Below are 57,671 nucleotides of genomic sequence, written 5' to 3' on the forward strand. Positions count from 1 at the left end.
CCGGGGGCGATCGTCATGACGCGGATCTTCTGGCTCGCGAGGTCGCGGGCGGCCGGCAGCGTCAGGCCCACGATCCCGCCCTTCGAGGACGAGTACGCGGCCTGGCCGATCTGGCCGTCGAAGGCCGCGGCGGAGGCCGTGTTGATGATGACGCCGCGCTCCTCGCCCGCCGGCTCGATCTCCGCCATGAAGGCCGCACCCAGGCGGAGCACGTTGAAGGAGCCGATGAGATTGACGTTGATGATCTTCTTGTAGACGTCGAGGGGGAAGACTCCCTTGCGACCCACGATGCGGTGCGAGCCGCCGATGCCCGCGCAGTTGACGACGACGCGCAGGTCACCCAGCTCCTTCGTCCGCTCCAGGGCGGCCTGGACGGCGTCCTCGTCAGTGACATCGCCCTCGACGACGATGACGTCGTCACCCAGCGCATCGGCCTCGGGCGTGGTCTTGAGGTCGAAGACGACGACCTTGGCACCGCGGCTCAGGAACTCCCTGACCGTGGCGAGGCCGAGGCCGGACGCGCCTCCCGTGACGAATGCGACCTGATCCTTGATCTGCATGTGATGACTCCCCTTCGAGCGAGTGCGTCTGCGAATCTGCGGTGCCTCTCACCGCACCAGTCCATATTGACTGGTTTGCGGCGATATGTGAAGCTGAACGCACGATAAGTACCGTCTCGACAGGTGCGTCGCCAAGCATGCCGGCCGTGTGAGCGTCCGGCCCATTCGAAGGAGAATCCCATGCCAGACGCAGTCATCGTGGCCGCCCGCCGCACCCCCACGGGCAAGCGCGACGGAGCCCTCTCCGGCATCCACCCCGCAGACCTCTCCGCCGCCGTGCTCGAGGACCTCGTCGCCACCGCGGGCGTCGATCCCGCTCTCGTCGAGGACGTCATCTGGGGCTGCGTCACCCAGGCCGGCGAGCAGACCGGCGACATCGCCCGCACCGCAGCGCTGTCCGCGGGCTTCCCCGAGACCGTCACGGGCGTCACCGTCGATCGCCAGTGCGGCTCCTCGCAGCAGGCCGTCCACTTCGCGGCCGCCGGCATCGTCTCCGGCCAGTACGACATCGTCATCGCCGGCGGCGTCGAGTCGATGTCCCGCAACCCGATGGGCTCCTCCTCCCAGGGGAAGAGCCCCTACGGCGAGAAGTTCGGCGTCCGCTACGACGGCGTGCGCCCCAACCAGGGCATCGGCGCGGAGATGATCGCCGAGCAGTGGGGCTTCACCCGCGAGCAGCTGGACTCCTTCTCCCTCGACTCGCACGCCAAGGCTCAGGCCGCGACCGAGGCCGGGCGCTTCGAGAGCCAGATCGTGCCGATCGAGACCGCTGACGGCACCGTCACGAAGGACGAGGGCATCCGCCCCGGCGGCACGCTGGAGAAGCTCGCCAAGCTGCCCACGGTCTTCAAGGAGGACGGCGTCATCCACGCCGGCAACGCCTCGCAGATCTCCGACGGCTCCGCAGCCCTCCTCATGATGAGCGGCGACCGGGCGAAGGAGCTGGGACTCAAGCCGCTCGCACGCGTCCACACCGCCGTGCTCGCCGGCTCCGACCCCGTCATCATGCTGACCGCCCCCATCCCCGCCACGCAGAAGGCGCTCAAGCGCTCGGGGCTCAGCATCGACGACATCGGCGCCTTCGAGGTCAACGAGGCCTTCGCACCGGTGCCGATGGCCTGGCTGCAGGACCTGGGAGCGGACGCCTCGCGCCTCAACCCCAACGGCGGCGCCATCGCGATGGGCCACCCGCTCGGCGGCTCCGGCGCGCGCCTCATGACCACCCTGGTCCACCACATGGCCGACAATGGCATCCGCTACGGCCTGCAGACCATGTGCGAGGGCGGCGGACAGGCCAACGCCACCATCCTCGAGCTGCTCTGAGGGGGACGGGAAGCATGAAGAGGGATCTCTACACCCAGGACCACGAGGACTTCCGCGCCACCGTCTCGGCCTTCCTCGACAAGGAGGTCGTCCCCCACTTCGAGCGGTGGGAGGAGGCGAAGATCGTCGACCGCTCCATGTGGAAGGCGGCTGCCGAGGCCGGTGTCATCGGCTTCGCCCACCCCGAGGAGCACGGCGGCGGGGGCATCGAGGACTTCCGCTTCGAGATGGTCCGCGCGGAGGAGGTCGCCCGGCGGGGCGTGGGCTCGGCCACGGGCGGCTGGGGCGTGTCCGACGGCATCGTGCCCGGCTACCTCACCGCCTTCGGCTCCGAGCACCTCAAGGAGAAGTACCTGCCGGGCCTGGCCTCGGGCGATCTCATCAGCGCCATCGCGATGACGGAGCCCGGAGCGGGCTCGGACCTCCAGAACATCCGCACACGTGCCGTCAGGGACGGCGACGACTGGGTCATCAACGGCGCGAAGACGTTCATCACGAACGGCCAGAACTGCGATTTCGTCGTGGTCGTCGCGCGGACGGACCCCGAGGCCAAGGGCTCCCGCGGCACCTCGCTGTTCATCGTGGACGCGGGCACCCCCGGCTTCACCAAGGGGCGCAACCTCGACAAGGTGGGGCTGGCCGCCCAGGACACCTCGGAGCTGAGCTTCGAGGACGTCCGCGTGCCGGACTCGCAGCTGCTCGGCGAGCTCAACCAGGGGTTCATCCACCTCATGGTGAACCTGCCCTATGAGCGCCTCACGATCGCCTCCGGCGCGATCGCCGGAGCCCGTGCCGCGCTCGACGGCACCGCGGAGTACGTCTTCAGCCGCGAGGCCTACGGACGGACGATCGGCGATCTGCAGAACACGCAGTTCGAGCTCGCGGAGATGGAGGCCCGCCTCGATGCGGTCGAGGCCTATGTAGACAAGTGCGCACTCGCCCTCAACGCGGGCGAGCTCACCGCGGTGGACGCCTCGAAGGCCAAGATGGTCGCCGCCGAGCTCCAGGTCGAGATCGTCAACCGGTGCCTGCAGCTCCACGGCGGGTTCGGCTACATGCTCGAGTACCCCATCGGCAGGGCCTTCCGCGACACCCGGATCCAGACGATCTACGGCGGCGCCACCGAGGTCATGAAGCACATCATCGGCAAGGACATCCGCTCCCGCCACCGCTGAGGCCCCTCCCTCCGCCCGCCCGGGCACCACAGGTCCCGCACCACCCGAATCCCAACAACAAGTTGCGTCTGCGCACCGGCCGTGATGCACGGCCGGCACGCAGACGCAACTTGCATAGGGGGAGGAATGAGCGGGCGGCGAACGAGGCAGCGAGCGGACACCGGTTTCGGACCCTCCGCGTTCCGCAGGTCACAACTTGAGAACTTCGTCAGATATCCTCGGGAGCACATTGCGGTTGTGATGATCATTCGATAAGTTCATCCACGTCGTCCGCGGCCGTGCACACTCGGCGTGCGGCATACAGATGAAGGCAAAGGTGACTTCATATGCACAATATGAACCAGATCGTCGACCGGGTGCTCTCCGCCGTGACAGCGCTCGCCGTCATCGCGATGATGCTCCACGTCGTCGCCCACGCGCTCATGCGCTTCTTCTTCAACGCCCCCATCTACGGGACCAACGAGATCGTCGCGTACTGGTGGCTGCCGGCCGTCGCACTGCTCGGCATCCCTGCAGCTCACCTGCAGAAGGAGCACATCACCGTCACGCTCGTGACCGACCGGCTCTCGCAGCGCACCGGCAACATCTTCAAGATCTTCGCCTGCATCGTGTGCGGCCTCGCGAGCGTGGGCTTCATGGTGTTCGGGTTCCAGGAGGCGATGAAGAACTTCTCGATCGGCTCGACGGCCGGCGTCACCGACATCATCACCTGGCCGGTCTACTTCCTCGTCCCCCTCGTCTTCGCGAGCATGGCGGTGCTCTACATCCTCGACATCGTCGTCATCGCCCGCACCGGCCGCAGCGATCTCGATCCCCTCACGGGCGAGAAGGTCGAGACCGATCCCGCAGAGACGACGCTGTGAGCCCCGGCTCGCCGCTGACGGACCACGAACGGAACACCGCTATGACCTCCACTCAGACCTCCGCCGAGGCGCAGACGCTCCCCCCGCTGCTGCCATCGGCCCGCCGCGGCTCCAAGCCCGGCTACGTCACCCTTCTCGTCTGCTTCGGCCTGCTGGCCGTCACGCTCGCAGGCTTCTTCACCTCCGGCTCCGGCCCCACCGCCGGCCTGTGGTGCATCGGCATGATGCTCGTGCTCCTGTTCATGGGCGTGCCCGTCGCGATCGCACTGGCCGTGCCCAGCCTCATCGGCGTCTACGGCCTGGCCGGCATCCCCGCGACCACGAACATCCTCGCGACCGCGCCCTTCAACTCGGTCTCGAAGTGGTCCTACTCCGTCCTGCCCATGTTCATCTTCATGGGCATGCTGCTGGCGCAGTCGGGCATGGCCTCCCGGATCTACCGGGCCACGGACCGCTGGTTCTCCTGGCTGCCCGGCGGCATCGGCATCGGCACGACCGCCGCAGGTGCGGGTCTGGCCTCCGTCTCCGGCTCCACGATCGGCATGACCTACACCCTGGGCCGCGCCGGCATCCCGGAGATGCTCAAGGCGGGCTTCGACAAGCGCATGGCCGTGGGCACCGTCATCGTCTCCGGCCTGCCCGGCGGGCTCATCCCGCCCTCGATCCTCCTCGTCATCTTCGCCGGGATCGCCTCCGTGCCCGTGGGCCCGCAGCTCATGGCCGGCGCCGTGCCGGGCATCCTCATCGCCGTCACGTACGGGATCTTCATCTTCTGCATCGGCATCTTCGCCCCCAGCCTGGTGGGCCGCGGCAAGAAGGGCACGGGTGAGAGGAAGGTCGTGACCTGGGGCGAGCGCTTCCAGTCGCTCGGCGAGATCTGGGGTTTCCCGGTCATCATGATCGTGCTGTTCGGCGGCATGTTCTCCGGCGCCTTCACCCCCACCGAGGCCGGCGCGGCCGCCGCCCTCACCGCACTCCTGCTGACCCTCCTGCACACCCGCAGGGACAGGCCGTTCAGCAAGGTCGGCCATGCGGCGATGTCCACCGTCTCCGCAACCGCAGCGATCTTCTTCATCATGATCGGCGCGGAGATGCTCACCCGCCTGCTCGCGATCACCGGCCTCGCCCCGATGGTCACGGACTTCATCGTGGGCCTGGGGCTGAGCCGGCTGGGCTTCCTGCTCGTCCTCATCGTCCTCTACGTCATCATGGGCATGTTCTTCGACACCCTGTCGATGATGCTCCTGACCGTCCCGATCCTGCTGCCCACGCTGGCGGCGATGGATGTCAACCCCCTGTGGTTCGGCGTGTTCGTCGTCCTCCTCGGCGAGCTCGGCATGATCACCCCGCCCGTGGGCCTGCTGCCGTTCATCGTGCACAACATCACGAAGAACCCCGAGGTCAACATGGGCCAGGACATCACCCTCAAGGACGTGTTCGTCTCCCTCATCTGGTTCCTGCCCATCGTCATCCTGTTCCTCGTCATCATGATCTTCGTGCCCCAGATGACCGAATGGCTGCCGGCCCTGCTCGAACGGGCGGCCGGAGGCACCGCCACCCAGTAGCCCGCTTGCCCGCCGAGGCGCGGTGCAGCGGTCCGCCGCACCGCGCCTCGGGCGTGTCCGGGGCCGGGCCCCGGCCCTTCCCCTCACAGTTCCCATCCACACAAGAAGAAAGCGAATCCCACCCATGGCACTGCCCGCCACCTCCCCTCGCAGGACCGGCCGCACCCGGCGCCTCACAGGCGCCATCTCCGCCGCAGCCGCCCTGTCCCTCACGCTGAGCGCCTGCGCCGGCTCCGCCGGCAGCGGGGGCGGCGCAGGAGCAGGCGGGGGAGGTGAGGGCTACGAGGCCGGAGCCGACCAGGCCGCAATCGACGAGGCGCTCGCGGACCTCGACCCGGTCACGATCATCTACCAGCCCTCGGCGGCCTCGCAGGAGTCCGTCCAGTCTCCCTCCGGCACCGTGCTCGCCGAGGCGATCGAAGAGCGCTCCGGCGGCAAGATCACCGTCGACATGGTGTGGGGTCAGGCCATCGCCCCCTATGGCGAACTGGATTCCGCGCTTGCGGACGGCCGCGTGGACCTCGCATACTCCCTGCCCGTGTACAAGCCTGCGGAGTACCCCGCACTGAACGCCCTCGGTGACGCCCTCGGCGGCAGCGACCCCTCCCCCTTCGTCGGGGAGATGGTGACGAACGCGATGGCCCTCGACGTCGCCTGGAACACCCCGGAGATCGTCGCCGAGTACGAGGAGAAGGGCCTCACCCCGATCTCTCCGATCACGGCCTCGGGCGGCTACTACTCCGTCTGCAGCGCCACGGGCATGACGCAGGAGGACTTCCAGGGCCGCCAGGTGCGCATCGCCTCGAAGACACAGGGGGAGCTCATCTCCCACATGGGTGCCTCGCCGGTGTCGATGGAGTACACGGAGACCTACGAGGCCCTGCAGCGCGGCACTGTCGACTGCACGCTCGGACAGCTCGTGCCCTCTGCGGAGGCCGGCATCTTCGAGGTCGCGCCCAATGTCGGCTACATGACGGAGACGAGCTTCTCCCGCGCCCCCGGCGCGCTCGTGGCGGGATCCGGCTTCGCCGAGCTGCCGCTGGCCTACCAGCAGGTCATCTTCGACTCCTATGCCGACTACTTCCAGGGCCAGATGATGACGACCATCGGAGGCAACGCCGACGGCATCCGGCAGGCCAAGGAGGCCGGCGGGGAGATCGAGCAGTTCCCGGAGGAGTTCCAGACGGAGATCGCCGCGTTCAACGAGGAGAACCTCGCGAAGATCAATGAGTCCGGCCCCATCGAGGGTGACCTCGAGGCCGCGGTCACCGCGGCCTCGGAGAAGTGGACCGCCAAGGCCGCAGAGCTGGGCTACGAGGACGGCGGCACCACCGCGGACATGGACCAGTGGTACGACGTCGACTCCGACTTCCGTCCCCTCGGCCAGGCCATCTACGACGAGGTGCTCCTCCCCCACCGCCCGTCCTGACCGATCGCGGGGCGCCCTGCCCGAGGGCGCCCGCCGGAGTCCGCTGAGACTCCCGGGGTGTGCGCCGCCGACGCCGGCGGCGCACACCCTCACCCACAGCAACCGGAGCGACAGCACGGTCGCCCGGCCTCAGCGCAGCTGAGACCCCTGAGCACGGACGTGCTCGCAGAAGTTCGACTCGAAGGAGAGCCGAGATGACGACAGTGAAGACAGTCCGCTCCGCACTGCCCCGTGCGGTGACCGCCGTCGCCGGGGGCGCAGCCCTCGCCCTCGCACTCACGGCCTGCGCCGGATCCGCCGGCACGGAAGGCGGAGGCAGCGGAGAAGGCTCAGCAGAGGGGTTCGAGTACGGTGCCGCCCAGGAGGACGTCGACGCGCTCCTGGCCGACCTCGATCCCGTCACCATCAAGTTCCAGCCCTCGGCGGCCTCGCCCGATTCCGTCATGGCGCCGGCCGGCACCGTCTTCAAGGAGATGGTCGAGGAGCGCTCCGGCGGCAAGATCGAGGTCGAGCTCATCTGGGGCCAGGCCATCGCCGGCTACGGCGAGGTCCACGACGCCCTCTCCGACGGCCGCCTCGACATGGCCTACACCCTGCCCCCGTATCAGCCCGCGGAGTTCCCGGCGATCAACGACCTCGGCACCGTCATGGCGGCGCTGCCGGCCTCGCCCTTCCACGGCGAGCTCGTCGCCAATGCCGTGGGCAATGAGCTCGGCTGGGAGAACGAATCCGTCCTGGGCGCCTACGAGGAGCGGGGACTGACCCCGCTGACGCCGCTCGCGGCCTCGGGCGGCTACTACTCCGTGTGCACGAACCCCGCGAGCTCCCCCGATGACTGGCAGGGCCTGCAGGCGCGGGCCGGCTCCAGCTCGCAGGGCAAGCTCATCCAGCACCTGGGCGGTTCCCCCGTCTCGATGGAGTACGCCGAGACCTTCGAAGCCCTCCAGCGCGGCACCGTCGACTGCACCGTGGGCCAGCTCGTGCCCTCCGCGGAATCCGGCATCTTCGAGGTCGCACCGCACCTGGGCTACTCCACGACGGCGAGCATCCCGCGTCTGCCCGGCGCGTACCTCGCCGGCTCGAGCTTCCAGGACCTGCCGCTCGCGTACCAGCAGATCATCTTCGACTCCAACGCCCTCGCCTCCTCCGGCGGCATGCAGGCGGTGATCGGCGGCAACGCCGCGGCGGTGGGCCAGGCGAAGGAGGCCGGCGGCGAGGTGACCGCGTTCAGCGACGAGCTGCAGGACCAGATCGCCTCGTACTCCGAGGAGCTGACGAACGAGGCGATCGGCAACGGCCACATCTCCGAGGACATCCTCGCGGAGATCACCGCGAAGCAGTCCGAATGGGACGAGCGGTTCACCGAGCTCGGCTACGAGGACCAGGGCACCGTCGCGGACTTCGACGAGTGGTTCGATCCGGAGACGGACTTCCTGCCCTACGCCGAGGCCAGCTACGAGAACGGCAACGCGATGGAGCACCGCCCCAACTGAGCGCGGGGCGGCCCCTGAGGAGCGCGCAGGTGCGGTGAGCGCATGCGCGCGGTGACCGCATGAGGGCGGGGCCGGAACACTCCGTTCAGGCCCCGCCCTCATGCGTGTGATCCCGCGTGTGATCTCGCGTGTGCTCGTGAGAGCGGTCTGCCGTGCGAACGGCCACAGAGGGTTCTCGCGTTCGCACGGCAGACCACGCTGCGGATGGGGGAAGGGGCCTCGCGCACGCCTTTGGGCAAGCGCCCCGCGCACGACTCTGAACATACGCTCGATCACCCTTCCGAATGTGGGCTGCGTCACATACAGTCTCCTTAGCGTCGACTCGAAGGAGAGCAGCGATGACACACAGGACGACAGTCCACAGGCACGCGACCACGGCCTCGGCACTCACAGCAGGAGGTGCGGCACTCGCCCTTGCGCTCACCGCCTGCGCCGGATCCGCCGGCACGGAAGGCGGAGGCGGCGGAGAAGGCTCAGCAGAGGGCTTCGAGTACGGAGCCCCCCAGGAGGACGTCGACGCGCTCCTGGCCGACCTCGACCCCGTCACCATCAAGTTCCAGCCCTCAGCCGCCTCCCCCGACTCCGTCATGGCACCCGCAGGCACCGTCTTCAAGGAGATCGTCGAAGAGCGCTCCGGCGGCAAGATCGAGGTCGAGCTCATCTGGGGCCAGGCCATCGCCGGCTACGGCGAAGTCCACGACGCCCTCTCCGACGGCCGCCTCGACCTCGCCTACACCCTGCCGGTCTACCTCCCCGCCGAATTCCCCGCGGTCAACGACCTCGGCACCGCACTCGCCGGCATGCCCGCCTCCCCCTTCGTCGGGGAGCTCGTGACCAACGCCGTGGGCAATGAGCTCGGCTGGGAGAACGAATCCGTCCTCGAGGCCTACGAGGAGCGCAATCTCACCCCGTTGACCCCGCTGGCCGCTTCCGGCGGCTACTACACGGTCTGCAACCGGGAGGTGGACAGCGCCGACGACTTCGCCGGCCTGCAGGTGCGCATCGCCTCGGCCTCGCAGTCGGCCCAGGTCCAGCACCTGGGCGGCTCTCCCGTCTCGATGGAGTACGCGGAGACCTTCGAGGCCCTCCAGCGCGGCACCGTCGACTGCACCCTGGGTCAGCTCGTGCCTTCGGCGGAGTCCGGCATCTTCGAGGTCGCGCCGCACCTCGGCTACACGACGACCGCGAGCTTCTCGCGCTCGCCCGGCGCCTACCTGGCCGGCTCGAGGTTCCAGGACCTGCCGCTGGCCTACCAGCAGATCATCTTCGACTCCAACGCCCTCGCCTCCTCCGGCGGCATGCTCGCCGTCATCGGGGGCAACGCCGCCGCGGTGGGCCAGGCGAAGGACGCCGGCGGCACCGTCACCGCGTTCGACGATCAGCTGCAGGAGGAGATCAGCACCTACTCCGCCGAGCTCACCGAGGAGGCGATCGGCAACGGCCTCGTGAGCGAGACCCTCACCGAGGACGTGCAGGACAAGCGTGCGGAATGGGAGGAGCGGTTCGCGGAGCTCGGCTACGAGGACCAGGGCACCGTCGAGGATCTCGACGAGTGGTTCGACCCGGAGACGGACTTCCTCCCCTACGCCCAGGCGAGCTACGAGAACGGCAGGGCCATGGAGCATCGCCCCAGCTGAGCGCAGGGGCTCATCTGCGGAGAGCACACGGCGACCGCACGAGGGCGGGGCCGGAGCACGATGTTCCGGCCCCGCCCTCGCATGCGTGGTCCAGCACGTGCGCGTGAGAGTCGTCTGCCGTGCGAACAGGAAAAGGCGCTTCTCGCGTTCGCACGGCAGACCACAGCGCCGGACGGTCCGAGCTCGGCCGCTCAGTCCTCCGGCAGTGAGGCCCCGGAGCCGTAGCCTGCCGCGCGGAAGCCGTCGATGACCCTGCGGACGGCGATGATCGCCCGGTCCCGCTCCGCCACGAGGTGCGGGACCGTGCGGACGCCGGCCTCCTCGTCGCAGCCGGCCACGACGGCATCGCGCAGCTCGCGCGTGAGCTCCGGGGCGTCCAGACGGGTCCACGGCGAGAGCAGCGACGGGCCGAAGTGGTCGAGCATGTGCGCCATGCCGCCGGGACCTCCCGCCAGGTGGAACGTGAGCATGGGGCCGTGCATGGGCCAGCGGAGACCGGGACCGTCCGTGATCGAGCGGTCGATCTGCTCGACCGTCGCCTCGCCGTTCGCGACCATGTGCAGCGCCTCGCGCCACAGGGCCTCCTGCAGGCGGTTGGCGATGAAGCCGGGCACCTCGCGGTCCATCGTGATGACGGACTTGCCGATGAACTCGTACCAGCGCGAGGCCCATTCCACGGCCTCCGGCGCCGTCTGCTCACCGCCCACGACCTCGACGAGCGGGATGAGGTACGGCGGGTTGAAGGGGTGGCCCACCACGAGGCGTTCCGGAGTCGCCGCCTCGACGGCCATCTCCGTCATCGAATAGCCCGAGGTGGAGGAGGCGATGACGACGCCCGGCGCGGCCGCGGCGTCGATGTCCCGGAGCAGTCCGCGCTTCATCTCGAGCACCTCGGGCGCGGACTCCTGGACGAACTGCGCTCCCTCGAGGGCCTCGGCGAGGTCGGTGTGCACGGAGATGTTCCGCGGATCGGCGCCCTCGGCCAGTCCCAGCTCCGTGAGGGCCGGCCAGGCGGCGTCGATGAGCGCGTGGACGCGGGCCTCTGCCGCGGGCGAGGGATCCCATGCTCGCACCCGGAAGCCGCGGGCCAGGAAGTACGCCGCCCAGCCGCCGCCGATGGTGCCGATGCCCACGCAGGCCACCGTCGTCATCGACTCCAGCGCAGGAGGAGCAGTGCGCGGTTCGAGGTCTCCCATCAGCGTCCCGCCTTCCCGAGCCCGAGGATCTCGCGGGCCTCGTCCGGGGTCGCCACGGACTCCCCGAGGCCGTCGATGAGGTCGACCGCCTTCTCCACCAGCTGTGCGTTGGTGGCCATGACCCCCTTGCTGAGGTAGAGGTTGTCCTCGAGTCCCACGCGGACGTGCCCGCCCATCGTGACGGAGAGCGCGGCCCATTTGAACTGGTTGCGGCCGATCGCGAAGGACGTCCACTGCGCGCCTTCGGGCAGCATGTTCACCTCGGCGGTGAGGAGGCCCGCGTCCGCCGGTGCGCCGTAGGGGATGCCCATGCACAGCTGGTACAGCGGCGGCGGGTCCACGAGCCCCTCCTCGACGAGGATGTTCGCGAACCACAGGTTGCCGGTGTCGAAGATCTCGAGCTCCGGCTTCACTCCCAGCTCGCGGATGCGGGCCGCGCCCTCGCGCATCATGTCAGGGGTGCTCACGTAGATCGAGCTGCCCTCGCCGAAGTTGAGGCTGCCGCAGTCGATCGTGCAGATCTCCGGGCGCAGCTCCTCGACGTGCGGGAGGCGGTCGAGACCGCTCACGAGGTCCGTGCCGGGCAGCTGCCGCGTGGGCTCGGAGGGATCGATCACGAGATCGCCGCCCATGCCGGCCGTGAGGTTGATGACGGGGTCCACATCGCTCGCGGCGATGAGCTCCACCGTCTCCCGGTAGAGGTCCGTATCGCGTGAGGGGCGCCCGGTCACCACATCGCGGACGTGGATGTGGACGACCGAGGCGCCGGCCCGGGCGGCGGCGATCGCATCGTTCGCGATCTGCTCCGGGGTGACCGGCACGTGCTCGCTCTTGCCGGTGGTGTCGCCGGCTCCGGTGAGCGCGGCGGTGAGGATGACCTTGCGGCCCATGGGGTGCCCCTTTCGGGTCGGGAGCGCTGGGCTCCGAAGTGCGGTGTCTGGGTCGGGGGTGGACGGATGCGGTGTCCGGGTCGGGAGTGCTGGGGTCAGGAGTGCGAGTGTGTGCGGGTCTGCGCTGCCGCGCCGGTGAGCTGGGCGGCCCCTCAGGTGTGCGCGAGCAGGACGCGGTCGATGAAGCTGTCCACCTGCGCGCGCATGCGCTCAGGCGTCACGGTGCCCACGAGCACCTTGATGCCCAGCCCGTCGAACAGGCTCGTGAGCTGTGTGGCGAGGTCCTCCGTGGGGGCATCGGCGAAGATCCCCGAGTCCTGCCCCTCGGCGATCACGTCGTAGACGGTCCGGTACCAGCGGCGGTAGGCCTGTGTGTGGTTCTCCCGCGAACCGCCCTCGACCGCCACCGAGTTCCAGCTCTGGAGCCAGATCGACCAGTCCGCCCGCAGGCCCTCGTCGTCCGGCAGCTGCAGGGCCATGAGATGCCTGAGCCGCTCCAGGGGACCGGCCGCCAGGTGCAGCGTCGCCACCTGGCAGTCGAAGGCGAGCTTGACGGAGAACCGCAGGCACTCCTCGAACAGCTCCTGTTTGTCCTGGAAGTGGTAGTGCACGGCGGAGCTGCTCACCCCGCAGGCCCGCGCGATGTCCGCGATCCGCGTCCGGTGCAGGCCGCGGTCGGCGAACAGCCGCCAGGCGGCCTCGATGATCTCGCGCCGCTTCTGCACGTGATCGGGGGTGTCCCGGACGCGGCGGGGCAGGCTGGAGGGCAGCGGCACCGCGGTGGTGCCCGCCGAGGAGTCGGAGCCGGTGAGCAGCCAGTTCACCGTCACACCGGCGACCGTCGCGATCCGCACGAGCTCATCGGGTTTGAACCGGCGCACGCCGCGCAGCGACTTCGACAGCTTGGTCTCGTCGAGATCCACCCGCCGGGAGAACTCGCGCTGCGGTGCGCCGGACTCCGAGATGCACGCCTTCACCCGGTTCCTGAGACCGAGCGCGGCAGCCGATGATTGCGATTCTGTGGCCACGGACTGAATGCTAGTCAGCGCTTGCGAACCGGACAATGCCGCATCGTCCACTGTGATCACCGCCTCTCCTCCCCGCTGCTGCGGAATGCCCGTCAGCCGTCCGCCTCCGCGAGGACGGCCAGGAGGTCCTTGACCCTGCGGTCGACGTCCTCGCTCTGCATCTCGCTGGTGAGGAACGAGAACGCGAGTCCCCGCTCCGGCCATGCCCCGTGCAGACCTCCGCCCGCTCCCGTGTGGCCGAAGGCGGGGCGCACGGGACCGTAGGTGCCGATGGGGTCGTCGAGTTCGTAGCCGAGGCCGAACCGCACGGGCCGGTCGTTGATCGCGTCCTTCCCCTCGGACCATGTGCGGGTGAAGAGTGCGAGGGTCTCCGCGGACACCACGGGATGATCGCCGGCGATGAGCAGCGAGTACAGGCGCGACATCGACTCCGCCGTGCCGAGCGCCCCGCCCGCCGACATCTCCGCCGCGTGGTAGGTCCGCGTGTTGAAGGGCATGTCACCGCCCGTGAGACTCGAGCCGTACATGCGGTCCACGATGGCCCGCCGCTCGGGATCGTCCTTGAGGAAGGTCGAGATGCGGTAGCCCTCGGCGCGGAAGATCGGGGCGACGCGGGCCTCCTCCGCCTCGGGCAGCCCGAGGTGGAGGTCGAGGCCCAGCGGCTCTGCCAGCTCCGTGCGCAGCAGGGTGCCCACGGTGGTCCCGGAGACGCGCAGGATCAGCTCGCTCATGAGGTACCCGTAGGTGAGCGCGTGGTAGGCGACCCGGGTGCCGGGCTCCCACAGCGGCGCCTGTGCGGCCAGCCGGGCGGCCATGAGGCGGTTGTCGACGCGCTCCTCCGCCGAGGACGGGTCCGGATCGACGTACGGCAGCCCCACCGTGTGCGAGAGGAGGTGGTGCACGCGCACGTCCTCCTTGCCGCCGGCTGCGAACTCGGGCCAGTACCGGGCGACGGGGGCCTCGGGATCGAGCAGGCCGCGGTCGGTCAGCAGTGCTGCGACGGTCGCGGTCAGCCCCTTCGTCCCGGAGAACAGGACCGCGAGCGTGTCCGCGCCCCACGGCTGCTCCCCGCCCCGCTCCGTGACTCCGCCGTGCAGGCGCACGAGCGGCTCGCCGCCGGCGCGGTGCACCGCGAAGGACATGCCGCCGGCTCCCGCCTCGGCGTGGGAGGCGAAGACCTCCGCGAGCCTCTCCGCGGCGGGGAAGCCGTCTGCGAATGCCGCTGTCACGGGCACTCGGGCGGACGCCTCCCGGGGGACGAGAGGCGCCTCGGCGGCGGGGGCATCAGAGCGTGGGGACATTCGCGAGCAGCTCCTTCGTGTAGGCGTGCGTGGGAGAGGTGAGGACCGCGTCCGTGGGGCCCTCGTCGACGATGCGGCCCTGGTTGAGCACGGCCACCCGCGCGGACACGTGGCGGGCGAGCGCGATGTTGTGGGTGACGAACAGCATCGTCAGCCCGCGCTCCTCCCGCAGACGCGAGAGCAGGTCGATGATGCTGGCCTGCACCGAGACGTCGAGGGCCGAGGTGATCTCGTCGCAGATGAGCACGGTGGGCATGTTCACGAGCGCGCGGGCGATCGCCGCGCGCTGCCGCTCACCGCCGGAGAGGTCGCCGGGCCGGCGATCGCGGAAGGCCCGGCCCAGCCGGACGGCGTCGAGGGCTGTGTCCACGCGCTCCCGGCGCTCGGCCGCGCTCAGCCCGCTCGACATCTCGAGCGGCACGCTGATCGACTCCCCCAGCGTGCGGCGCGGGTTGAGCGAGGAGAACGGCGACTGGAAGATGTACTGGATCTCCCGCCGCTGGTCCACGGTCCGCCTGCGGGTGGACGGTGCGAGCTCCTCCCCGCGGTACGCCACCGAGCCCGTCCAGGTGTCGAGGATGCCCGCGAGCGAGCGCGAGAGCGTCGTCTTCCCGGAGCCCGACTCTCCCAGCAGCATGGTGCACTCGCCGGCGCGCAGGTCCAGGTCGATGCCGTCGAGCACCGTCTTGCGCCCGTAGGCGAGCGTGAGACCGCGCACCTGCACGACGGGTTCGGCCGGAGCGTCGCCCTCGGCGGCACCCGTCGCGGCCTCGGCGGTGGCGGAGGCGCCTGCAGCAGCGGTGGTGGCGCCCCCCGAGTCGGAGCCCGTGCCCGAGGCGCCTGCGGCGGGACCGGCGGCGACGCTCCCGGCAGAATCGGTGCCGGCGACGGCGCTGCCGGCCTCGGCACCGGTCTCGGTCTCGGCCTCGGCGCCTTCCTCGACGATCCCGAACCCGCCCGTGCTCAGCTCCTCCTCACCCGCGGCCGCGCGGCGCCGGGCCTCGAACTCGCTGATCCGGTTGCGGCCGGCGAGGTCCGGGACGGCGGCGATGAGCGTCTTCGTGTACGTGTGGCGCGGCGCGCGGAGGACCTCCTCGGCGGCTCCCTCCTCGACGAGCTCACCGGAGAGCATGACGGCCACGCGGTCGGCGATCTCGGCCACGACGGCGAGGTCATGGGTGATGTAGAGGCCCGCGGCGTTGTTCTTCACCGTCATCTCGCGGATGGTCTCGAGGACGAGCGCCTGCGTGGAGACGTCGAGGCCCGTGGTGGGCTCGTCGAGCACGAGGACGTCCGGGTACATCGCGAAGGCCATCGCGATCCCGATCCGCTGCTGCTGCCCGCCGGAGAGCTGGTGCGGCCAGCGGCTCTGGTAGGCGTCGTCGTCCGGCAGGCCCACCTCGCGCAGCACGCTCCGCACGCGCTCGGCGCGCTCCTCGGCGCTCGTGCCGAACCGGTGGATGTCGAGCACCTCGCGGATCTGCTCGCCCACGCGCATGCTGGGGTTCAGCGACAGCGCGGGATCCTGCGGGATGTAGGAGACGCGGGCGCCGCGCAGACGGCGCAGGGAGGCGTCGTCCAGGCTCGTCATCTCCGCGGGCTCCGTGCTGTTCGACGGGCACAGGGTGACGGTGCCGCCGGTGAGCGCGAGTCCGCGGCGCAGGTGGCCCAGCGCCGTGAGGCCCACCGTGGTCTTGCCGGAGCCGGACTCGCCCACGAGCGCGAGGATCTCCGCCGGCCGCAGGCTCAGGCTCACGCCCTTGATGATCTCCCTCCCCGCGGTCGAGCCGATGCGCAGGTCCTCGATCTCGAGGATGTTCCCGCCGCTCTCCCTGCGGGCGTGCCAGATGGAGCCGGCGACCATGGGGGCGCCGGTCGCGGACATGACCGTCGTGTCTGCGTGGGGATGCGCCATCATGCGTCTCCGATGTTCGCTGTGGCGGACGCCCGTGCGATCGCGTCCGCGATGAGGTTCGTGCCGATCGTGAGGATCGCGATGGCGAGCACGGGGAGCATGACGCCCCACGGCTGGACCGCCAGCGCGATGCGGTTCTCGTTGATCATGAGGCCCCAGTCGGCGGCCGGCGGCTGCATGCCCAGGCCCAGGAAGGACAGCGAGGCGATGGAGCCGATCGAGTACGTGAGCCGCAGCCCGGCCTCCACCGCGAGGGGACCGGTGATGTTCGGCAGGATCTCGCGGAAGAGGATGCGCGCCCGCGGCATCGCATACATCTCCGCGGCCCTGATGTAGTCCTCGTTGATGACGCCGAGCGCGGCCGACCTCGCCACGCGGGCGATGCGGGGCGCATGCGTGATCGCGATGACGGTGACGAGCACCCACGGCTGCGGGCCGAGCACCGTGATGGCGAGCAGGGCGAACACGAGCTGCGGGATCGCGAGCAGCACGTCGTTGGCCCGCATGATGACGGAGTCGAGCGCCCCGCCCACATAGGCGGAGACCATGCCGAAGAGCAGGCCGAGGAACATGCCGAGCGCCGTCGCGAGGACGGAGTAGAGGAGCAGCGAGACGCCGCCTGCGAGGAACCGGGAGAGCACATCGCGGCCGAGGTCGTCGGTGCCGAAGACGCCGGAGCCCTGGAACGGGCGGTCGGCGAACTCCGTCTGCGTGTAGCCCGTGGCCCATGGCAGCAGGAGCGGGCCCAGGAACGCCACGAGCACGACGAGGGCGGTGAGCGCCACGCCCAGCCGCGACTGGCGCTGCGCCCAGAAGCGGGTGACGACGGTGTTCCGCCTCCCCGTGCCCGCTGCGCGCTCCGGGTCCGCGGCCTGCGCCACGGCCGGCTCCACCACGGGATCCGTGCGAGTGCTGTCTGCGTTTGTGCTCATCACTTCTCACCTCCGGTGCGGAGCTTGGGATTGGCCAGGATGCCCACGATGTCCGCCAGCAGGTTCACGATCACGTAGATCACCGCCACGAGCATCGTGATCGCCTGGACCACCTGGACGTCGCGGTAGTTGACCGCGTCGATGAGCGCCTGGCCGAGCCCCGGGAAGCGGAACAGGAACTCGACGACGACCACGCCTCCGGCCATCCACGCCAGCTGGATCGCGGCGACCTGGGCGACCGGCCCGATCGCGTGCGGCAGCGCGTGGCGGAGGATGACCCGCCGCTCCGGCACGCCCTTGAGGCGGGCCATCTCGACGTAGCCGGAGTCGAGCACCTCGAGCATCGTCGCGCGCATCATGCGGGCGATGTAGGGGGTGACCACGAGGACGAGCACCGCGGTGGGCAGGATGAGCTGGCTGGGGAAGTCCCAGACGTCCGTGCCCGGCGGAGCCATCGTCACGGCGGGCAGGAGCCGGAAGACGGTGGTCGCGAACAGCGCCACGAGGGCGATGCCGATGACGAACTCCGGGAGCGCGGCGAGCACGAGGGCGATGCCGGTGATCGCGGAGTCGACGGCGCGGCCGCGGCGCAGGGCCGACCAGATGCCGAGCAGGATGCCCGCCGGGACGCTGATGACCGCTGCGGCGATCATGAGGAAGACGGACGCCGAGAGCCGGTCGCCGACCACCTCGGACACGGGCTGGCCGGAGGCCACCGAGGTGCCGAGGTCGCCCGTGAACAGACCGCCCAGCCAGGCGAGGTAGCGCTGCCAGGCGGGGTCGTCCAGGCGCATCTGCGCGTTGATCGCGGCGATGCGCTCGGGCGTGGCCTGCTGGCCCAGGATCGCCCGGGCCGGGTCGCCCGGCAGCAGGAGTGTCGCGAAGAAGACGATGAGCGAGATCGCCAGCAGGATGAGGAGGCTGATGGAGAGCCTCTTGGCGATGAGCTTGGCGATCATCCGACGTCTCCGATCCACACCCTGTGCAGCTGGAAGCCGGACAGCGGAATGCCGCTGCGGTCCTCCTGCAGTCCGCCCACATAGCTCTGGTACGCGTCGATCTGGTTGGCGAAGCCCCAGATGATGAGCCCGCCCCGGTCGTAGAGGATCTGCTGGGCCTGCCCGATCAGCTCACCGCGCCGCACCTCGTCCGTCTCCGAGCGGATGCGGCCCACGAGCTCGATGTACTCCTCGTCGTCCCAGTGCGTCTCGTTGAACGGCGCGTCCGGCATCATGCCCGCATTGGACTGGCCGAGGAAGTCGCGCGTGTACCAGAAGGTCTGCGAGAAGTCGTAGCTGAGGTAGTCCGTCCAGTAGGCGGTGAGGTCCATGCGGTTGATCGTGATCCGGATGCCGGCCTCGGCGGCCTGCTCCGCGAACACCTGAGCGGCCTCGACCACACCGGACTGGATGGGCGCGGTGACGAGCTCGACATCGATGCCGTCGGGGTGGCCGGCCTCGGCGAGCAGCCGGCGGGCCTCCTCGAGGTCCTGCTCACGCTGCGGCAGCTCGTCCGGATACCCCTCGCTGAAGACGGCGAACATGTCGTTGCCCACCGTCCCGCGGCCGGAGAGGACCTGCTCGACCATCCCGGGCCGGTCGACCGCCAGGCGGAAGGCCTGGCGGACGCGGACGTCGTCGAAGGGCGCGCGATCCACCCGCATCGTGAAGGGCAGGTACATGCCGGTGACGGAGTCGAGGATGTTGATGCGCTCATCGGCGCCGATCACCTCGACGAGCGCCGGCGGGATCTGCGCGATGGCATCCACCTGGTTGGACAGGAGGGCGTTGATGAGCGCATCGGTGTCGTTGAAGTTCAGGAGGCTGACCTCGTCGAGGTACGGCCCCTCATCGCCCCAGTAGTGGGGGTTGCGCACGAGGACCGTGGACTGCGCGGCGGTGAAGCTCTCGAGCATGAAGGGGCCCGAGCCGATGGGGTTCGCCGGGTCGAAGTCCTCGGGGACGATGATGTTGCTGTAGCCGCCGAAGTTGCCGTCGAGCGCCGCGTCCGGCACCGAGAGGCGGAACTCGAGGGTGTGCGGACCGACCTTGGCGATCTCGTCGAGGTGGGACAGCGAGGCCGCACCGGACTTGGGGTCCTCGGGGTCGATGATGCGCATGTAGCTGGCGATCACGTCCTCGGGGCGGACGGGCCGCCCGTCGCAGAACTTCGCGTCATCGCGGAGTTCGACCGTCCAGACGGTGGCGTCGTCATTGGGCACGGCCGAGGTCGCGAGCATGGGACGGAGCACGTAGTCGTGGTCGAAGTGCATGAGCGTGTCGTACATGTTGATCGCCCGCGCGATATCGCCCAGATTGGTCGCGACCGCGCCGTCGAGCGTGTCCGAGGCGCCGCCGCCGACGAAGCCGACCCTCAGCGCCCCGCCCTCGACGGGAGGGCCCTGCACATCGACCTGGGGCGAGGCCGCGGGCGTCTCCCCGCAGGCCGAGAGCAGCGCCGCCAGGCCCAGGCCCAGAGCACCGCCGAGCACTGCGCGCCGTGAGGCCGTCCACATGGCGGGGGCCGGCAGTGGTGGCCGTTCGCCCGCCATGCATCGCCCCGGATTCTCCGGTGGATTCATGTCTGTGCGCTCCTTCGGCATCGTTGCGTCTGCGCTTCACCCTAGAGAGCGATTGCGACTATCGCAACCACTCCTGTCTGTGAAACAGGAAAATCGCAAACCTGGGGGTGCGGGCATCAGCCGCGGAGCGGGCGGCGGAACGTATGCAGTTCCTGCAGGATTCAGCGTCTACAGCCGCAGGGAGTGCATACGCGGCGGAAGGACCGGAGCGGGCAGCGGCGCTCCGGGCTGCGCGTATGCACTTCCTGCAGAGATCAGCGCTCAGCGCCGCAGAAAGTGCATACGCTGTGGAGCGGCCCCTGCGTTCAGGCCCCGGCGACGCCGAGCGCGCGGTCGAGGTCAGCCCACAGGTCCTCGACGTGCTCGATCCCCACGCTCAGCCGGATGAGGCCCTCGGGCACGGTGAGGGGCTCGGCGGTGTGGCGGCGTCTGCGCTCGATGAGGCTCTCGACCCCGCCCAGCGAGGTCGCGGGCGTCCACAGCCGGCATGCCTCCACTGCGGCCTCGGCGGCCTCGGCGGAGCCCAGGTCGATCGAGATGATCGCGCCGAACCCGCTCATCTGCGCCTTCGCCCTCTCGTGCCCGATGTCCGCGGACAGCCCGGGATAGCGGATCGCACGCACGGCGGGGTGGTCGGCGAGACGCTCGGCGACCACCTGCGCGCTCTCGCAGGCCCGCTCCACCCGCAGGGCCAGGGTCCGCAGTCCGCGCAGAGCCAGCCAGGCCTCGAAGGGACCGGCGATCCCGCCGCGGATCGACCTGTCGTGCAGCAGCGCATCGCGCACTCCGGAATCCTTCGCGACAGCGGCGCCGAGCACCACATCGGAGTGCCCCGCGAGGTACTTCGTCACCGAGTGCACCACGACGTCCGCACCCACCTCGAGGGGGCGCTGGAGCAGGGGCGTGGCGAAGGTGTTGTCGGCGATGACGAGGGCCCCGTGGGCATGCGCACCGGAGGCGAGCGCCGGAAGGTCCGCGACCTCGAGCATGGGGTTGGTGGGCGATTCGACCCACAGGACGACCGCGTGCTCGCCGGGCCGGGCGGTGTGCCTCAGCCCCGCCTTCTCCTCGGCGGCGCGGGCGACGGCGGCGAGGACCGCCTCGGTGTCCGCGATGTCCACGGTGACGAGGTCGAAGCGACCCTTCTCCGCGGTCTCCTGCGCCCCCAGGAGGGCGCCCTGGTAGGTGTGCTCGGGCATGATGACGGTGCCGCCGGGGGCCGTGAGCTCGAGCGCCGAGGCGATCGCGGCGAGCCCGGAGCCGTACAGCAGGCCGGGCAGCTCGCAGCCCTCGAGCCGGGCGAGCGCCTCCTCGAAGGGGTCCCAGGTGGGATTGGAGTAGCGGCCGTAGGCACGGGCGCCGTCCGCCACCGCACCCGTGCCCACATAGGTGGACGAGACCATGATGGGCGGGTTCACAGGGGCGTCATCCGTGCGCGGCGGTCGAGCAGTCTCGACGACCACGGTCTCGGGGCGGAGGGGGGCGGCGGCTGTGTGCGCGGCGGCTGCGGGCTGGGCGGAGTCTCCGGGGTGCGACATGGGATCAGGGTAGACCTCGTGAGGGCCGCGTCCCCCGCCTGTCCGCAATGTGCACGGCCGTGACGCGGTTCCGGGCGGACGGGAGGAGCCGCCCGGGAATGCCATCCGCGAGGCGGCACTGCGATTCAGATCAGACCGGCCGGCGGATGACCCGCAGCAGGTCAGCGGCCGGCCCGCGCAGGCGGCTTCCGGACGGCCAGAGTGCGCGGAGCCTGCGGGCGAGGCGCACCTCGGGCACGTGCGGGACCTCGACCAGCGCCCCCGTCCGCACCGCCTCGTGCAGTGCAAGCCGTGAGAGCGCGCACGGTGCGATGCCCGCACGTGCGGCCACCCGAATCGCCGCGTTCGAGGCGTGCTCGGCGGCGATGGCGGGCCCGCCCCAGGGTGCGAGCGCGACCTCCACCGCATCGCGCGTGCCGGAACCGGGCTCGCGGACGAGGAGGGGCGCGGCCGCGAGCTCCTCCCCCGTGACCGGCGCCGTGCGGTGCGCCCACGGATGGTCAGGACCCACCGCGAGGATGAGCTCGTCCTCGCCGATCACCTGGGAAGACAGCCCCACCGGAGCGCCCGGCGCCTCGATGAGCCCGAGGTCCGCGCGGCTGGAGCGGACCGCCTCGGCGACGTCGTGGGAATTGGCGACGTCGAGCTGGATCCGCACCTCGGGATGGGCGGCGCGGAACCGTTCGAGCCACACCGGCAGGAGGAACTCCGCCACCGTGAGGGACGCGCACACGCGTACCTGCGCCGTGCTCTCCTGCCGCAGGGCGGCGATGCCGGCGCTGAGGCGGTCGAGCCCGTCCACCACCGGCTCGGCCCATGCGGCCACCGCCCGCCCCTGTTCCGTGAGCGCGGTGCCGCGCGGGGAGCGGACGAGCAGACGAAGGCCGGTCTGCGCCTCGAAGGTGCGCAGAGCGCGCGAGGCATGGGGCTGCGCGAGTCCGGCCGCCCGCGCGGCCTCGCCGATCGAGCTCAGCGTCCCGCCGCGGCCGGCGCGCAGGAGATGGACGAGGAGGAGCAGGACGCGGGTGTCCGGCAGATCGCGGACCGGGAGGGAGCCGATGCTCTGGTCCGGCTCTGCGCGGTTCGGCCCGGCGGGACTCGGAGGCAGGGTCATCTCCGCAGTCTCCCACAGCCCATACAGATCCGGTATGGGGTGGGTGAGAATCTCAGGCTACCGCCGAGGCCGGCCCCGGCGGAGAGTGGCAGGCATGTCCTCTCCCGCCCCCTCCCGCCAGTCCTCCGCACCCACCGTGCATGCGGGCATTCGCGCTCTTCTTCCCGGCCGCGAGGTGCTGCCCACCCGTGCGATGCTGCCCGGACTCGCTCTCGCGGCCGCCGCGACCCTCGCCTCCGTCCTCCTCGCCAGCACGCTCAGCGCGCTCAGCCCGCTGCTCGTCGCCATCGTCCTGGGCGCGGTCATCGCGAACGCGGCCCGCCTGCCGACAGTGCTGGCGCCCGGGCTCGGCTATGCCGCGAAGACGCTGCTGCGCGCCGGCGTGGTGCTGCTCGGGGCACAGCTGGCCCTCGGCGATGTGCTCGCGCTCGGGGCGGGAGGCCTCGGCCTCGTGGTGCTGGTGGTGCTGGCGGGATTCGGGACGGCGCTGCTGAGCGGGCGGCTGCTGCGCGTGCCCGCCGATCTCACGCTGCTCGTCGGCGCGGGCTTCTCGATCTGCGGGGCCGCCGCCGTCGCCGGAGCGCACTCCGCGGTGCGCGCGACCCGGGAGCACGCGGCTGCCGCGGTCGCGCTCGTCGTGGCCTTCGGGACGCTCATGATCGCGCTCGTGCCGCTGGTGAGCGCCGCGCTCGGGCTGTCTCCCGAGGCCGCGGGTCTGTGGGCGGGCGCGAGCGTCCACGAGGTAGCGCAGGTCGTGGCGATCGGCGGGATCGTGGGCGGCGGGGCGCTGGAGACGGCGGTCGTCGCCAAGCTCGCGAGGGTCGCCCTGCTCGCGCCCGTCGTCGCCGTCCTCGCCGTCACCGGGGCACGTGCGGTGCGTACGGCATGCGCCGCGAGAGCTCCCTCGGAAGGAACCTCGGCAGCGGCACCCGCACCCTCCGCCGGCCCCGTGGCCCGAACCCCGCTGGTCCCGGGCTTCCTCCTCGGCTTCTTGCTGCTCGTGGCCGTACGCAGCCTCGGCTGGATCCCGGAAGGCGCGCTGACCCCGCTGGCGACGGTGCAGACCGCATGCCTCACGGCCGCGATGTTCGCCCTGGGCACGCAGGTGAGCGTGGGGCAGCTGCGCAGGCTCGGCCTCGGCCCCGTGCTCGTCGCCGCTCTCACGACGCTCGTGGTGGCGGCGCTCGGCCTGGGCGGCGCCCTCCTCCTGGGGTGAGGACGCCTGCGCTCCCGGCTCCCGCAGCGGGGCAGCCGTGCGAGCCCGCGTATGCACTTCTTGCGGCACTGAGCGCTGATCCCTGCAGGAAGTGCATACGTGTCGCCGCGTCACGAGGAGACGCCTCCGGGGCGGGGCCGCCTCCCTCCCCGGACGCGGTATGCTTCTTCGTCGCTCCTGTGAGAGCCCCACACCTGCACGCACACGCGCACGTGCCGTCCGCTCGCGTACTCTGAGGAACCATGACTGAACAGCTCATCGCCCTGGCGATCTTCGTCGCCATGTTCGCGCTCGGCGCGATCCGGGGCATCCCGATCGGCGTGCTCATGCTCGCCGGCGCAGCGGGAACGGCCCTGCTGCTCACCGACATCCCGCTCGACGACGTGATCGCGGGCTTCCCGCTCAGCATCATGGTCCTGCTCGCCGGCGTCACCCTCTTCTTCGCGATCGCCCAGATCAACGGGACCATCGACAAGCTCATCGACAGGGCGCTCGCCAAGGTCGGCTCGAACGCGCTCCTGCTCCCCCTCGTCTTCTTCGTCATCACCGCCGCGATCGCCTCGATGGGCGCGCCGCTGGCCGGCCTCGTCATGATGCCGGTGGGCATGCAGGTCGCCCGACGCTACGGCGTCGACTTCGCGCTCATGGGCCTGGCGATGTGCTTCGCGATCGGTGCCGGCGGCTTCGCGCCCACGAGCCTCTACGGCATCGTCACCTACTCCACCGCGCACGGTGCGGGCATCGAACTCAACCCGTTCCTGCTGTTCGGCATCGCCGTGGGCGTCTACGCCCTCATGCTCGTCTTCTCCTATGCGGTCTGGGGCCGTCGCCGGACCCCCATTACCGCCGAGGCCGGAGTCGCCGCCGCCGTCTCCCGCGGCTCGGCCTCGACCTCGTCCATCGAGTTCGGCGAGGGCGATGATGACGACGCCCGCTTCTCCGAGCAGCGGGACGAACCCGCCGAGGGCGGCGCCGGTTTCTCCCGGGTCGAACCCTTCACGCCCGTCCAGTGGGCGACGGTCGCCGCGATCATCGTCCTGCTCGCCTCCGTCGTGATCATCGCCGCGACCGGCGGGGACCCGGACATCGGGCTCCTGTGCTTCGCGCTCTCCGGTCTGCTGCTGCTCATCGACCCGAGTCAGGGCAGGGCGGCCGTCGCGAAGATCGACTGGTCGACCGTGCTCCTGGTGGGCGGCATCATCACCTTCGTGGGCCTGCTCGAGGAGATGGGCGCCGTCGAGCTCCTCGGCGACGCCGCGAAGTCCGTGGGCTCGCCGCTCATCGCCGCCTTCGTGCTGTGCCTCGTGGGCGGGCTGGTCTCCGCCTTCGCCTCGACCACCGGCATCCTCGCAGCGCTCGTGCCGCTGGCCCTGCCGCTCATCGCCGACGGCAGCCTGCCGGGCTGGGCGCTCATCGCGGCCCTCGGCGTGTGCTCGGCGGTCGTGGACGTCTCGCCGTTCTCGACCCTGGGCGCCACGGTGGTCGCGACCGCCCCCGAGGAGGAGAAGAGCCGCCTCACCCGCCTCCTCGTGCGCTTCGGCCTCTCGATGGTGATCGTGGGACCGGTCGTGCTCGTGGGCGGACTGGTGCTGCCGGCGATGCTCGCCGGCTGAGGCCGCCGCGCCCCGAGGCGCTCGCTCCGCTGCCGTGCGGGGCGGGCGCCTCTTCCGTACCCGCTGAGGTCTGCGGTCCGGATGTCCGCAGCGCGAATCCGTGACCACCGGCACTCTCGCGGCTCCGGCGCGGGAGCCCATCATCGGGGGTGAGCCTCTGCACGCCCCGACGAGATGAGCCCGACCGCATGACCTCCTCCTCCGCACAGGCAGCCCTTCCCCAGCGACTCCTCGCCCCCGATGCGGCTCGCGGCGTGATGCTGCTGCTCATCGCGATGGCCTACGCCGGTGCCTACGCAGGCGCAGGGTTCGGCGTGGACGCCTCCGCCGAACCCGCCCCCGATCGGGCCGCGACGTTCGCGGCGATCCTGCTCCTGGACAACCGCGCATTCGCGCTGTTCGCGATCCTCTTCGGCTACGGTGTCGCATGGAGCGTCGCCCGGCAGGAGTCCCGGCGCACGGCACCTGCAGACATCAGGCGCGCCGTGCGGCGCCGGGCGCTCCTGCTCCTCCTGTTCGGCGCGGCCCACGCGCTCCTCGTGTTCCCCGGCGAGATCCTCACCGCCTACGGCTTCGCCCTGCTGGTGACGGGCTGGCTGTTGCACCGGTCCGACCGCGCGCTCAATCTCGCCCTGCTGGTCACCGGCCTCTTCTCCCTCGTGACGGTCCCCCTGCTCATGACGGGGGCCGCCGTCGCCCCCGAGGAAGGTTTCGCACAGACCGTCCCGGGCTGTACATACCTGGAGGACTGGATCGACCGGCTCGTCGGCGTGCCCCTCAGCCCGGTCTACATCGCCGTCGCCTATCCGCTTCTGTTCCTCGTGCTCCTGGGCTACCGCGCCGGCCGCGCCCGCCTCTTTCGGGCGCCGAACAGCTGACACGCTCAACGCCGGCGCTCAAGCGGGCTGTCGCCGTCGCCGACAGCCGTCCTACAGGCGCTGAGGCTCCGTCGCCCCCCAGCGGACGGCGCACAGCCGAGGCGGAAGAGTTCGGCTATATGCATGCACACATATGTGCAGTATCATATGCCCATGTCACTGCGCCACTCGATCCTCGGACTCCTCTCCATCAAGCCGATGAGCGGCTATGAGCTGAAGAGGGTCATCGACGAGAGCGTCGGACACTTCTGGACTGCGGATCAGTCGCAGATCTATCGCACACTGGCCGGCCTGGTCGATGAGGGCCTCGCGTCCCGCCGTACGGTGGTCCAGGACCAGCGCCCCAATCTCCACCTGCACAGCACGACCGAGGAAGGGCTGGCCGAACTGGACCGCTGGCTCGCCTCGCCCCTGAAGACGACCGTGGCCCGCGAACCCTTCCTGGCCCGGCTGTTCTTCGCCTCCCGGATGCCTGTGGAAGGAGTGCAGAAGCTGCTGGACACGCGCAGGCAGGAGGTGAGCGCGCAGTTGGCGGCGCTCAAGGCGATCAGCATCTCCGCCGCGGACGCGGACGGGTCTGACGAGATCGCCGAGGCCACCCCGGTCGCGCGCACCCTCCGCCTGGCCACCCTGGCCAACGGCATCGCCCACGCCAGGACGGAGCTCGACTGGCTGGACGCCACCGAGCAGCAGCTGAAGGGAATCGCGCCATGAGGCATCCCTCCCCGGACCGGCTCGAACGGATCGCCGCCCGCGGCGCCTCCGACTCCCGGATCTCGTCCATGAGCTTCCGCATCGAACAGCCCTCCACCGGATTCGTCTGGGAGTACGGGGACACTCGCCGGCCGTTCTTCATCGCGAGCATCACCAAGCTGCACACCGCGGCGATCATCATGCAGCTGCGCGAAGAGAGTGTGCTGACCTTCGGCACCCCGGCTGCCGACCTGCTCGGCGAGGACACGATGCGGGGACTGAACGTGCACGGCGGTCGCGATCACGGTCCGGCGATCACAGTGGGAGAGCTGCTGGCGCACACCTCCGGACTCCCCGACTACTTCGAGCAGAAGCACCCCGACGGCACCACCGTTCAGACCCACATGCTGCGCGCCGACCGCACCTGGACGCTCGGAGACCTCCTCGAGCGCAGCCGGGCCCTGCCGAGCCCCTTCCCGCCCTCGACGCCGGGCAGGGCGCACTACAGCGACCTCAACTACGACCTGCTGGGCCGCATCATCGAGGTCGCGACCTCGAGCAGCTGGGCCGAGGCCTGCCGCGCACGGATCATCACACCGCTCGGCCTCGGCGACTGGGCGCTCACACCGGACACGCTGGAGCGCTGCGGGTCCGTCGCAGAGGTGAGACACAGCCGCACACCCCTGCACGCACCGAAGGCCCTCGCCTCGCAGCCGGCCTCCGGCGGCATCGTGTCCACGCCCGCCGACCAGGTGCGCTTCCTGCGCGCGTTCATCGCCGGCGAGCTGTTCCCGGGGCGCGTCCTCAGCGAGATGACCGCGCGCTGGAACTCGGTGTTCTCTCGCCTGACACCGCTCGCCTGCGGCATCGGGATCATGCAGTACCGCACTCCCCCGGCGCTCAGCCCGTTCATGCGGATCCCGGCTATGATCGGCCACTCCGGCTCCTTCGGTACCGTGCTCTACCACTCTCCGGAACTGGACCTCCACGTCTCCGGCACCGTCAACCAGATGCGCCCGCGCAGCCTGCCCTACCCGATCCTGACCCGGCTCGTCGCAGAGTTCCGCTGAAGAGACCTGCGCTCACCTGAGCGCGCACAGATCCGAGAGCGGAGACGCGCTCGCCGGTGCCACGGTCGGAGGCGTCCGCGCCCTGCAGCTCAGCGCTGCCCCCTCGGCGAAGCAGGCCGGAATCAACGGGAGCCGACCCTCAGCCGCCTCCCTTGACGAGCTTCATGGTGAGGTGCGAATCGACCCGGGCCACGCCGGGCAGCGCGCTCAGGGTGCCGGCGATGAAGCGCTCAGCCTCGGCGAGGTCCGCCACCGCGATCCGGACCAGGTAGTCCGGCAGACCGAACATCCGCCGCAGCTCGATGACCTCGGGGAACGGGGCGAGCGCGGATTCGAAGGCCTCCGCGGTGTCCCTGGTCTTCAGCCCCATCTCCACGAATACGAGCACCTCGGTCCCGCGCCCGAGCCTGGCCTCGTCCACCCTGGCGTGATAGCCGCGGATGATCCCCTCCTCCTCAAGCCGGCGGACCCTGCGCAGACACGGGCTGGGGGTGAGTCCCACGGCATCGGCCAGCTCCGTGTTCGTGAGCCTGGCGTTCCGCTGCAGGTGGCGGATTATGTCCTCATCCACGGCGTCCATGAGCAGATCATGCCATAGATGCACACATAGAAGGCATGATAGGCAATCGAATGCCGCGCACATTTCTCTAGCATTGCGGCATGACGACTGCACCCTTCGCCCAGACCGCTCAGCAGGCCGCCGCGCACGCCCTCCTCCGGACGGGTGCCGCAGGACAGGCGCACGCGGCAGCAGAGGCCGACGCCCGGACTGCAGCCGGCCGCCCCCGGTCAGCCGGCCGCACGGGTGCCCGAGGCGCGCTCCAGGTCGCGACCGCGGCCTCGCTGTGGGGCGTGGGTGCCGCGGTGGCAGCGCTCGTGTTCGCGGCATCGGCGCTCTCCCCCGCGGCACTGACGTTCTGGCGCTTCGCACTCGCCGCAGCGATCCTCCTCGCGCTCCACACGCTCCGCAGGATTCTGCGCGGCGGACCCGGCCTCGGCGTGCTCCTCCGCGAACAGGGCCTCGCCCTGGCGATCACCGGGGTGCTGCTGGCGGCCGCGCAGTCGCTCATGTACGCGGCGGTCGCGAGCATGGGCGCAGGGCTGGGCAGCACGCTCGTCCTCGCCACCGGGCCCATCGTCATGGCGGTGCTCTCCATCCCCATGCTGGGGCTCACCCTCAACCGCGCCGGCTGGCTCACGATGATCCCCGCCATCGCCGCGCTCATCGCGCTGCTGGCGGTGAGCGGGGCGGACGCCTCGCTCACGCTCCTCGGACCCGTCCTCGCCGTGGCCGCCTCGACCTCCCATTCGCTCATGACCCTCGTCTCGAAGCGCCTCGCGACGGGCGGAGCACGGCCTCGCGCACCCCGCTCCCCCGGCCTCGGAGGCAGCGCTGCTGCGTCTGCGCCGACAGGACGCGACGCTGCCGGATCTGAGCGGCAGGGGCCGCAGCCGGGTGAGCGCTCCGATGTGCTGGGCCGGACCGCGCTCACCTTCACTGCCGCAGCACTCGCACTCCTGCCGTTGGCCTCCGCACAGGGGCTCGCGCTGGGCGCCGAACGGCCGGGACAGGTCATCGGCCTCATCGTCCTGCTGGCGGTGGGAGTGACGGTGGTGCCGTACCTGCTCTACTTCGACGGGATCTCGCGGATCGCGCCGGCTACCGCGGGCGTGCTCATGATGTGCCAGCTCGCCGCGGCGAACATCGCGGGCGCGATCCTCCTGGGCGAGGCGATCTCGCCGGTCTCCGGACTCCTGCTCGCGGCACTCGCAGGCGCGATCATCCTCCACGTGGCACTGAGCCGGTCCCGGCCCACCGCCCGCCACCGGCGCGCCCATTCCCGCTGCTAGCATGTGCAGCATGTCAGGCGCTTCGTGCTCGGCCGCTTGCGCGGCAGTGACCAGGACCTCCCGCTAGCGGCGGGACGTCCGGCACAGCATCTCATCTGGAACGTCCAGCCGCTTCGCAATCAGACCGGAGCGGCCCTCTCGCGCTGCCCGGTGACTCTTCAGAGCGACGGAGCAATCGATGCGTTCAGGCAATCCCCCTTCCACCCGCGGGCTCGATCCCGCCCCCGTGCGCGCATGGCTCGTGCTGTGCGCGATGTCGATGCTGCAGTTCTTCATCGCGGTCGACGTGACCGTGGTCAACATCGCGCTGCCCTCGATCGGCGCGGACTTCGGCGTCGAGGGCCACTCCCTGACCTGGGTCGTGGTCGGATACACCATCACCGGCGGCGGACTGCTGATGCTCGGCGGCCGCCTCAGCGACCTTCTCGGCCGTCGCCGCACCCTTCTGGTCGGCACGACGGTGTTCGGCACAGCCTCGCTGCTGGCCGGGCTGGCCCCCTCCTTCCCGGTCCTGGTCGCCGCAAGGCTGCTCCAGGGTGCGGGCGAGGCCGTCGCGCTGCCCGCCGCGATGGCGACCATCGTGCTGCTCTTCCCCGAGGGCCCGCGCAGATCGCGCGCCCTGAGCGTATGGGCCGCGGTCGCCAGCTGCGGCCTGGTTCTCGGGTTCGCCCTGTCGGGGATCATCACCGCACACCTGGGCTGGCCTTGGATCTTCCTGATCTCGGTGCCATTCATCCTGATCGTGATCGCGGCTGTGCTCGCCCTGGTCCCCGCAGACCGGTCTGTGCCCCGCGCGCACGGCCGCCTGGACCTTCCGGGGGCGCTGCTGCTGACGGCATGCCCGCTGCTGTTCGTCTGCGCCGCGGTCCAGGCTGGCGAACCTGACGCGAGCCCGTGGGTGAGCGCAGCCGCCCTGGTCGGCTCGGTGCTGACTGCCATCGGGTTCGTGCGGGTCGAGTCGAGGTCGCCGAACCCGCTGGTCCCGCTGGCGTTCTTCGCGGACCGCCCCAGGCTCCGAGCGAACCTGACGACGATGCTGCTCAGCGGCGCGCTGTCGACCTCGTTCCTGCTGTTCACGTTCTACCTGCAGGACAGGCTCGGAATCGGCCCGCTGGGCGCAGGCCTGACGATGCTGCCCCTGGCCGTGGCGCTGATCGCGGCATCGGTGCTCGTGCCCCGGCTGCTGGAGCGCTGGGGTGCACGCGCATGCGTGCTGATCGGGCTCGCGGCCGCGGCGGGTGCGATGACGGTGGTCGCGTTCGCGGCCGTCATGGACGGCGGAGCGGCATGGCTGCTCCCCGCGATGCTGCTGATCGCAGCGGGCATGGGCTTCGGGATCGTGGGTCTGCAGTACATCGCGGTCTCCGGGACCACCGAGGAAGACGCCGGGATCGCCTCCGGCGTCCAGCGAGCGGCCGACCAGCTCGGAGGAGCATCCGGTGTGGCCATCTGCGTAGGTCTCGGGTTCGCCCCGGCCCTGCACACCGGAGATCCGTTCGTGATCGCAGCAGCGCTCTCCGTCATCGGGCTGATCGTCGGTGCCGTGGTGATCGCCCGCGCGCCCTCCCCCACCGCGGTGGGGGAACCGTCTGCCCGGTAGCAGAGCAGGCTGCCGCGCTCAGAGGGACTGCGGCGCGGCAGCCTCGCCCAGCGGCTTCTCCAGCACCGCGAACTCGAGATCGTCGCGCTGCGGCAGCCCGAACTGCTCCTGCCCGTATGGGAACGGCTCGGTCTCGCCGGTGGGTGCGTATCCGCGGCGGCGGTAGTAGTCGACGAGCTCCGTCCGCTGGCGGATGACGGTCATGCGCATGCGCTCGGCCCGCCATCGCCCGACCGCGTGCTCCTCCGCCGCGACCATCACCGCGCGCCCGATCCCGCGCCCCTGGAGCTCCGGCCTCACCGCGAACGTGCCGAAGTACGCGATGCCGCCGGGACGGTGTGCCAGCTGCACACACGCCTGCAGGGCACCCGGGGCAGGAGACCCCTCCGCCTCCCCCGCAGCCGCGCGGAACAGCAGGACCACAGTCTCCTCCTCCGCGAGCATCTCGCGGGCCATGGCGGCGTCGAGGCGCTGGCCGCCCAGCAGATCGGCCTCCGTCGTCCACCCCGCGCGCGAGGCGTCGCCCCGGTACGCCGACTGCACGAGTGCGACGAGCTCGGCGATGTCCGCCTCACCCGCCTGCGAGGCCACGAGGCCCGCCGCGTGCAGCCCAGCGCTTCCCGCGCGCACCGACTCGCCGCCGACGCCCCTCATCCGGCCCGCTCCGCATCCGCCTCGTAGATCGCCGCGGCCACGGCCACGTCCTCCCACGACATCCCCGAGGTCTTGAACACCACGGGGCGCCCCGCAGCGAAGGCGCCCTCACCGCCGGTCACGACCTCGCGGAGAGTGTGCACGTCGTCCCAGGTGAGATGCCCCTCCTCGATCGCCATGACGACATCGCCGCCCTCCCGGCGGGCATTGCCCAGCGATTCGACGATCACGTGGGCCCGACCCAGCAGCGCCCCGGGGAGCTCGCGCTCCGAGGCCGAGTGCGAGCCCATGGCGACGACGAGCGCGTCCTCGCGCACGGCCTCCGCGGCGAGGACGGGCTCCGCGGCGGCGGTCGCCGTGATGACGAGATCCGATTCCGCGACCGCGGCGTCGAAGCCCTCCCCGATCACGGCCTCGGCGACGTCGATCCCCTCCGCTGCGAGCGTCGTGATGAGCTCCGCCGCGCGCCCGGCCGTCCGCACGCCGAACACCACGCGCAGGACCGGCACCACTGCCTGGGCCGCGCGCACGTGCGGCAGCGCCTGCGCTCCTGCGCCCGCCACCGCCAGGCGCACGCCCGCTGGGAAGCGAGCCGCCGCGAAGCCGGCGACGCCCGCAAGCGAGAGCGCCGGGGTGCGCAGGCTCGTCGCCGCGGCTCCATCGATGTGGGCGAGCTGCCGATGCGTGGTGCGGTCGGCGAGCAGCACGCTGCCTTGGATGGTCGGGATCCCGCGCCCGGCATTGTCCGGGGTCCGGGTGACGACCTTGACCGCGGTGTAGGCCCCCAGCTCCGAGGGCATGAGGATCATCTCCCCGTGCTCGAGGCCGACGATGCTGCGCGGGATGTCGTCCTCCGGGTCGAAGTCGACCACCGCCTCCCGGATCGCGGCGATCGCGGGGGCGAAGCCGGTGGCGGCGACGGCCTCGGCGTCGATGTTCCTCATGTCAGCGCTCCTGCTCCCGCAGGTGCTCGGCGAGCACCTGGGCATGGTTGTGTGCTTCGTCCTTCGCACCGTACAGGAGGACGAGCGCGGCCCGCCCCGACCGTCCGAAGCGACCCAGCAGCTCCCCTGGCGCCGGCGAGGCCGCGAGTTCGGCCCGGTACCCGGCCGCGAACTCCGGGAAGCCGAGCGCACCGGAGTGGAACCTCTGCCGCAGCTCGGCCGAGGGCGCGACCTCCCTGTCCCATTCGTCGTACCGCAGCCGCGCCTTCGCGACCCCGCGCGGCCAGAGCCGGTCGACGAGGACGCGGTACTCGCCTCCCGCTCCCCCTGCGCCGGTCCGCTCCGTGCCGGACTCCCCAGCGGGCTCGTCGAGCATGTCGTAGAGCCGGCGGGTCGTGATCACGGGCTCGTCCGTCTTCTCGTCCATGCATCCACGATACGGCCGTCCGCGCAGCGCCCGCCCCCGTCCCAGCCCCGCAGCCGCAGGAGAACATGAGACGGGACACACTCCGCCCAGCCTCCGCGACTACACTGCACAGGAGCCGGTCCGGACGCCCCCAGAGCACCGGGTCGGCGATGATTCCGAATGCACCTGAAGTCGTCGCCGACGAAGAGGAGAAGACGTGGACCTCACCCCCATCATCGACAAGCTGAACACGGGCGTTTTCATAGGCGGCCAGTGGCGCGAGGCCGAGGGCGGACGCACCCTCGAGGTCCGCAATCCGGCCACCGGCGAGGTCATCACGACCATCGCCGACGGGTCCGAGAACGATGCGCTCGAGGCGATCCGCGCCGCGGGCGAGGCGCAGGCCGGCTGGGCGGCCACCGCGCCGCGGGAGCGGGCTGAGATCCTCCGCCGCGCCTTCGAGCTGCTGCACGAGCGCGCCGACGACATCGCCGCGGTCATGACGGCGGAGATGGGCAAGCCCTTCGCCGAGTCCAAGGGCGAGGTCGTGTACGGCGCCGAGTTCTTCCGCTGGTTCTCCGAGGAGGCCGTGCGCATCAGCGGCGACTTCACGCAGTCCACGGACGGCAAGAACCGCCTCATGATCTCGCGCGAGCCGGTGGGCCCGTGCATCCTCATCACCCCGTGGAACTTCCCGCTGGCGATGGGCACGCGCAAGATCGGGCCCGCGCTCGCCGCCGGCTGCACCATGGTCCTCAAGCCCGCGCAGCTGACCCCGCTCACGTCCTTCATGCTCGTGGACGTGCTGCGCGAGGCAGGGCTGCCCGACGGCGTGCTCAACGTCGTCACCTCCTCCTCCGCACGCCGCGTCGTGACCCCGTGGATGGAGTCGGGCATCGCCCGCAAGATCTCCTTCACGGGCTCCACCGAGGTGGGCGTGAACCTCATCAAGCAGGCCGCGGAGAACGTCATGAAGACCTCGATGGAGCTGGGCGGCAACGCCCCGTTCCTGGTCATGGACGACGCCGATGTGGATGCGGCGGTCGAGGGCGCCGTCCTCGCCAAGATGCGCAACGGCGGCGAGGCCTGCACCGCGGCCAACCGGATCTACGTGCAGCAGGGCGTGGCCGAGGAGTTCTCGCGCAAGCTCGCCGAGCGGATCGGCTCCATGAAGGTGGGCGACGGCCTCGCCGAGGGCACTCAGGTGGGCCCGCTGGTCGACCAGGATCAGCTGGACAAGGTCGCCGAGCTCGTCGACCAGGCCGTGGAGGCCGGTGCCACCGTGCTCACGGGCGGGAAGAAGCTCGGCGGCGAGGGCTACTTCTACGCCCCCACCGTGCTCACGGACGTGCCGGAGAGCGCGACGCTGCGGGTCGAGGAGATCTTCGGCCCCGTCGCCCCCATCGTCACCTTCGAGACTGACGACGAGGCCATCGAGCTCGCCAACGGCACGGAGTACGGCCTCGCCTCGTACCTGTTCTGCTCAGACATCGACCGCGCCATGGGCCTGGCCGAGCGCATCGAGTCCGGCATGGTGGGACTCAACACGGGCCTCGTCTCGAACCCGGCCGCTCCCTTCGGCGGTGTGAAGCAGTCCGGTCTGGGCCGCGAGGGCGGCTCGACCGGCATCGACGAGTACCTGGAGCTCAAGTACGTGGCGATCCCCCGGGCCAACGCCCGCTGAGGTTCACACGCGCAGACGCCGAGTGAGCGCTTTCTGTCGGATTCAGCGTCCGAATCCGACAGAAAGCGCTCACTCGGCGTTTTGAGGGGGGCTCAGGCGCGGCGGCGGGCGAGGATGCCGCCGAGGTCCGCCTGTGCCGGCTCATCGGCCGCGCTGGACGCGTCGCCCGCCGTGCGCCTCCGCGTCGCGGTGCGGCCGTGTCCCAGCGGAGAGTCATCGGCCTCGCCCTCGGCCGCCGCATCCGCGAGCGCGGGGCGGTAGCCCAGCTCGTCCGCGAACTGCTCCGCAAGCGACTCCCTGCTCGCGGGGGCGAGCGAGTAGGAGGAGGCGTCGGCGACCACGGGCCGAGGCACCTGACGTTCTGCCACCGGAGCGTCGACGTACGTGGGGGTCGGCACCGCCGAGGGGGTCCAGTCGCCCGAACGCATGCGGCGGGCCAGTGCGTCGCCGGCAGCACCGCGGGTAGAAGCCTCTGCGGGCGGTTCCTCGGAGCGCTCGGAGGCGGCCTGCCCCTCACCAGGCTCCGCAGTAGGTGCCTCGGCGGACTCTGCGGCCGGCGCCGAGGAGGCGTCCGCGGCACGGGCGGTTGCCGGTGCGGTCTCCGCCGGAGCCGGTGCCTCCGCAGTCGAGGTCTCCGCCGCCGGAGCTTCGGTCGCCGGGGAGGCGTCGCCGCTGCCTGTGGCCGGGGCGAAGCCGAGCGACAGCGACGGGGCCGCATGGGAGCGCTCGACGATGGAGCGGGCGGCCGCGGTCGCACTCGTGCGGGCACGCTCGGTGCGCTCCGCGGGCGCTCCCTTCTCCTCGGGGGCGCCGCGCTCGTGCTCCCCGGCGCTGCGGGGCTCGGTCTCAACGGGGGCCGGCTCGGCAGCGTCGTCAGCCGCCTTCGCCGCGGTGGCGGCCTGCACGGCTGCGGGTGCCTTCGCGGCAGAGCCCGCACCGGGTGCCGATGCGGCGGCTGCGGGCTCCTCCGCGGCGGCGCGCACGACCGGCACCTCGGCGGTGACCGGGTCCGCGGAGGCCCCGAGCTCGACGACCTCCCGCGCTCGGGGCCCCGCGGCGCCGGGAGCGGCCTGCCGCCCGGCTCGCTGCACAGCCTCGCGCGCACGTCCGGCGGCCCCGCGCACGCGCGCCGCAGGAGCGTTCTCGGCGGCCTCGATGCCCCGCCGGAGCGCGGTGATCTCACGGTTGAGGGACCGCAGCACGAAGAGGCATGCGAGTGCCAGGGCAGCCGGGATGACCGGCACACCCCAGGGCAGCGCGCCGAACAGCACGAACCCCAGCATGACGAGTGCGGCTGCCCCGAGCACGAGGAATCCCAGCCCGCAGAACGGGAGGATCCGACGCAGCCCGCGGATGCGGCGGCGGTCGGCGGCGGAGACCTCGACCCGGTGAGCACCGGTCCGCTCCTGCGCGCCCGCACCGGCCCGGCTCCCGTCTGCGGCCCGGGACCCCGCAGCGGGGGCTCCGGCCATCGGGGCGCCGGACGCAGTGCGCGGAGAGCCTGCGGCTCCCGCCCGCGGCGTGGCGCGAGGGTCCGCTTCCCGGCCCTCCCGGACGGCAGCCTCCTCCCGAGCGCCGGCGCCCGGGCCCCTGGCGGCGCGTCTGGCTCCCGCGGAATACGAGTGGTCAAGACGGGCGCGGACGTCTGCCGGCAGTGCGCGGGGCATCCGCTCGGCGGCCGCGGCGATGCGTCGGGGAGCGGTGCGGGGCGAATGGTTCATGGCAGGTTCCATCGGTTGGGAGCGGGGGGAAGTGACCACGGTGAGGGACGGTCGTGCCGACGGCGAGGCCTCCGGGCCGGCAGAGCCCTGGGCCCCTGCGAGGAGCACCGCCGAGCCCGCTGCGAGCGGAAGCTCGAAGACCTCGGCCTCGGGAAGCTCCTCGCATGCAGCCTCGGCGGAGTGCTGCCGTCCGGCCCCGGCGGACGCATGCGGCACCTGTGCCGCTTCACCGGGCGCGTCCGCGGCATCCCGGACCTCCGCGGCCGTGCCGTCCACCACCGTGAAGCGCGGCTGCTCGCAGCCCAGGCTGATCTCCGGTGCAGTGCGGACGTACTCGGCCGACGCATCCGGCAGACCCACTGCGGCGGGATGCGCTCTGTCCGCGAGGAGCACGGGACGCGAGGGGTCCACGGCGCACGCGGGGACCCGCGGAACCTCGACGGTCCGTGCACGGTCGGTGGTCCGCTGCTCGTCATCGGGCACCTCCCCGCCGCGGCGCAGGGCGGCGGGCACGATGAAGACGAACAGCGCTGCTGCGATGAGGGCGATGGCGATGCTCGTGTCCACGCTCCAACTCTAGGTTCGGGAAGCCGATCACGATCGGATCACCGCGGGTGTGTCTTCACCTCACCGGAAGTTGTGAGCCGGACGAGCCTCAGCCCTCTCCGGATTCGAAGGTGGGAGAGGCAGTCCGCTCCCGTTCCCGCAGGTGCCAGTGCAGCAGGCCGAACGGCACGTCCTCGCTCAGGAGGCTGAAGATCAGATGGTCCCGCCAGTCGCCGTCGATGTGCATGTACCGCTCGCGCAGTCCCTCCCGGCGGAAGCCCAGCTTGTCCGCGACGCGCAGACTGGCTGAGTTCTCCGGCCGGATCGCGATCTCCATCCGGTGCAGACCGGCCGCGAAGCAGTGGTCCACCGCGAGCGCGACGGCGAGGGGGACATAGCCGCGTCCGGCCACCCGCCGGTCGATCCAGTAGCCGAGGTGCGCCGCGGCCAGCGAGCCCCATTCGAATCCGGAGACGGTGAGCTGCCCGCGGAAGCGTCCGCCGATGTCGATCGCGAAGGGCAGCGACCGTCCCTGCTTCGCCGAGGCCCGGGACAGCCGCCGCATCTCCGCGAAGCCCGGGCGGGCCCACAGGGGGTCGGGAACCGTGGCCTCCCAGGGCCGCAGCCAGTCGCGGTTCGCCGCCCGCACCTCCCTGTACTCGCGGCGGTCCGAGCGCAGATGGGGCCGCAGCAGCACCTCACCGTGCGAGAGCTCAGCCGGCCACAGCGGCGAGCGGCCCACCCTCTCAGTCGTCCAGGTCGGCGACGAACTCGCGCAGCCAGCCGCGCAGGTCCTCGCCGAGGTCCTCGCGTCGCGCCGCCAGCTCGATGACTGCCTGGATGTAGGCGAGCTTGTCGCCCGTGTCGAAGCGGCTGCCGGAGAACACGACCCCGTAGACGCCGCGGGAGTCCGGGTCCGCGGCCACGGTCTTGAGCGCGTCCGTCAGCTGGATCTCGTTGCCGCGTCCCGGCGCGGTCGCGTGCAGGGCGGGGAAGATCTCCGGGGCCAGCACGTAGCGGCCGATGATCGCGAGATTGGAGGGGGCGTCCTCGCGCGCGGGCTTCTCCACGAGGTCCGTGACGCGGACGACGCCGTCCATGTCGGTGGCCTCCACCGCAGCGCACCCGTACAGGCTGATCTGGTCCTCCGGCACCTCCATGAGGGCGATGACGCTGCCGCCGGTGCGCTGCTGCGCCTCGATCATGTCCGGGAGAATGGGGCTGCGCTCGTCGATGAGGTCATCGCCCAGGAGCACGGCGAAGGGCTCGGCACCGACGTGCAGCTCGCCCTTGAGCACCGCATGGCCCAGCCCGAGCGGATCGCCCTGGCGTACGAAGTGGATGTCCGCGAGCTCCGAGGACTGCTGCACGAGCTCGAGCTTCTTGTCGTCGCCCTTGGCCCGCAGCGCGGACTCGAGGCCGTCGACCCGGTCGAAGTGATCCTCGAGCGGCCTCTTGTTGCGTCCGGTGACCATGAGGACGTCCGTGAGCCCGGCATGGACGGCTTCCTCGACCACGTACTGGATCGCGGGCTTGTCCACCACCGGCAGCATCTCCTTGGGCATCGCCTTGGTGGCCGGCAGGAAACGTGTGCCCATGCCTGCGACCGGGACCACGGCCTTGCGCACGGGTGAGGGACTCGCTGCAGATGCTTCATCGGACATGCGCGACAGTCTAGCGAGCTTCCGCGGAGGATGTTCCGTCCTGGAGGCAGATCGTGGTCACGATGTGGGCACAGCCGCATCCGCGGCGGCTGCGGTCAGTCCTTCTGCCACTGCTGGCAGTCCTCCTGCGTCTGCGCCGGCCACGCTGCGACTGCGGCAGCACCTCGGCGACTATGCTGTCCGGGATGAGTGGCACCCCTCACGAGAAGGCGGACCTGCGCGCTTCGATCCGCGCAGCACGACGAGCTCGAGCAGAGCGCGCCGAGGCCGAACTCGCCCACGAGGCGGATCTCGCCGTCGAGTCCGGATCCGATTCGGTCGGGCATGGTGCCACCGAGGCGCCTCCGGGCGCAGCGGGCCGGCCCGGTTCCCGCACCCTCCCGGGAGCCGCCCGCTCCGCTGCGGAGGCGCTGAATGCGCATGCCTCCGCGCTGATCGGCGAGCTCCGCCCCGCCGCCGTCGTGGGGTACGCCGCCCTGCCCGGCGAGCCCAGCGTGAATGCCGCGCTCGAGGACGCCGCGAGGCGCCTGCCCGTCCTCCTGCCCGCGACCCGCAAGGGTGAGGCCCTGCGCCTGGGGCGCCTCCACGGACGCATCGCCGAGCTGCCCGCGAAGATCTGGGGCATCCGCGAACCGGACGAGGCCGCCCCCGCCGGTGAGGCGCTGGCCCGCATCCCGGGGTCCGGCCCCATCCTCGTGCTGGTCCCGGGCCTGGCCTATGACGCCCGCGGCGTGCGGCTGGGCAACGGGGGCGGTTTCTACGACCGGACGTTCGGACCGGTCGGGGACCTCACGGAGGACGGCGGGTCCGCGACCGCTCCGGTGCTCTCGCGCCTGCAGTTCGTCGGCGTGTGCTGGGACGGGGAGCGCACGGCCTCGCTCCCCCGCGAGGACTGGGACCTCGTCGTCTCCGCGGCGCTCACCGAGACGGGACTGCACGAGACCCGGTCTGCATGAGGCACTGTCTGGATGAGGCCCGTGCCTGTATGCGGCCTGTGTCTGCCTGAGGCCATACAGGATGAGAAGCGCCGCCCCGGCCGAGGAGTATGATTCTGCCGGTCCCTGAATGGAAGGTCATCCCATGCCCACATATGCCTACCGCTGCAAGAACTGCGACTGCGCCTTCGACATCCACCAGGCGTTCTCCGATGATGCCCTCACCACGTGCCCGGAGTGCGGTGAGGACCGGCTGCGCAAGGTGTTCGGCACAGTGGGCGTGACCTTCAAGGGCTCGGGCTTCTACGCGACCGACTCACGCTCGTCCTCCACCGCCTCCTCCCCGGCAGCCTCGAGCAGCTCCGCCTCAAGCAGCTCCTCCTCGTCCGGAGACTCATCCAGCTCCTCGGCGAGCTCCTCTTCCTCGAGCAGCACAGCCGCAGCCGCGAGCTGAGCCCCGCGGTTCCCGGCGGCTACTGCGGGGAACCGTCATCGGACCATCGGTAGGCGCGAAGGAACGCCCGGCAGCCGGCGGCGATGTGCGCGGCAAGTGCGCGCAGAAGGCCCTCCTCCCAGTGGAGCCTGCCGAGGTGACTGCCCGTCAGTTCGTGGAAAGGCCCGCGAGAACACGTCCGCAGCCGGAATGATGCAGCCTGGCCTCTGCCGCCTGAGGTCACACACCGCTCGGCGAACCTCACTCACTCGAGGTCACAATCGGGTGGCGGACACACGCGGCCGTCCACAGATCGAGGAAGTCACTGTCCGGGCCGAGCCGTCTGCGCCAGGCTTCCCCCATGGAAGCTCTCCTCCGGCTCATCGCCCGCGTCCGCGCCGTGCTCTCCCGGATCCCACCGCGCAGGGCTGGGATCGCGCTCCTCTGCTGCGCCGCACTCTGCACCGCCTGGGCGCTCCTCCCTCGGACGGAGGCGACCCCCGTCCTCGTCGCCGCCCGCGATCTCGCCCCCGGCACCGTCCTCACCGGTGACGACCTCCGCATCGCCGAGTACCCCCGTGCGCTCGTCCCCGCCGGAGCACTCGCTTCCGCCTCTGAGGCGACAGGGGCCGCCCTCAGCGGCGGGCTCACCTCCGGTGCGCCGCTCACGGACGCCTCCGTCCTCGCCCCGGACACGGCGACGCGGGAGGCGGGCTCACTCCTGGTGCCCACAGTGTTCGGGGACGCGCAGACGGCGGCGACACTGCGACCCGGGCACCGGCTGCGCGTCTATGCGGCGATGGACCCGCTCCTCGAGGGCGCTTCCGCCGGTGTGCCCGGCGAGGCGGCGGACGGTCTGACAGGCGGGAGCCCGGATGAAGAGGAGGGTGCGGCCCTCTCCGGCGGAATGCCAGACGAATCGGAGACGGGCGACGGCGCCTCGGTTCCCGCTGCCACCGGTGCTCTCGTGGACGAGGCGACCGTGACCTCCGTGCAGGCCCAGGGCACCGGGCTGGGACCGGGCACCACCGTCGTCACGCTCGCTGTCGCCGAGGCCGATGCGGGCAGGCTCGCGCGGGCCGCAGGAGCGCACCTCAGCTTCGCCCTGCTCAACTGAGACGCAGCGGATCGGCGCATCGCCTTCTCGCCCTCATCTCCTGCGTGTAATCTGTTCGGCGCACGACCAGAATCTCGCCGGACCTGCCCCGGAACAGCCCGGGGCCCGAGGACCGGCCGCGGTCGGACATGTGTCCGCCCTCCCTCGTCTCACCTGCGCCGGGCTCCCGGCCGTGAAAGGAATCCGATGTTCAAAGGCTTCAGGGACTTCATCCTCCGAGGCAATGTGATCGAGCTGGCGACCGCCGTCATCATCGGCACCGCCTTCACGGCGATCGTCACCGCCGTCTCGGACCAGATCATCAATCCCATCATCGCGTCGTTCGGCTCGGCGGAGGTCGAAGGCCTCGGATTCCAGCTGCGTGAGGGCAATCCCGCGACGTTCGTGGACTTCGGTGCGGTGATCACCGCCGCGATCAACTTCCTCATCGTCGCGGCGGTCGTCTACTTCATCATCATCGCGCCCATGAACAAGATCAACGAGCTCCGCAAGAAGGGCGCTCCGGAGGAGGAGGTGCCGCCCACCTCGGAGGAGCTCCTCGCCGAGATCCGCGATCTGCTCGCCACGTCCCGCCAGCAGCAGGTGCCGGACGCTCGCATCGAGGGCTCCGACGGCGGCGCGGAGCGGCCCGGGGACGCACCGCGCCACTGACGGTCACAACCCCTCAGGGGCGGTTGGCACAGGAGGTCACAGGAGTGACCTGCGGTGCAGCGCCCCTTCCGATCCTGCATGCAGACGCCGTCGTCCGCCCCCGCACCCAGCGCAGAGCTCCCGGCACGGAGCATTCATCGCGCGGCGGGGGCGGCAGACGGCGCCTCGCCGTCTCCCGGCGCGGAATCACCCGCCCGAAGACAGACTGCTGCGGGAACGACTGGCTGACGACCCTAGGACTCGGAATCCGATGGCACCGGACCAGCCGCCGGGGAGCCGGAGGGCGCGGAACCAGGATGCTCAGCACCCGGTTCCCGTCCCGGAGCGCTCCTCCTGACCGGTGCCTCGCTGCGCGGCGGGCTGTGGTGCGGCGGTCGCTCCGCCAGATACCTCTCGAGCGCGGGGTCGCCCGGGCCGGAGGCATCGGGGCTCGCCGCCTCCGACTCGGCGCGGTTGCCCATGAGACGGCGGTACTTCGCGATCGCGGCACGGGCGGCCGGGCTCAGCTCCCGTCCGCCCGTCACGTCATCGGACACGGGCCGTCATGCCCTGTCGCGCAGGGAAGCGTCGTCCTCGTCCGAGGCGCCCTCACCGGCGGCGTCCTCATGTCGGGCACTCCCGTCATCGGAGCCCCCCTCCTCATGGGGCCCGCCGTCTTCCGCAGACTCGCCGTCCGCACTCTCGACCTCGCCTGGGCGCTCTTCTCCCCCGGCGCCCGCCTCCCGATCCTCGGCGGAGAGCGCATCCGGCTGCTGTGCCTGCGTCGCACGGGCGAGCGTCTCCTCGGACATCTCGTCCATGACCGGGCGCAGACCCGCATCGCGCAGCTCGGCATGCCGGAGGCTGTCCGTGTCATAGGGCGGCAGCACGGAATCCGCGGGCGGACCCACGAGCTCGCCGTCCTCGTCGCGCGGGTACTCGGCCTCGGCGGCGCCGCGCCGCGCACGTGCGAGGCGACGCGAGGACGCCGCGGAGTCCCCGTCCTCGGAGTGCTCTTCGCCGCGCGCGCGCCCCGGGGAGTCGTGCGGTCCCTCCGATACCGGCGGACCTGCCGCGCCGAGGCCCTCCGCAGAGCTGTCCCGGGCCTCGGCGGCCTCCGCTGCCGGCGCACCGCGCCCGCTTCCCGCGCCGCCCTCGGCACCGGCCTCCCCGCCGTGCTTGAGCTCCGCGAGCTGCCGCCGGTAGGCGCGCACGGCGCCCTCCAGGGCGGACTCGGTGCGCCCCCGGCGGTTCTTCTGCGCCAGCGCGGCCCGCAGCTGCTCCTTGAGCTCGGCGTCGCCGCGGGCGACGCCGTCGGACTGGATCCACTCGAGCATCGCCACGAGCTGGTCGTCCGTATACATGTGCATGGGCAGCCCGGAGGCCACGCGCGGCCTGCTGCCCTGCCGGTCCACGACGACGGCGGCGGCCCGGGCGGCGTTGAGCAGCGCCTGCGGGGAGAGCTCCTCGACGGTCTCGCGCCATGCGTCGAAGAGGCGGCCGGCCTGCTGCTGCGGGTCGACGAAGGCGTCCGTGGTCCATACGCGGACGGACCGCCAGCCGCGGCGGGCCAGCTGCTCGGAGCGCAGCCGCTCGCGCTGGCGGATGCTCCGGGTGCCCGCATAGGCCGGGCCGTCGGTCTCGACCGCCACGACCATGCCGTGCAGATCGTCTGCGGAGTTCGCGATCGCGAGGTCGATGCCCTGGTAGTCGAGGTGCGCCATGACGCCCTTGCGGCTCAGCCGCTCCGCGAGGTCCGCGACGATGGGGTCGCCCAGCTCCTCGAAGGGCTCCGTCGCGATCCGGCTCGGGTCGGTCCGTCCGCCGTCCGCGCGCGCATTGGTGCCCGTGACGGCACCGGAATCGCGTGCCGTGGGCTCGCCGCCGCTCGCCACCTCGGCGAGGATGTCCGGCAGGAGACGCGCGCCGCCGCTGAGGCGCGCAGGGTCGAAGTCCTCCGCCTCGAACGCGGAGACGACCGTGAGGCGCCGCCGGGCGCGCGTGAGCGCCGCGGCCAGGCACCGCTCACCGCCGGGCTCGGAGAGCACGCCGAAGCTGTGGATGACCCGTCCCTGCCGGGTCCGGCCGTAGCCCAGGGACAGGATCACCGCATCGCGGACCATTCCGTGCACCTGCGTCACGTCCGTGACGATGAACGGCTCACGGCCCGGGCTCTCGAAGAACGAGGCGACATAGGGATACTGGCGGATCGCCTTCTGGATCGCCGCCGCCACCCGCTGCGCGTGCCAGGGGGTGAGGGTGACGACGCCGAGCGACTGCCGCGAGCGGGTCCGCGCGTGCCGGATGACGAGGTCCACCACCCGGTCCACCTCGACGTCGAGGCTCTCGACCTGGCCCGTGACGTTGTCGGGGGTGCCGAGGGCATCGGGCACGTAGGCGAACTCCAGTCCGGTCCCCTCCCCCGTGAGCGCCGTGGGCACGATGCAGATGGAGGAGTCGTAGAAGTGCCGGTTGGCGAGCTCGACGAGCTCCAGCGGCGAGACCCGGTAGCTCGTGTGCAGGCGACGGGCGGGCAGGAACTCGGACAGCTCCGCGAACACGCTGCGCGCCCTCTCCTTCCGGGGCCCGCGCGGGCGGCGGTCCACGGCGACGCTGAACTCGCGCGGCTCCAGCAGCCGCTCGTCGCCCATCGCGACGACCTGCCGGGCACGAGCCAGGGCGGGCAGCGCCTCGGCGGTGGTGAGCCGGCCCGCGTCCGCGAGGATGACGGTGTCGAAGCGCGGCCCCTCCGCGAACAGCTCCGGCACGCGGAACGGGCTCGCCGCCCACACCGGCGCGAGCGTGCTCAGGATCTCCGGTGCCCGGGTCGAGAGCCGGCGGACGTCGAGGTGCGGGCTCCTGAGCTCCTGGCGCAGCTCCTGCGCCTGGTTGCGGTGCTCGCCGATCACGGCCTTCCAGCGCTTCGCGTGGCTGTAGCGCAGGCGCGAGGCGCCCGCGGCCACGTACTGGCGGTCCGCCAGCCGGTACTCGGCTGCGATGCGGTTGAGCACATCGCCGTCGTGCGCGCCGATGAGGGCATCGGCGCCGGCGAGGTCCTGCAGCACCGTCGCCCAGTGAGCGAGGTCGAACTCCAGGCCCACGAGCTCGTGCGGCACCCGGCGTGCGCGCAGGTCGTCGAGCAGCTCCCCGAGCCCGGCATCGCGGAGCTCGTCGTCGAGGCGCGTGCGCTCGGGCAGATCGCGGAGGGAGAGGCGGTCCTCGGCGAGGGCGTCGAGCCGGGCCTCGAGCTCCTCGACGAGCATCCCCTCGAGGTCGCCGCCGTCGGGCGTGTCCTCGAGGTACGGGCTCAGCGCTGCGAGCGCGGCGGACAGTGCGCGGTACTCGGCCACCGCCTCGGGCACGCCGCGGGGCACCTTGGGGCGGATGTCCGCGCCCGCCAGCTCCCTGAGCTCCCGGCGCTGCTCCGCGGCGGCCAGGAGGCCCGCGTGCATGTCCGGGGCCGAGGCGCCCGGCCGCAGGAACTCCTTCGCCGCCTTCCGCAGACGGTTGCGCTCGAGCAGGCCCATCTCGCGGCCGTGCTGCGCGCGGTACTCGGAGGTGCCGGTGGCCGCGATGAGGTCCGCGAGGCTGTGCTCGAACACCTCCGGGCCGAAGACGTCGAGGGTCGCGCGCATCTCCTGCAGGAGCTCGAGCGAGCGGCCCCAGGCGCCCACCGTCCGCTCCGGATTCAGACCGGACTTGCGGAGGACGGGCAGCGCCGCCTGCGAGAAGGCGGGAACGAGCTCGCGTGCCCGCTCTGCCAGGGAGCGCGCACGCTCAGCCTCCTCGTTCGTCTCGAACCGCGCGCCGAACCATACGGTGTCCGCGACGTCGAGGGTGAACGCACCCCGGTCGGAGAGGGTGAGCAGGGTGCGACGGAGGCCGCTGCGCTCGGCGTCGGTGAGCTCGAGGACCTCCCGGCCGAACCTCACTGAGGTCGAAGGACCCGGGCGCACGCTCGTGAGCGCGGCGAGGCGCTGCATGACCTCGTACGCGGACACTCCCCAGGGCTCCCGGATCCGGTGCAGGGACTCGATGTGCTCGGAGAGCGCGGTGCGGTGCTCGGTGAGGGTCTCGACGAGCCCTGTGAGCTCGGGTTTAGGCGATCGCTCCGCAGAGGTGATGAGCTTGATGAGGGCACGGCGGAGCTCTTCCCTGTCGCCGCGTCCGTCCACGGTGAAATCGGTCAGCCCCGCAGCCTCCATGCGGCGGCCGAACTCGTCGAGGTCGGCGGCGTCCTGCGCCACGTAGAGGACGCTGCGGCCGGCGTGCGAGAGCGTGGTCGCGAGGGCGACGGCGAGCTGAGTGGCCCCGGTGCCCGGCGGCGTGTCGACCACGAGGGACTGCCCGTCGAGCGCAGCGTCGACGACGGCCTGCTGGTCGCCGTCCACATCGATCGCGAGGAACTCCTCGTGCGGCGCCCGGTCCGTGAGCGGCAGCGGGCCGGTGGCGCGCAGGCGGCGCGCCGCCGCACGGGAGCGACGGGTCCCGACGGACGCCGCGCGGGTCCGAGGGGCGGACTCGGGGATCTCCCCGTCTTCTGCGGGGGCGGGCTCTCCGGAGGAGGGCCCCGTGCCCGAGGCGGCCTCGGCCTCGGTGGTCGCCTCAGCGTTGCGGGCCTCAGCGTCGGTCGCCTCAACGTCGGTCGCCTCGGCGTCGGGGGTCTCGCCGTCCCCCGCACCGAATGCCTCGCGGCGGGGGCTCCCGTCGTGGGCGTCCGGCTCATGGGACGCGCGGTTCCCGGTGGGAGCGGCCGACGTCCCGGTCGCCTCGGAGCCGCCGAAGCCGACCCGGGCCTCGGCATCGCCTGCCAGGGCGCGCAGCAGCGGGTGCGCCTCGGGCAACTCCTCGGTGGTGTAGGGATCCGCGATGTTGGCGAAGGTGGAGACCACGAGCCGCTCGTTGACGAGCATGCCGGGCACGGCGCGGGTGACGGCGCGCAGGCGCTCGAAGACGGGGGCGGGGTCGAACCCGTGTCCGGCGCGGGTCGAATCCGCCCATTCGTCCACGTCGATCTCGACATCGTGTTCGCGGTGCAGGTAGTCGACGAGGGCGGGATTGATGTGCACTTCCGAGCCCAGCCGGATCTCGTAGTCGTCGACGCTGGAGCCCCGCGGCACGAGCGTGACGTGCCGGAGCACCACGGGCGCGCCGAACTCCTCGCGGCCGGTCTCGCCCTCGCGGCTCCAGGAGGCGAAGCCGATCGCCAGGTGGGCGGTGGTGAGGCCCCGTTCGCGGCTGAGCTGGTCGGCCTTGGAGCGGATGGACCGTGCGCGGCGGCGGGCATCGGCCAGGTGCTCAGGATCGCGCAGCAGACTGGACAGGCGCGTGGCCCGGCCGGCCAGCAGCTGCGCGAGCCCGGAGGGGTGCGCGCCCGTCAGGTCGATCGAGCCGTCACGGGAGTCGCGGAAGTGCAGCATGGTGTCGCGACCGCCGATCCGGGCAGCCTGGGCCTGCCATGCGGCGAACGCCTCGCCGACGGCCCGGGCCCCGGCCTGGGGAAGAGTGGAATCGGAATGTGACACGTGATCGAGCCTAACCGCTGGACGCCCGTACTCCCATACGGCGCACCGGTTCGCACGCAGATCGGCGGCCGGCAGAGCTTTCCCACCCCTTGTGCCGCTGGACGCCCACTCACGTCGAGGCGTCCAGCGGCACAAGGGGTGGGAAGCGCGGGGCAGGCAGTGTGAGCGAAGGCCCCTCACCGGACGCAGCGCACGGTGAGGGGCCTTCATTCGCGCCCCAGGCAGGATTCGAACCTGCGACACCCACTTTAGGAGAGTGGTGCTCTATCCCCTGAGCTACTGGGGCGGACGACAGTCAAGAAGTGTAGCAGTGCCTGCGCCGTGTCCGTGCAGGGCGGATGGGGGCGCTCCGACAGGAGCACCCCCATCCGGTCGCGTGCGGTCCGGCGCGGCCTCGGCCCCGCTCGCCCGCACCCGCGGGTCTCAGCGCTTGACGCGCACCACCATGGTGGGCGCAGCCGAGTACGGGAGGACCGACTGCGAGGTGGAGCCGAGCAGCAGCCCGGCGAAGCCCCCGCGGCCCCGCGACCCGATCACGAGGATGTCGCATGTGTCGGAGGCGCGCACCAGCACCTCGGCGGGCTGCCCGTCGAACAGCGTCCACCGGACCTCCAGCTCCGGATGCCGCTCTCGCACCGCGGCGCGCGCGGCTTCCAGCTTGTCCGTGCCCTCCGCGATGAGCCGCTCGAGATCGCCGGTGGACGGGATCCACTCCGGGCCGATCACCGTCGTGGTGATGACCGCCTGGATGTGGAGCGGGGTGCCGCGGCGGTGCGCGATGTCGGCCGCGCCCCACAGTGCCGGCGACTCCTTGCCGAGCGCGTCCACGCCCACGACCACCTGGCCGGAGTAGTCCGCTCCCGGCACCGTCTCGCCCTCATCGGAGACGGTGATCTCTCCGTCCACGCTGCTCCACACCGGCCGCGAGGAGCTGGGGCCCGGGAAGCGCTCGGCATCGGGGCTCCAGTTCACCGGGACGACGATGGTGGGGCAGGCAGAGTGCGCCGGCAGCGCGGACGACACCGTGCCGAGCAGCCTGCCCGCGAAGCCGCCCTTGCCGCGGGATCCCACGACGGCGAGACTCGCCTCCTTGGACTCCTCGACGAGGACGCCGGCCGCGTCGCCGATCTCGATCACCGCCTCGACCGGCACATCGGCGGCCTTCACCTCGGCAGCGGCCTCCTTGAGCGTCGCCGTGACGGCGGCGCGCACGGCGGAGTCGTCGATGGGCACATAGGAGACGTCGATCGTCGCGGCGGCCACGCTGGGCACCGTGTATGCGCCCACGAGGCGGATCGAACGACCCAGGGACTGGGCTTCGCCGATCGCGAAGCGGAGCGCATTGCGGCTCGCGTTCGAGCCGTCGATGCCGACGACGATGGCCTGTGGGTCGGCGACTTGCGAGTCTGAGCGGTCGGTCATGACTCCCCCTCGTGATCGGCCGCGCAGGCTGCGCGGCGGAGATGTGCTGCAGGACACACGTTACCGCTCGTGAGCGCATCGCACAGGCTTCGCCGGGATGCGATCTGCGGGTCACCGCATGGCGGACGGACGCGCACGATCCGCAGGGTTCCGATCTCGCCGCTCGTGCGCCGCCGCATCGCGAGGCCGCCGCCGAGGCCGCGTTCAGTCAGCGCAGCCGCACCGAGCCCGCTCCAGTCAGCGCAGCCGCACTCAGGGCGACAGCCCGCTCAGGCAGCCCGGCCCAGCTCGAGGAACGGCGCCCACACCTCGGCCGGAGCGTCGACCTCCCGCAGCCAGAACCGGCCGGCGTCCGGGGCCTCGGGCCGGACGAGCAGCGACCAGCCCATCTCCTCCGGAGTGCGGTCGCCCTTCAGCGAATTGCAGCTGCGGCAGCAGGCCACGAGGTTCGTCCACGAGTTCGCGCCGCCCCGGGACCTCGGCATGACGTGGTCCACCGTCGCAGCGCTCCTCCCGCAGTAGGCGCAGCGGTGCCCGTCCCGCCTGAGCACGCCGCGACGGGACAGCGCCGCGGTGCGGGCCGAGGGAGGCTTCACATAGCGCGTGAGGATGATGACGGTGGGCCGGTCCAGCGACAGCTGCTCGCTGCGCACGGGACGGGCGGCATCCGCCTCCAGCACATTCGCCTTGCCCGCCAGGACGAGCACGAGCGCGCGCTTGAACGACACGACCGACATCGGCTCGTAGCCGGCGTTGAGAACCAGGGTCTTCATGGTCCGCCTCCTGCCGCCCCGCGCAGGCCGCAGAACGCAGAAGACGGCGCCGCGCACAGAGCGCGACGCCGTCCCGAGCGCACCGGGGCACTCGCAGGGCATATCGAATCCGCAGGATCGATGGGATCCGCGGAGCATAGGGCGTCCGCCGCGCGCACCGCATCGCGGCGAGCTGCTCGCTCACAGCTCACCCAGCCGACCATGCGCACTTCCGGACTCACCCACACCACATTAGGGGTTCACCGGCCCGCGGGGAAGAGCGCGGCCGCCGTCCGGGCGCACTCCCAGGAACACTCCGGATGCAGTTCACCGGCGTTCACCCCGGGTTCAGGAAGAGGGCCGCCGAGGCGGCCGGAGCTTCGCAGCCCGCGCGCCTCGAGCGCCCCCGGCACCCGCACCCCGCACTCCAGCGCGCACGTGGATGCCCCCGGAACGCACCTCACCCCCGCAGCGACCGGACCTGTGGTCGCTGCGGGGGTGAGGGATGCGCACCGGGCTCCGGCACCGTCAGGGCACCGGGACCGGGAGTCCGAGCGGACTCAGAGCACGCGGATGTAGGTGACGCTGCCCATCCAGGAGTGGCTGCGGTAGGAGGTGCCGGAGCTCGAGGAGCCGGCATCGTACATCATGCCGTTGCCCGCATAGATGCCGATGTGGCCGGGGCGGTACACGAGGTCGCCGGGCTTGGCCTCGGAGGCCGAGACGGTGCGTCCGGACGAAGCCTGTGCGCCGGAGCTGCGGGGGAGGTTCACGCCCACCTTGGAGTAGACGAAGGAGGTGTAGCCGGAGCAGTCCCAGCCGCTGGTCGTGGTGCCGCCGTAGACATAGGGGACGCCCGTGTACTGCTTCGCGATGGCGATGACCTGCTCGGCCTTCGAGCCGTCGGGGAGGGCGACGTCGCTGCCCTCATCGGACTTGCCGCTGTCGGAGGACTCGCCGGAGCCCTCCGAGGAGGAACCGGAATCGCTGCTGTCGTCGTTGCTCGAGACCGAGGGCTCGGGGGCCGGCTCGGGAGCGGAGGTGGCGGTGACGTTCTCGACGGACACGGCGCCGACGAGGTCCTGCGCGTCCTCTTCCGCCTCGGGAACGACCGTCTTGGCCTGGTTGACGAACTCGGGCGTGGACTGGGCCTCCGCCTCGGCGGTGACCGCCGCCTGCTCGCCGCCGTCCTCGCCCATCGCCGGCAGGGTCGCGGTGACGACCAGGCCGCCTGCGGCCGCGACGACGGCTGCGCGCCGCCCCACGACGCCGTAGTTGGCGCTGAGCGATTCTGTGAGCTCGGTGAGCGGGGTCTTCACGCGGGTGTCGGCCGCGCGGCGACCATGCTTGCGAAGTTCCACGGTGTCCTCTCCAATTCCTACGAGGCGGCGCGCCGAGCTGGAGATGCTCTGCCCTGCCTTGAGAGCTGCGCTCACGGTCTTCCGGTGCCTCGCCGCCGCTCAGGTCCAATATGTCCGATCGTGCTGGGCGCGGCGTGCGGAACCCGGCTCGGACCGCCCCCTGGTGGAGGCGCCTCGACAACTGTAAACGATCTGCAACGCCATGTCACGTTTGTGTCACGGAGAAGATCACGGAACCCGAGGACGCAGGTGGGGTTTCCCATAGAAGCGCTGGTCACAAAGGTAACGGCGGTGATGCGGAAAGATATCGAGTGATGTGTTCCATACACCTCGGACCGTAACCGAAGGGACGCCCACGGCTGCGGGCGCCGGGGCGGAGAACCGCGGACGCGCAGAACCGCGGGGACCCCTTCGGGAGAGCTGCCTCAGCCCTCGGCCGTGACGAAGACGAAGGCGGCGGTCTCCGTGGGCAGGTCGAGCACCTGCTCGGCCCCCTCGGCCCGGAGTGTGACGTAATCGCCGTCGCTCTCCGCAGTCACCGTGGCGCCGGGGACGATCCCGGTCTGCCTGAGCTGGCGCAGGACCTCGTTCTCGACCTGGAGGGGCTCGGCGAGCCAGGCGATCCGCAGGCCCGCAGTCCGTCCCTGCTTCACCGCGCGCACGACGGAGACCGCCGCGCGCGGTGCCGCGTCCTCGGCGCCCAGTTCGGCGAGACCGGGGATGGGATTGCCGTACGGGTCCGTGCGGTGCTCCGGCAGGATCGCGAGCAGGCGGGTCTCGACCTGTTCGCTCATGACGTGCTCCCAGCGGCAGGCCTCGTCGTGGACGAGCTCCCAGTCCAGGCCGATCACATCGGCGAGCAGGCGCTCGGCCAGTCGGTGCTTGCGCATGACGTGGGTGGCGATGCGCCGCCCGTCCTCCGTGAGCTCCAGGTGCCGGTCCTCGTCGACGATGACGAGGCCGTCGCGCTCCATCCGCGCGACGGTCTGGGACACGGTGGGACCGGAGTGGTCGAGCCGCTCGGCGATCCTGGCCCTGAGCGGAACGATCCCCTGCTCCTCGAGCTCGACGATCGCCTTGAGGTACATCTCGGTCGTGTCGATGAGGTCGTTCACGTCTCTGTTCTCTCCTTGCCATCGGGCGCGCCGCTGCTGGGGCCTGCGCCGAGTGCCCCTCACACGCGTGCGGGACCTTCGGCGCGGACGGCGCACCGCCGCCCCGGCCTGGACGACCATTCTATGGGCGGTGCGCGCGGACCGGTACTGAGGGCCTCCTACCGAACCCGCAGAGGCGCGCGCCCGGTCCCGCTCAGGGCTGCAGACGCACCTGCGACCAGCGATCGGCCTCGTCCAGAGGCGCAGGCGTCCCCTCGCGGCTCGTGAGGAGGAAGCGGTCGTGCATCCGGTTGCGCCGCCCCTGCCAGAACTCGATCTCATAGGGCCTGACCCGGTACCCGCCCCAGTGCTCGGGCCGGACGGGCTCCCGCCCCTCCCATTCGGCCTCGAGCGCGGTCATCCTCTCGTCGAACTCCGCGCGCGAGGCGATGGGACGTGACTGCTCGGAGGCGATCGCGCCCAGCTGCGAACCGCGCGGGCGCAGCGCGAAGTACGCGTCCGACTGCTCCGGAACGACCTTCTCCGCGATGCCGCGCACACGCACCTGCCGATGGATCTCATGCCAGGGGAAGACGAGCGCCACGAGGGGATCGGCGCCGATCTGCCGTCCCTTGGCCGAGAGATAGTTGGTGTAGAAGACGAAGCCCTCCGCATCAACCTCCTTGAGCAGCACGATCCGTGCGGCCGGACCGGCCTCGTCCGCCGTGGCGAGCACCATCGCGTTCGGCTCGGCCAGGGCCTCGCCCGCCTCCTCGTACCACTGCGCGAACACCTCCGCGGGGCTGCCGCCGGGCAGCGCGAGATCGGCGTCGTCGTACTCGACCCGCTGGCGGGCCAGCCGGGTCAGCGCATCGCGGGCCTCCGCCGAGGCGGGGGCATCAGGGGGCAGCGCTCCCCCGCCTCCGTGCGGGGTCGGTGTCGTGAGTTCGTCCATGCGCCCACCGTACTCCCGCGCGATGCCCGGGCCGCGGGGAGGCGGCCGCGATCCCTCCGCACGCGGCCTGTCAGCGGTCCTCCCGCAGGAGCGCGCCCGGCAGCTCGCCGCCCGGACTGCAGTGAGACGGTCCGCCGGACCCGCGAACGCCCCAGTAGGATCGGCCCGTGAGTGATACAGCCCCCACCCAGGTCATCATCCCCGACGATCTCAAGCCCGCCGACGGCCGCTTCGGAGCGGGTCCCTCGCGCGTCCGCCCCGCTCAGATCGACGCCGTCGCGGCCGCCGGCCGCACCGTCATGGGCACCTCGCACAGGCAGGCGCCGGTGAAGTCCCTCGTGCACCGCGTGCGCACCGGGCTCGCCGAGCTCTTCTCCCTGCCGGAGGGCTACGAGGTGATCCTGGGCAACGGCGGCTCGACATCGTTCTGGGACGCGGCCGCGTTCAGCCTGGTCCGCGAGCGGGCCTCGCACGCGGCCTTCGGCGAGTTCGGCTCCAAGTTCGCGAAGGCGACGCAGAAGGCGCCGTTCCTCGCGGATTCCCTCCTCGTGGACGCCGAGCCGGGCACCGGTGCGCTCCCCCGGGTCGACGCCTCGGCGGACGTGTACTCCTGGCCGCACAACGAGACGTCCACGGGTGTCGCGGTTCCCGTGGTGAGGCCGGAGGACGCGGCGGAGGACGCCCTCGTCGTCATCGACGCCACCTCGGCGGCCGGGGGGCTGGACGTGGACATCGCGCAGGCGGACGTCTACTACTTCGCACCGCAGAAGAACTTCGCGGCCGACGGCGGGCTGTGGGTGGCCCTAGTCTCGCCGCGGGCGGTGACCCGCATCGAGGAGATCGCGGGCAGCGGCCGCTGGATCCCCGATTCGCTCAGCCTGCTCACGGCGCTCGAGAACTCGCGCAAGGACCAGACCTACAACACCCCCGCGGTCGCCACCCTCATCATGCTGGCCGAGCAGATCGAGTGGATCAACGCACACGGCGGGCTCGGCTGGGCAGCGGCGCGCACCGCCGAGTCCTCCGCTCTCGTCTACGACTGGGCCGAGGCCTCACCCGTCGCCGCACCCTTCGTCGCCGATCCCGCGGACCGCTCCGCCGTGGTCTGCACCGTGGACTTCGACGAGTCCGTGGACGCCGCGGCACTGGCGAAGGCGCTGCGCGAGAACGGGATCGTGGACGTGGAGCCCTACCGCAAGCTGGGCCGCAACCAGCTGCGCATCGCCACCTTCACCGCGGTGGACCCGGACGAGGTGCGCGCTCTGCTCGCGTGCATCGACTGGGTGCTGAACGCCTGGGGCGCGGAGGCGGCGCAGGCCTGAGACCCGCCCTGCGTCCTCACGCTCGCGCCCGCAGCCTCACGCGGGTGCGAGCGTGAGGAAGTGGTGGATCGCGGTGCCCGCGAACACGGCGAGCGCCACGGCGGCGCATCCGAACTCGATGAGGATGCCCACGCCGGCGACCTTGAGGGCGCTCCAACTGGTGTCCCAGGCCTCGCGGGCGTCGCCGAGCCTGCGCCGTTCGGCGAGCCAGAGGCCGGCGACGAAGCCCAGCAGCAGGCCCACGACCGGCACCACGAAGAAGCCCACGACCGCGAGGACTCCGCCCAGCAGCAGGGAGCTGTTGGGGATGCCCCGCTCCTTGAGCTTCCTGCCCGTGAGCACCCACGAGGCGGAGATGCCGATCCCTACCAGCACCGCGATGACCGCGAACGCGGTCCACACGGGCCCTCCGCCCAGGACCAGCGCCCAGACGAGCGCGCACACGCCGATGAGGATGGAGCCCGGCAGCACAGGGACCACGATTCCCACACAGCCCACGAGCATGAGCAGGCCTGCGATGAGCGTGACGATGAGATCGGTCGTCATGGCGGGGGACTCCGTTCGCGCTGGTGTCGCCGGCACCCGTGCCGAGCGTGCCGCTGCCGGTCGCGCCCGAGTCTACGGGAGCCGCCCGACCGTCCGCCCAGGCCGCCCTCCAGCAGGCAGTCCCGCACCCCTGCGACCTCATCCGCCGGAATGCCCTGAGGTCGCCTCTCCGGACGAGACCGCCGTTCCCCTCAGGGCGCGCACTCCCCTCAGATGCGCGCCCCTCAGGGGTGGCCGTCGTAGGTGAAGTGGATGAGCCTGCGGGGGCGGGTGGCCCGCTGCACCCGGAGATGCTTGGCGCCGAGCATCCAGACGGCGCCCACGAGCATCCCGGCCACGCCCGAGGCCGCCCCCACTCCCAGGGCGGCGCGCGGCCCCAGCATGTCCGCGACCCAGCCGGCGAACGGCGCGCCCAGCGGCGCCCCGCCCATGACGACGGCCATGTAGATCGACATCACACGGCCCCGGACGGCGGGCGGGATCGTCGTCTGCACGTACGCATTGGCGCTGGTGAGCATCGTGATGGAGGAGAAGCCGATGAGCATGAGAGCGGCGGCGAAGGACCAGTAGCCCGGCATGACCCCGGCGATCCCGCAGGCCAGTCCGAAGCCGCCCGCGGCGAAGAACACGATCCGCAGCCTCGGCTGTTCGCGCTTGGCCGCGATGAGCGCGCCCGCGAGGGAGCCGACGGCCAGCACGGAGTTGAGCAGTCCGAAGGCCTCCGCGTCCCGGTCGAACTCCACGCGCGCCATCGTCGCGGTGTAGATGTTGAAGTTGATGCCGAAGGTGGAGACGACGAAGATCACGGCCAGCACGATCACGATGTCCGGTCGCGTCCGCAGGTAGGAGAAGCCACCCAGCAGGCCGCGGCCGCCCTCGGACCTGCGCGCGGGAGGGGCGTGCAGGCGGCCGGGATCCAGCCACAGGAGCATGCCGACGGTCCCGGCGAAGGCCAGGCCGGAGATGAGGAAGACGGTCGAGGCCCCGGCCGCGGCGGTGAGCACGCCGGCCACCGCCGGGCCGATCATCCGCGCGCTGTTGAATGAGGCCGAGTTGAGCGAGACCGCGTTGGTCACGAGCGCGTCGCCCACGAGTTCGGAGACGAAGGCCTGCCGCGCGGGCGCGTCCACCGTCGCGACGATGCCGAGCGCGAGGGCGAGGACGTAGACGTGCCACAGGTGGATCGCCCCCGTGACGGTGAGGACGAACAGTACGAGGCCCATCGTGCCCATGAGGATCTGCGTGAGCAGGAGGAGCTTCCTGCGGGGGAACTTGTCCGCGATGCTGCCGGCGAAGGGGAAGAGCACGAGCTGCGGCCCCAGCTGCAGGGCCATGCAGATGCCGAGGGCGGCGGCGTCCTCGTCCGTGAGCTGCGTGAGGACGAGCCAGTCCTGCGCCGTCCGCTGCATCCACGTGCCGGTGTTGGACACGAGGGCGCCGCTGAACCACTTGCGGTAGTTGGGCTCCTGCAGGGACCGGAACATCGAGGACATCGGGTGAGAGAGCGCCCCCTTCGAAGGACGTCAGTGATTCAGCTGTGGTGGGTAGCGGGCGCCTGTCCGGAAGGCCGTCGCCGAGGCGGGCTCGCGCTCCGCTGCGGAGCTCAGTCGCGCTGCGCGGAGCCGGCGCCCGTCTCGATCATCTCGAGGGGCTCGTTGATCTCGTCGAGGACCGCCTCGGACGGTGCGGGCCTGTGCCGCGCGACGTCCGTCTCCGAATGCGCGCCGCAGCCGGCGTCGAGCGCCACGACGCGGCCGTCGAACGGCGACCACGCATTGGCGCACACCCCGAATCGGGTGCGGACGCTGCCGGCGATGGGCATGAGATAGCCGCAGGTGGAGCACTGCGCGTCGGCCTTCTTGGCGTACTCGCCCTCGGGGCCGGCATCGGAGCGCTCCCAGCGGCCGGCGGCCTTCGCGATGCCCTCGCGGGAGAGCACGCGCACCCGGCCCAGGCCGAACTCGAAATTGGGCACCTGATCGATGTCGTCGCCGGGCTGGGCGTCGACCTGCTCGAGGCCGAGGTCGAGATTGGGATCGTCCTCCTCCCGGGGGAGCACGTCCTTGGGGCCCATGTCGCCGGGCTGCACGCGGTTCTCCCACGGCACCCATTCGGGGGCCAGGAGCGCGTCCGCACCGGGGAGCAGGGCGGTCTCGCACACCGTGGCCTTCTTGGAGCGGGGCGCGCGTGCGAGGACCGCCACCCAGTGCCAGCCGCGGTAGGCGGGTGTCGTGCACTCGAAGCTGTGGGTGACGAGCCGCGTCCCCTCGGCCACCGCCCCCAGGTGCGCGCCGATCTCGGAGGCGCCGGCGGCCTCGGCGATGGCCTCGCGCGCCACGTCGACGGCGGCGGCGAGGACGGCGTCGAGGACAGGGGGCGCGGGCTTCCGTGCGGGGCGGGCGGGTGCGGCAGGGGCCTTCGCGGCGGCCGACTCCGGGACGGCCCCGGCCGAGGCGGTCTCAGCGACGGGGGGCTGCTCCACGGCGGGGGCCGGGGCCT

47 protein-coding genes and 1 tRNA gene (2 of these 48 running past the window's edge) are annotated in these 57,671 nt (G+C 71.4%); 20 read left to right on the forward strand and 28 right to left on the reverse strand.

Going from position 1 to position 57,671, the window contains the following annotated elements; all coding sequences use genetic code 11:
• Positions 1–560, reverse strand: the 5' portion of a protein-coding gene (locus K318_RS0101370; protein ID WP_029088142.1) for an SDR family NAD(P)-dependent oxidoreductase. Its footprint begins 193 nt before the window's first position; the window shows 560 of its 753 coding nt (coding positions 1–560); the start codon lies at positions 558–560; its stop codon lies beyond the left edge, outside the window.
• Positions 561–740: 180 nt separating this feature from the next.
• Between K318_RS0101370 and K318_RS0101375 the strand changes: the two genes are divergently transcribed.
• From K318_RS0101375 to K318_RS0101405, 7 genes are all read left to right on the forward strand, one after another.
• Positions 741–1,883, forward strand: a complete 1,143-nt coding sequence (locus tag K318_RS0101375) for a thiolase family protein (protein WP_029088143.1) — start codon at positions 741–743, stop codon at positions 1,881–1,883.
• Between the two features lie 14 nt (positions 1,884–1,897).
• Entirely contained in the window at positions 1,898–3,058 is a 1,161-nt protein-coding gene (locus tag K318_RS0101380; RefSeq protein WP_029088144.1) for an acyl-CoA dehydrogenase family protein, read from the forward strand.
• 326 nt (positions 3,059–3,384) lie between these two features.
• On the forward strand, positions 3,385–3,921 hold the full coding sequence (locus K318_RS18560) for a TRAP transporter small permease (RefSeq protein ID WP_051297320.1): 537 nt from the start codon (positions 3,385–3,387) through the stop codon (positions 3,919–3,921).
• Positions 3,922–3,962: 41 nt separating this feature from the next.
• Positions 3,963–5,486 (forward strand): TRAP transporter large permease, encoded by a 1,524-nt coding sequence (locus tag K318_RS0101390; RefSeq protein WP_029088145.1) that lies wholly within the window; start codon positions 3,963–3,965, stop codon positions 5,484–5,486.
• Between the two features lie 124 nt (positions 5,487–5,610).
• On the forward strand, positions 5,611–6,915 hold the full coding sequence (gene dctP, locus K318_RS0101395) for a TRAP transporter substrate-binding protein DctP (RefSeq protein ID WP_051297321.1): 1,305 nt from the start codon (positions 5,611–5,613) through the stop codon (positions 6,913–6,915).
• A gap of 194 nt (positions 6,916–7,109) precedes the next feature.
• Positions 7,110–8,408 carry a TRAP transporter substrate-binding protein DctP gene (dctP, locus tag K318_RS0101400; RefSeq protein WP_029088147.1) on the forward strand — a complete coding sequence of 433 codons (1,299 nt, stop codon included), beginning with the start codon at positions 7,110–7,112 and terminating at the stop codon, positions 8,406–8,408.
• 338 nt (positions 8,409–8,746) lie between these two features.
• Positions 8,747–10,045 carry a type 2 periplasmic-binding domain-containing protein gene (locus K318_RS0101405; protein ID WP_029088148.1) on the forward strand — a complete coding sequence of 433 codons (1,299 nt, stop codon included), beginning with the start codon at positions 8,747–8,749 and terminating at the stop codon, positions 10,043–10,045.
• 191 nt (positions 10,046–10,236) lie between these two features.
• On the opposite strand, the gene K318_RS0101410 is transcribed toward K318_RS0101405, so the two are convergent.
• The 10 genes from K318_RS0101410 to K318_RS23305 form a co-directional block, all read right to left on the reverse strand.
• Positions 10,237–11,241: a 3-hydroxyacyl-CoA dehydrogenase NAD-binding domain-containing protein gene (locus tag K318_RS0101410; protein ID WP_029088149.1), complete on the reverse strand. Its 1,005-nt coding sequence runs from the start codon at positions 11,239–11,241 to the stop codon at positions 10,237–10,239.
• Positions 11,241–12,131: a beta-keto acid cleavage family enzyme gene (locus tag K318_RS0101415; RefSeq protein ID WP_029088150.1), complete on the reverse strand. Its 891-nt coding sequence runs from the start codon at positions 12,129–12,131 to the stop codon at positions 11,241–11,243. Before K318_RS0101415 ends, K318_RS0101410 begins: the two co-directional genes overlap by 1 nt.
• 152 nt (positions 12,132–12,283) lie before the next feature.
• Positions 12,284–13,159 (reverse strand): TetR/AcrR family transcriptional regulator, encoded by an 876-nt coding sequence (locus K318_RS0101420; protein ID WP_245579728.1) that lies wholly within the window; start codon positions 13,157–13,159, stop codon positions 12,284–12,286.
• 92 nt (positions 13,160–13,251) lie between these two features.
• Positions 13,252–14,460 (reverse strand): serine hydrolase domain-containing protein, encoded by a 1,209-nt coding sequence (locus K318_RS0101425; RefSeq protein ID WP_084499488.1) that lies wholly within the window; start codon positions 14,458–14,460, stop codon positions 13,252–13,254.
• Positions 14,444–16,375: an ABC transporter ATP-binding protein gene (locus tag K318_RS25380; protein WP_169721430.1), complete on the reverse strand. Its 1,932-nt coding sequence runs from the start codon at positions 16,373–16,375 to the stop codon at positions 14,444–14,446. The genes K318_RS0101425 and K318_RS25380 overlap by 17 nt, the downstream gene beginning before the upstream one ends.
• Positions 16,375–17,307 carry an ABC transporter permease gene (locus K318_RS0101435; protein WP_084499489.1) on the reverse strand — a complete coding sequence of 311 codons (933 nt, stop codon included), beginning with the start codon at positions 17,305–17,307 and terminating at the stop codon, positions 16,375–16,377. Before K318_RS0101435 ends, K318_RS25380 begins: the two co-directional genes overlap by 1 nt.
• Positions 17,307–18,266, reverse strand: coding sequence for an ABC transporter permease (locus K318_RS0101440; RefSeq protein ID WP_211233250.1), 960 nt, complete (start codon positions 18,264–18,266; stop codon positions 17,307–17,309). Before K318_RS0101440 ends, K318_RS0101435 begins: the two co-directional genes overlap by 1 nt.
• Positions 18,263–19,888, reverse strand: coding sequence for an ABC transporter substrate-binding protein (locus K318_RS0101445; protein WP_245579729.1), 1,626 nt, complete (start codon positions 19,886–19,888; stop codon positions 18,263–18,265). The genes K318_RS0101440 and K318_RS0101445 overlap by 4 nt, the downstream gene beginning before the upstream one ends.
• Before the next feature lie 305 nt (positions 19,889–20,193).
• Positions 20,194–21,426 carry a trans-sulfuration enzyme family protein gene (locus tag K318_RS18565; RefSeq protein WP_035280147.1) on the reverse strand — a complete coding sequence of 411 codons (1,233 nt, stop codon included), beginning with the start codon at positions 21,424–21,426 and terminating at the stop codon, positions 20,194–20,196.
• A 130-nt stretch (positions 21,427–21,556) separates the two neighbouring features.
• Positions 21,557–22,540 (reverse strand): LysR substrate-binding domain-containing protein, encoded by a 984-nt coding sequence (locus K318_RS23305; RefSeq protein ID WP_211233252.1) that lies wholly within the window; start codon positions 22,538–22,540, stop codon positions 21,557–21,559.
• Positions 22,541–22,634: 94 nt separating this feature from the next.
• Between K318_RS23305 and K318_RS0101460 the strand changes: the two genes are divergently transcribed.
• From K318_RS0101460 to K318_RS0101480, 5 genes are all read left to right on the forward strand, one after another.
• Positions 22,635–23,756, forward strand: a complete 1,122-nt coding sequence (locus K318_RS0101460) for a YeiH family protein (RefSeq protein WP_029088158.1) — start codon at positions 22,635–22,637, stop codon at positions 23,754–23,756.
• A gap of 242 nt (positions 23,757–23,998) precedes the next feature.
• Complete coding sequence (locus K318_RS0101465) at positions 23,999–25,369, forward strand: SLC13 family permease (protein WP_029088159.1); 1,371 nt, start codon at positions 23,999–24,001, stop codon at positions 25,367–25,369.
• Between the two features lie 188 nt (positions 25,370–25,557).
• Entirely contained in the window at positions 25,558–26,247 is a 690-nt protein-coding gene (locus K318_RS18575; protein WP_051297322.1) for a DUF418 domain-containing protein, read from the forward strand.
• Between the two features lie 153 nt (positions 26,248–26,400).
• A complete protein-coding gene (locus tag K318_RS0101475) occupies positions 26,401–26,961 on the forward strand; it encodes a PadR family transcriptional regulator (protein ID WP_029088160.1) in 561 nt (186 codons plus the stop codon).
• A complete protein-coding gene (locus K318_RS0101480) occupies positions 26,958–28,010 on the forward strand; it encodes a serine hydrolase domain-containing protein (protein ID WP_029088161.1) in 1,053 nt (350 codons plus the stop codon). The genes K318_RS0101475 and K318_RS0101480 overlap by 4 nt, the downstream gene beginning before the upstream one ends.
• 139 nt (positions 28,011–28,149) lie before the next feature.
• Here the strand turns inward: K318_RS0101480 and K318_RS0101485 are convergent, their stop codons facing one another.
• Positions 28,150–28,590 (reverse strand): Lrp/AsnC family transcriptional regulator, encoded by a 441-nt coding sequence (locus K318_RS0101485; RefSeq protein ID WP_029088162.1) that lies wholly within the window; start codon positions 28,588–28,590, stop codon positions 28,150–28,152.
• 80 nt (positions 28,591–28,670) lie between these two features.
• Here K318_RS0101485 and K318_RS0101490 point away from each other — a divergent pair, with 80 nt between their 5' ends.
• Complete coding sequence (locus K318_RS0101490) at positions 28,671–29,861, forward strand: EamA family transporter (RefSeq protein ID WP_029088163.1); 1,191 nt, start codon at positions 28,671–28,673, stop codon at positions 29,859–29,861.
• Between the two features lie 178 nt (positions 29,862–30,039).
• A complete protein-coding gene (locus K318_RS0101495) occupies positions 30,040–31,461 on the forward strand; it encodes an MFS transporter (protein WP_245579730.1) in 1,422 nt (473 codons plus the stop codon).
• Between the two features lie 18 nt (positions 31,462–31,479).
• Here the strand turns inward: K318_RS0101495 and K318_RS0101500 are convergent, their stop codons facing one another.
• From K318_RS0101500 to K318_RS0101510, 3 genes are read right to left on the reverse strand one after another with little or no spacing between them, the layout of a single operon-like run.
• On the reverse strand, positions 31,480–32,115 hold the full coding sequence (locus K318_RS0101500; RefSeq protein WP_084499490.1) for a GNAT family N-acetyltransferase: 636 nt from the start codon (positions 32,113–32,115) through the stop codon (positions 31,480–31,482).
• A complete protein-coding gene (locus K318_RS18580; RefSeq protein ID WP_035280151.1) occupies positions 32,112–33,059 on the reverse strand; it encodes an ornithine cyclodeaminase family protein in 948 nt (315 codons plus the stop codon). Before K318_RS18580 ends, K318_RS0101500 begins: the two co-directional genes overlap by 4 nt.
• Before the next feature lies 1 nt (position 33,060).
• Positions 33,061–33,486: a DUF488 domain-containing protein gene (locus K318_RS0101510; protein ID WP_029088166.1), complete on the reverse strand. Its 426-nt coding sequence runs from the start codon at positions 33,484–33,486 to the stop codon at positions 33,061–33,063.
• Positions 33,487–33,682: 196 nt separating this feature from the next.
• On the opposite strand from K318_RS0101510, the gene K318_RS0101515 reads away from it, so the two are divergent.
• A complete protein-coding gene (locus K318_RS0101515; RefSeq protein WP_029088167.1) occupies positions 33,683–35,149 on the forward strand; it encodes an NAD-dependent succinate-semialdehyde dehydrogenase in 1,467 nt (488 codons plus the stop codon).
• Positions 35,150–35,241: 92 nt separating this feature from the next.
• Here K318_RS0101515 and K318_RS0101520 read toward each other — a convergent pair whose 3' ends face one another.
• The 3 genes from K318_RS0101520 to galU all read right to left on the reverse strand — a co-directional run bounded on the left by K318_RS0101520 (position 35,242) and on the right by galU (position 39,080).
• Entirely contained in the window at positions 35,242–37,437 is a 2,196-nt protein-coding gene (locus K318_RS0101520) for a hypothetical protein (RefSeq protein ID WP_029088168.1), read from the reverse strand.
• Positions 37,438–37,525: 88 nt separating this feature from the next.
• Positions 37,526–38,158: a GNAT family N-acetyltransferase gene (locus K318_RS0101525; protein WP_029088169.1), complete on the reverse strand. Its 633-nt coding sequence runs from the start codon at positions 38,156–38,158 to the stop codon at positions 37,526–37,528.
• Positions 38,159–38,162: 4 nt separating this feature from the next.
• A complete protein-coding gene (galU, locus tag K318_RS0101530; protein ID WP_029088170.1) occupies positions 38,163–39,080 on the reverse strand; it encodes a UTP--glucose-1-phosphate uridylyltransferase GalU in 918 nt (305 codons plus the stop codon).
• A 185-nt stretch (positions 39,081–39,265) separates the two neighbouring features.
• On the opposite strand from galU, the gene K318_RS0101535 reads away from it, so the two are divergent.
• From K318_RS0101535 to mscL, 4 genes are all read left to right on the forward strand, one after another.
• Entirely contained in the window at positions 39,266–40,036 is a 771-nt protein-coding gene (locus K318_RS0101535; protein ID WP_169721431.1) for a 5-formyltetrahydrofolate cyclo-ligase, read from the forward strand.
• A 124-nt stretch (positions 40,037–40,160) separates the two neighbouring features.
• A complete protein-coding gene (locus K318_RS24130) occupies positions 40,161–40,469 on the forward strand; it encodes an FmdB family zinc ribbon protein (protein ID WP_084499635.1) in 309 nt (102 codons plus the stop codon).
• Between the two features lie 340 nt (positions 40,470–40,809).
• Complete coding sequence (locus tag K318_RS25705) at positions 40,810–41,565, forward strand: SAF domain-containing protein (protein ID WP_051297323.1); 756 nt, start codon at positions 40,810–40,812, stop codon at positions 41,563–41,565.
• Positions 41,566–41,751: 186 nt separating this feature from the next.
• Positions 41,752–42,216, forward strand: a complete 465-nt coding sequence (gene mscL / locus K318_RS0101550) for a large conductance mechanosensitive channel protein MscL (RefSeq protein ID WP_029088172.1) — start codon at positions 41,752–41,754, stop codon at positions 42,214–42,216.
• A gap of 542 nt (positions 42,217–42,758) precedes the next feature.
• Here mscL and K318_RS18590 read toward each other — a convergent pair.
• The 7 genes from K318_RS18590 to pdxH all read right to left on the reverse strand — a co-directional run bounded on the left by K318_RS18590 (position 42,759) and on the right by pdxH (position 53,304).
• Positions 42,759–47,720: a DUF4011 domain-containing protein gene (locus tag K318_RS18590; RefSeq protein ID WP_051297324.1), complete on the reverse strand. Its 4,962-nt coding sequence runs from the start codon at positions 47,718–47,720 to the stop codon at positions 42,759–42,761.
• A gap of 213 nt (positions 47,721–47,933) precedes the next feature.
• Positions 47,934–48,006 (reverse strand) — tRNA-Arg (locus tag K318_RS0101565).
• 137 nt (positions 48,007–48,143) lie between these two features.
• Positions 48,144–49,142: a universal stress protein gene (locus tag K318_RS0101570; protein WP_029088174.1), complete on the reverse strand. Its 999-nt coding sequence runs from the start codon at positions 49,140–49,142 to the stop codon at positions 48,144–48,146.
• 269 nt (positions 49,143–49,411) lie between these two features.
• Positions 49,412–49,915 (reverse strand): HNH endonuclease, encoded by a 504-nt coding sequence (locus K318_RS0101575; protein ID WP_029088175.1) that lies wholly within the window; start codon positions 49,913–49,915, stop codon positions 49,412–49,414.
• 539 nt (positions 49,916–50,454) lie between these two features.
• Entirely contained in the window at positions 50,455–51,255 is an 801-nt protein-coding gene (locus tag K318_RS0101580; protein WP_029088176.1) for a C40 family peptidase, read from the reverse strand.
• 425 nt (positions 51,256–51,680) lie between these two features.
• A complete protein-coding gene (locus tag K318_RS0101585) occupies positions 51,681–52,370 on the reverse strand; it encodes an iron-dependent transcriptional repressor DtxR (RefSeq protein ID WP_029088177.1) in 690 nt (229 codons plus the stop codon).
• Positions 52,371–52,563: 193 nt separating this feature from the next.
• A complete protein-coding gene (gene pdxH / locus K318_RS18595; RefSeq protein ID WP_084499493.1) occupies positions 52,564–53,304 on the reverse strand; it encodes a pyridoxamine 5'-phosphate oxidase in 741 nt (246 codons plus the stop codon).
• Between the two features lie 167 nt (positions 53,305–53,471).
• On the opposite strand from pdxH, the gene serC reads away from it, so the two are divergent.
• Positions 53,472–54,626, forward strand: a complete 1,155-nt coding sequence (serC, locus tag K318_RS0101595) for a phosphoserine transaminase (protein WP_029088178.1) — start codon at positions 53,472–53,474, stop codon at positions 54,624–54,626.
• Positions 54,627–54,662: 36 nt separating this feature from the next.
• On the opposite strand, the gene K318_RS0101600 is transcribed toward serC, so the two are convergent.
• From K318_RS0101600 to K318_RS18600, 3 genes are all read right to left on the reverse strand, one after another.
• Positions 54,663–55,172 carry a DUF456 domain-containing protein gene (locus tag K318_RS0101600; RefSeq protein WP_029088179.1) on the reverse strand — a complete coding sequence of 170 codons (510 nt, stop codon included), beginning with the start codon at positions 55,170–55,172 and terminating at the stop codon, positions 54,663–54,665.
• Between the two features lie 224 nt (positions 55,173–55,396).
• Positions 55,397–56,665, reverse strand: a complete 1,269-nt coding sequence (locus tag K318_RS0101605; RefSeq protein WP_029088180.1) for an MFS transporter — start codon at positions 56,663–56,665, stop codon at positions 55,397–55,399.
• Positions 56,666–56,775: 110 nt separating this feature from the next.
• On the reverse strand, positions 56,776–57,671 hold the 3' portion of the coding sequence (locus tag K318_RS18600) for a DUF3027 domain-containing protein (RefSeq protein WP_084499494.1). 157 nt of this gene lie beyond the right edge of the window; only the last 896 of its 1,053 coding nucleotides appear in the window; the start codon falls outside the window, past its right edge; its stop codon occupies positions 56,776–56,778.

This window comes from Brevibacterium album DSM 18261 (genome assembly GCF_000426445.1).
GTDB classification, from domain to species: Bacteria; Actinomycetota; Actinomycetes; order Actinomycetales; family Brevibacteriaceae; genus Brevibacterium; species Brevibacterium album.

What these genes read in the sequence shown, in the direction of transcription:
- K318_RS0101375 (WP_029088143.1), top strand. Translation starts at nt 741, where the DNA reads ATGCCAGACGCAGTCATCGTGGCCGCCCGCCGCACCCCCACGGGCAAG.
- K318_RS0101380 (WP_029088144.1), top strand. Translation starts at nt 1,898, where the DNA reads ATGAAGAGGGATCTCTACACCCAGGACCACGAGGACTTCCGCGCCACC.
- K318_RS18560 (WP_051297320.1), top strand. Translation starts at nt 3,385, where the DNA reads ATGCACAATATGAACCAGATCGTCGACCGGGTGCTCTCCGCCGTGACA.
- K318_RS0101390 (WP_029088145.1), top strand. Translation starts at nt 3,963, where the DNA reads ATGACCTCCACTCAGACCTCCGCCGAGGCGCAGACGCTCCCCCCGCTG.
- dctP (WP_051297321.1), top strand. Translation starts at nt 5,611, where the DNA reads ATGGCACTGCCCGCCACCTCCCCTCGCAGGACCGGCCGCACCCGGCGC.
- dctP (WP_029088147.1), top strand. Translation starts at nt 7,110, where the DNA reads ATGACGACAGTGAAGACAGTCCGCTCCGCACTGCCCCGTGCGGTGACC.
- K318_RS0101405 (WP_029088148.1), top strand. Translation starts at nt 8,747, where the DNA reads ATGACACACAGGACGACAGTCCACAGGCACGCGACCACGGCCTCGGCA.
- K318_RS0101410 (WP_029088149.1), bottom strand. Translation starts at nt 11,241, where the DNA reads ATGGGAGACCTCGAACCGCGCACTGCTCCTCCTGCGCTGGAGTCGATG.
- K318_RS0101415 (WP_029088150.1), bottom strand. Translation starts at nt 12,131, where the DNA reads ATGGGCCGCAAGGTCATCCTCACCGCCGCGCTCACCGGAGCCGGCGAC.
- K318_RS0101425 (WP_084499488.1), bottom strand. Translation starts at nt 14,460, where the DNA reads ATGTCCCCACGCTCTGATGCCCCCGCCGCCGAGGCGCCTCTCGTCCCC.
- K318_RS25380 (WP_169721430.1), bottom strand. Translation starts at nt 16,375, where the DNA reads ATGGCGCATCCCCACGCAGACACGACGGTCATGTCCGCGACCGGCGCC.
- K318_RS0101435 (WP_084499489.1), bottom strand. Translation starts at nt 17,307, where the DNA reads ATGAGCACAAACGCAGACAGCACTCGCACGGATCCCGTGGTGGAGCCG.
- K318_RS0101440 (WP_211233250.1), bottom strand. Translation starts at nt 18,266, where the DNA reads ATGATCGCCAAGCTCATCGCCAAGAGGCTCTCCATCAGCCTCCTCATC.
- K318_RS0101445 (WP_245579729.1), bottom strand. Translation starts at nt 19,888, where the DNA reads ATGAATCCACCGGAGAATCCGGGGCGATGCATGGCGGGCGAACGGCCA.
- K318_RS18565 (WP_035280147.1), bottom strand. Translation starts at nt 21,426, where the DNA reads ATGTCGCACCCCGGAGACTCCGCCCAGCCCGCAGCCGCCGCGCACACA.
- K318_RS23305 (WP_211233252.1), bottom strand. Translation starts at nt 22,540, where the DNA reads ATGACCCTGCCTCCGAGTCCCGCCGGGCCGAACCGCGCAGAGCCGGAC.
- K318_RS0101460 (WP_029088158.1), top strand. Translation starts at nt 22,635, where the DNA reads ATGTCCTCTCCCGCCCCCTCCCGCCAGTCCTCCGCACCCACCGTGCAT.
- K318_RS0101465 (WP_029088159.1), top strand. Translation starts at nt 23,999, where the DNA reads ATGACTGAACAGCTCATCGCCCTGGCGATCTTCGTCGCCATGTTCGCG.
- K318_RS18575 (WP_051297322.1), top strand. Translation starts at nt 25,558, where the DNA reads ATGACCTCCTCCTCCGCACAGGCAGCCCTTCCCCAGCGACTCCTCGCC.
- K318_RS0101475 (WP_029088160.1), top strand. Translation starts at nt 26,401, where the DNA reads ATGTCACTGCGCCACTCGATCCTCGGACTCCTCTCCATCAAGCCGATG.
- K318_RS0101480 (WP_029088161.1), top strand. Translation starts at nt 26,958, where the DNA reads ATGAGGCATCCCTCCCCGGACCGGCTCGAACGGATCGCCGCCCGCGGC.
- K318_RS0101485 (WP_029088162.1), bottom strand. Translation starts at nt 28,590, where the DNA reads ATGGACGCCGTGGATGAGGACATAATCCGCCACCTGCAGCGGAACGCC.
- K318_RS0101490 (WP_029088163.1), top strand. Translation starts at nt 28,671, where the DNA reads ATGACGACTGCACCCTTCGCCCAGACCGCTCAGCAGGCCGCCGCGCAC.
- K318_RS0101495 (WP_245579730.1), top strand. Translation starts at nt 30,040, where the DNA reads ATGCGTTCAGGCAATCCCCCTTCCACCCGCGGGCTCGATCCCGCCCCC.
- K318_RS0101500 (WP_084499490.1), bottom strand. Translation starts at nt 32,115, where the DNA reads ATGAGGGGCGTCGGCGGCGAGTCGGTGCGCGCGGGAAGCGCTGGGCTG.
- K318_RS18580 (WP_035280151.1), bottom strand. Translation starts at nt 33,059, where the DNA reads ATGAGGAACATCGACGCCGAGGCCGTCGCCGCCACCGGCTTCGCCCCC.
- K318_RS0101510 (WP_029088166.1), bottom strand. Translation starts at nt 33,486, where the DNA reads ATGGACGAGAAGACGGACGAGCCCGTGATCACGACCCGCCGGCTCTAC.
- galU (WP_029088170.1), bottom strand. Translation starts at nt 39,080, where the DNA reads ATGTCCGATGAAGCATCTGCAGCGAGTCCCTCACCCGTGCGCAAGGCC.
- K318_RS0101535 (WP_169721431.1), top strand. Translation starts at nt 39,266, where the DNA reads ATGAGTGGCACCCCTCACGAGAAGGCGGACCTGCGCGCTTCGATCCGC.
- K318_RS24130 (WP_084499635.1), top strand. Translation starts at nt 40,161, where the DNA reads ATGCCCACATATGCCTACCGCTGCAAGAACTGCGACTGCGCCTTCGAC.
- K318_RS25705 (WP_051297323.1), top strand. Translation starts at nt 40,810, where the DNA reads ATGGAAGCTCTCCTCCGGCTCATCGCCCGCGTCCGCGCCGTGCTCTCC.
- mscL (WP_029088172.1), top strand. Translation starts at nt 41,752, where the DNA reads ATGTTCAAAGGCTTCAGGGACTTCATCCTCCGAGGCAATGTGATCGAG.
- K318_RS0101570 (WP_029088174.1), bottom strand. Translation starts at nt 49,142, where the DNA reads ATGACCGACCGCTCAGACTCGCAAGTCGCCGACCCACAGGCCATCGTC.
- K318_RS0101575 (WP_029088175.1), bottom strand. Translation starts at nt 49,915, where the DNA reads ATGAAGACCCTGGTTCTCAACGCCGGCTACGAGCCGATGTCGGTCGTG.
- pdxH (WP_084499493.1), bottom strand. Translation starts at nt 53,304, where the DNA reads ATGGACGAACTCACGACACCGACCCCGCACGGAGGCGGGGGAGCGCTG.
- K318_RS0101600 (WP_029088179.1), bottom strand. Translation starts at nt 55,172, where the DNA reads ATGACGACCGATCTCATCGTCACGCTCATCGCAGGCCTGCTCATGCTC.
- K318_RS0101605 (WP_029088180.1), bottom strand. Translation starts at nt 56,665, where the DNA reads ATGTCCTCGATGTTCCGGTCCCTGCAGGAGCCCAACTACCGCAAGTGG.